Genomic DNA, 57,671 nt, shown 5'->3' on the forward strand with positions numbered 1-57,671 from the left:
ATACCTCACCGACACCCAAAACCCAATCTTGCTTACCGATCCATCCAGGGCCGATTCCTACTCCGATCCCGCTTTTTCTCCCGACGGCCGCAGAATTGCCTACGTAAGACATCCAGACCCAGACATATATGTCATGTCCGCCGATGGCACCGGTGAAACTCCCTATGTCTCTTCTCCCGCAGCCGATGTAGACCCAGACTTTTCATCGGACGGATCCAAACTGGTATTTGCCTCTGATCGCTCTCGGAGCACAGAGCTTTACGTAAAGGATGCAGGGGATCCCCAATCGCCCGAGGTGTTGTTGATCCAAGACCCTGCTTCGCCACACCAAGACCGCCTGCCGTCTTTTTCACCCCAGAGATTCCCATTTCCCCCGGCTCCGACAGAGAATCTCGCTCCCAAGATCGACCCGGCCCCCTTCCAAGAGGGTTCCTACCTCTTGGATCCGCCCGAGCAGTTCCCCCAAGGACCCCGTTCCCAAGGCACCCTCGGCCAGATAGACACGAGGCTTCTAAGACCCGGGGTCACACCCTTGGTTTTGGTGGTACTGCAGTGCCCTTCGCCACCCCCGCCTTTTGTCTTGAGGATCCCTAGGTCGTATGACCAAGAGACATCCACGACCATCTCCACGCTCGCTTCGTGCAGGGCCTACCAGGCGCGCCAGTCGATACGGGTGCAGGCTGCTACTGCCTCTGTTCAGGTGCGCTTGGAGCTGAAAGAGACGGGCCCTGGCTTTGCAGGACCACTCTCGGCGGGAGTCGTCTACCGAGGAAGGGGCGCATGGCAGGCCGAGGACAGGTGGTACATCCAGGACGACCCTCAAGATCTCACTCCGGGCCCCGTCCCTGAACTGGTACGAACCAAGGGGAGGATGTGGGCCAAGGGATCACTTGCTCTCTATCCCAGAGTACCCCTGGACTATTACGTTCCCGTAGGGGACTACCTAGCCTTGGAGTCTGTCTCCACTCTCATGTCCCAACCGCGGAAGGGGCTTTTCAATCTCTCGGGATCTCCACCTCAAGAAATCGGGGAAGAGGAGTTCGCTCCTGGGAGGCGGGGGATCCGCCTCCAAGCACCCATGCCCCAGGGATCCTCTCACTTCGGCGGTACCCCGCTGTTGGTGGCATGGGAGGAGCCAGGGTCTGGACTCCTCGGGTGTCTCTCGTACGACTACCAGCTATCTAGAGCAGGCCCCTACGCTCCGCTCCCAGATCTGTCCTCCGGGTGGGAAGGTCCACAGGGTACGACTGTCTATGCGAGGGTCACCCTGGTTTTCTCGAACTACAACGGGGATGCCTTCGTCCCAAGGGTGCAAGAGGCAGGTGAGTGATGGGTCCGCACCTCTTGTCTCGTCGTCACATCGCATCTTTATTAGCAGCGGTGCTTGCCTGGGCCTTGCTCAGCGCCTTGAACCACGCGGTTTTATACCCCACAGCCTATGCAGCCCACGACTCGAGGGGGCCGTGCGAGCTAAAGGGTCCTCTGATCGTAGGAAGGATCGACAATCCGGGACCAACACACCTCGCTGTCTCAAACAGCGACGGAAGCTGCCTACACAGCTATCAGAACTTCTCCGTTGCGGCAGCTTGGTTCGACTTAACTGGAAACCGATTGATTTTTCTTCAGCCCGTGGGCGGCGGCTGGTGCCAGATAGGCCATGCTAGGCTTGATCTCACCGATATCTATGTCAACACAAACCCAAAGGCACAGGTTGACTGCCGGGTCGGATTGATAACTTCTCCTTATTCGGGAGTTCCCGCTTGCTTCGTCACCTATCTACCTGCCGTGGACCCAAGAACCAAGGGAAAGGCCGGGTTGTATTTGCTTTGTGCATGGTCTTCGGAGCCTTTACTCCTGCGCGAGCGCAAGCCGGGTGAAGCCGTCGTAGGAGGGGCTGCGGGAGGCGGAACAATCGTGTTTCTCCAGAGCACGCGCTCCGGCTTGAAGCTCAAGACAACAACCCAGTTGGGCGATGGAACTTGGAGCGAACCCACGGACATAACCGGCTACACAGACGCAGTAGGGGGGGCAAACTCAATCGTGCCGGGGAGTCTCTATGTCAGCCCCGACGGTTCTACTGTGAGCTTTTTTACCATCGAAGACGGTGTTCCGGTGTTTTACACCATGCCGGCGACGGGCGGCGACCCTAGAAGGGAGGGCGCGCTACTCACGCCAGGTGGAGGCCTGACAGTGACCAGGGTCAACTCGGTCGCTTATTCTTCGAATGGCTGCATAGTGGCAGTGCAAGCCCAGGGCGCTACGGACCCTCCTACAGTCGTTTTGGCCATACGAAATCTATGTAGCGGTTCTTCGTTTGTGAGGGTGTACACGAGTTGCTGCCCCTTCACGCCGACCGGAGTCGGGCCACTCTTTATGCCTGCGGACGCGTTGTACAGGGTTAATAACCCCTACTCCCCCGCAGCTGGCGATCCTGTCAACTTAGCAGAGGGTAACGCTCATATCACCGCTTCCGATCTGTACGTGCATGCCGCCGGCCCGTCCCTAGGGGTAGCGAGAGCGTACAACCTCGCTGACAGCACTAGGGGGCCTCTGGGCGTTGGCTGGTCGCTTTCTCTAGAGGAGAGGATAGAAATGGGACGCCCCGGAGAGATCCCCTCCTCTCGCCAGGGTGTGACCTGGCAGGAGCCTAGCGGGGGAAGGCTCTTCTTTCAACGGATCTCGGGTACCTACAAGCCGCCCCCTGCCAGACACGAGCAGCTAGGAATGGACAGCGCGGGGCGGTTCTACCTCACGGACACCGCAGGTACCCTCAAGACTTTCGGCAGCTCTGGAAGGCTGGAAAAAGTAGAGGATCGGTTCAACGTAGGCTACGCCCTGGGGTACTCCTCCGACGGGCGGTTGGAGGCCGTTACGCATACGATGGGTCCGACGCTGCGCCTTTCGTACAATCAAGACCAGCTTTTGGTGGGCGTCGAGTCATCGGATGGGAGATCGGTTTCCTACCAGTACACGGACGGCTTGCTGTCTCTCGTCACCAAGCCTGGGGGAGTGACCGAGAGCTACCAGTACAACGCCTCTGGTCAACTCGAATCTATCAGGGACTCTTCGGGCCAGGTCATCTATGTACAGGACATGGTGGAAGGTGCTGTGAGTCGACAGAGAGATGCGAGGGGTTTCGGTTATTCGTTTACCTACACACCAGGTGCGATCCCAGGCTCCGGTCGAGCACAGGTAGAAGACCCGCTCGGCGGTAGGGAGAATGTGTCGTGGGATTCCAATGGATCCGAGACGGAGCGCATCGACCAAGTCGGTGCGACGACCACTCACCGCTACAACTCTGCAGGCGACAGAATCCAGACAAGAGATGCAAGAGGAGAGGTGTGGCACACCGAGTACAACGACCAGGGCGACCCAATCTTGATGACTGACCCGATAGGGGTTGTAAGCCGCACCGAATACCGGAAAGACCACCAGCCCCTCTCTACCAGGGATCCCACTGGGGTGAGAACCGATTACGTCTATGACGAGAGAGGATCGGTCATAAGAGTGGACACCCCGGTGGGCTCAACGGTCCTCGTGCCCAACCAAGACGGGACCGTCTCCGCTGTGATATCCCCGGACGGGATGGTGTCTAGAACCGAGTACGACTCTCTAGGTAGACCAATTCGCCAGATAGATCCAGGGGGGCGTTCGTCTTACACAATCTACAACCCAGACGGCACGGTCTACAAGACTGTTTCTCCGGGAGGCCGTACAACTACCACCCTTTACGATCAAGCCCGCCGGCCCCAATCCGTCGAGGACTCTATGGGCAATACAACGTTCTTCGGCTACGACGCTGCGGGAAACCAAATCTTTGTCACGGAGCCAGCGGGGCAGTCCACTCACTTCGGATACGATCCCGCCTACAATCTCGTCGAGACCTCCACCACCATCGAAGGTGGTCAGGTCATAAGGGCGAGCTACTCCTACGACCAAGCCAACCGCCTCACCCAGATCACCTACCCAGGCTCTACTGGCACAGCCACTTACACCTACACTCCCAATGGAAACCTCGCCACCGCCACCGACCCAGACGGGGCCAGGTGGTCGTATTCCTACTCCCTGCGGGGTGAGTTGACCGAGGTGATATCCCCAGATGGCACCAAGACCACTTATTTATACGACCCGGTAGGGCGGTTGATCTCCCAGGACAACACCAACTCGGGCACCCACACCTACCTCTACGACAGGGCAGGACGTCTCGTAGTGGCAGAGAGGCTGGGTGCAGGAAGAGTCGAGTACGGCTACGACCGAGCAGGCCGCCGGGTCCTCGAGAAGTACAAGATGCAGCGGGGAAGAGAGGGCGAGCCACAGGAGTTCTTGGTTATCCAGACCCTCTCTCCTGGAGGAAGGAGAGAGGTCCTAGCATTCGGGGGACTAGAAGCTGACCGCCAAGAGATCTTCTACCAGTGGAGAGAAGATGGCCTTCTAGGAGGTATCTCCTCTGCCGATTTCTTCTCAGGTCAAGGGATCTTCTATGGCTACGACCAAGACTCAGGAAGACTCAAAGCCATAGCCTACCCCTCTTCTACTACCGCTTTCTTGTCCTACGACCCAGAAGGAAGGGCCACCGAGCTCACCTGGACCCTCCCCCAGGGAACCCTTGCCTATCCCACCAGATACGACAAGAGGGGGTATCTAACCCAGATGGGAAATGCCACGTACACCTATGACGCCTTAGGGAGGCTCACTGGAGCAAGAGACGAACTAGGAGATACCTACGAGTACTCCTACGACTCCTCCTCTAACAGGACCCAGGTGAAACAAAACGGTGTGACCACCCAGTCCCTCTCGTTCGAAGAAGCAGACAAGATTGACACTGAAGCACACCCCCAATTCGCCTACGACCCTACAGGCAGGCTGATCTCGGATACCACCTACTCATCTAGGAAGCGAAGCCTCTTCTGGGATGGCTCAGGACGCCTTATAGCTGCAGCCATCTACGACCCTTCCACAGGACACCGCCAAGAAGTTAGATTGACCTACGATCCTACAGGCAGGCTCTCCGAAAAGGAGGTCTTCGAGGACGCCACCTACCTAAAAGAGCACCACCTCTACTACTACGAAGCAGACCGCCTCCTAGCAGAAGAAGAAAGAGTGAGCTCTACCTTCAGGTACTACCTCTATGGAGGTAGAGACACACCGGCTGCCATGAAGGAAAAGAAAAAAGACGGCACATCCACTACCTACTTTTACTTGACCAACACCCACGGAGATGTAGTGGCACTCCAAGACAAGGACGGAAAAATAATAAACGGTTACGCCTACGGACCCTGGGGTGAGCCGAAACGGGTATCAGAACAAGTCCACCAGCACTTCAGGTATGCAGGCTATCTCTACGACCCCACTACAGAGCTCTACTACCTGAGAGCTAGGTGGTACGACCCAGGCACTGGGAGGTTTTTGTCGAGGGATCCTCTCCCAGGATCATCGATACACCTAGTATCGCTGAATCGGTATGCCTATGGGTATTGCGCGCCCCCTTCGAAGAGAGATCCAAGCGGATTGAGCCCTGGATGTAAGCGAGGAATTACCGCGTTGGCCAACGTTTTGGATGCTATGGCACGAATATATGTCAAGGACCTCAGCCAGGGCGGTCAGTGGAATGAGTTCGTGGATGCAATCGCTCGCGTCATTGTGGGCTATTCGAAGGAGCAACTTGGCTTCATTGGCAAGCTAGGGCTGTTGCGGCGTCCAACATATGGTGGCCTGCAATTGGGGCCTCAAGGTTGGAAGGACTTCGTTTCTGATGATCCGAATCCATCACGCCATCTGATGGTTTTTGTCGTGTTTGGCTACTATGATCTTGACCGTGTCGTGTGGCCGGAATTGTATGAGCTTGGTCAGGGCGGAACGCTCGAGGATGTGGCTCTCGGCGACACCGGTGTCGACCTTGGAAATCGACTCCAGCTCGGAAGGGACACCGCTGGGATAGCTGGCATCACACCCTATCAGTTGGGGGGCGAGATCCAGTCGCTTTACGGTTCGGGGGACTGCAGCCGCTTGCCGTGGCTGCGGCAGACGCCCATTCTCGGGGGCCCCTCGAAGTATCTTCCTCCCGGGTCATACGACATTCCGCCTTTTATGAGCAGGGGCTGAGACTTCTCCGTGGAGAGGCAAAATAAGAGGCGCCTTATTGTTATCGTGTGGATATCGGGGTATATTCTCGCCCTTGCTTTGGCGGTGTTATTAGCGGCGTTAGTGTGGATATGGGCACTGGTCCTTTCCTCGGTGACTGAAATATCACGCATCGAGGATGGAAGGAACCGGGCTGCTCGGATGTTCGCTAGCGATCTTCAATCCTGCATCTTTGGAGTCGAGTCAGAGCCACAGCTCATGGATACCTGGGAGGAGTGGCACGATTACAGATTGAGTGCGGATGGAACTTACGATGAGGTCTCGGCAACCATCGCGAGGTGTCTGGAACCCCAGGGCTTCAGGGTGACTCTGACAGAAACCTGCGTTACTTGGTGGTCGTCTAGAAATCTTGTCGCTCGTGAGGGTAAGCCACCGCCACACCTGGTACGATCGGTAACCATTTTCTTTGGCACCGACTGCACGGCCCGCAAGCTGTCGAGCGTCCGGGTGGACATATACGTTGACCGACAGTGGGTGGCGGACGAAAGGCAAGGATACGCTGTCAAGTTAATCCGGGGCGAGGTAAACGTACTGCTTGGGATAGGTCCCGCATGTCGGGCGGCGGCCCAATACGGCCCAATACATGGGGAACACGTCGCGCGAGGTGCTTCTCGCAGAACATGCCACCACGGCCACTATCATGCAAAATCCTTACGCAGGCTGGGAGGCAAGGATAGCCACATGGTCGAACAACCCATACGGCACATCCACTACCTACTTTTACTTGACCAACACCCACGGAGATGTAGTCGCACTAGAGCTCTACTACCTGAGAGCTAGGTGGTACGACCCAGGCACTGGGAGGTTTTTGTCGAGGGATCCTATGGCAGGTATGGTCAAACACCTAGCGAGTGTTAACCGTCAGTTGTATGGGGCACGCGCCTCATCATCTACGATAGATCCATCTGGAATGGCGTCGAGGAATACGTCACGACTCCGGCAAGCCGAAAACGCGTGCTGATCACGGTTTGGCGAGGCCGACTGGTGGATCGGGCTGATTGCCATGGTAACCTTTCCGGAGTGGAGCAATCCGTTTCGCGTGGATGTCCAGTGGCGGAATTACCGACCGCCCCGTTGGGGTCGTCACTCGACGGATGGGGACGGCATCATCTATCTGTCAAACCTACTGCGGGTGTCGCCTATCTGGGAATTAGGGGTGTACTGTAGGCAAGCGGTGCGCATTGGAATGCGAATGCCGACTCGCTCTTAGGCTCTGTTTCACGAGGCCACCCACATGTATTTCCGGGACCCCGGAAATGTCTTGTGGGATCCCTTTGGCGAAAACGAGCCCGCGATCGAAGGTCGAGCGAAGGCCGGCGCGGCCACACTTCTGTTCGTCTCTTTAGCCCAGCCAGGAGTTGGTCACACCGTCGTTGGTGTGGCATGGCTGCTCGCAGGAGGGTGGGGGCTGGTGTTGTTGTTCTTAAGCTTGCCTGCGCCCTTAGATTCTTTTACTTCGTCATGCCGCGGTTTCTTGCTGTACAGGCATTCTTCGAATCGGGAGGCGATCCCTTGGCCATGCCGCCCAAGCTACCCCTGCTTGTCTACGGAGCAGCTCTCTCGGTACTAGGTGGGGTGATGGCCATGCTCCACGCCAGGCACTCAGCCCTCGCCCGGTCGGGATAGAAGACCCGAGCTACTGTCTGACGCCTGGATGCTAGGACCGATACGACCGAAAGAGTAATCACTTCATTCGAAGCGAAGTTCCGCGGATAGCCTAGACAGGAGGCCCGAAGGGGCTGGTTTTGGCGGATCGAGCATGAAAGGCGCCGGGGAAGACGACACCGAGGCGAAAGTGCGTCGGAACCCAGAATCTCGCTTCGACGTGGGCGGCGTTGCGCGGGGGCTCGACATCATGGTGGGGAAGAGCTCGAGGAAAAGCTTGACGGGAGAGCTCGGGGTAAACGGGGCCAGGAGAAGGGGAGCCAAAGAGCCAAGGACCCGACGAGCCGAGTTGCTGAGGACCCGAAGAGCCAATGAGCCGAGGACCCCGGGAGCAGAGCAGCCAAAGAGCCGAGTAGCAGTCTAGGGCTTCGCTGGGAAGAGGTGCGCCGTGCTAGATCGAGTCGATTTGGATCTCGTTCCTGACTCGCCGGGCATCTACGTGTTCAAGGACGCCTCGGGTACTTCTATATACGTGGGCAAAGCCAAGTCTTTGAGGAATCGCTTGGCAACTTACTTTCAATGTCCAACAGGAGGGAACCACAAAACCGCCTCGATGTTGGAAGAGGCTGAAACAGTCGAGTGGACCGTTGCATCTAGCGAGGCAGAAGCCATCCTTCTCGAGTACAACCTGATTCAAGAGCATCGTCCTCGCTACAACATTAGGCTCAAGGACGACAAGAGCTTCCCCTATCTAGTCGTTTCGGCATCGGAGGAATGGCCGAGGGTTTTCGTGGGACGGGGCCGACCCAAGAAGGGCTTTAGATATCTAGGTCCTTTCGCCAGGGCACACGCCGTCCGTGAAACCCTCGATCTTCTGCGCAAGGCCTTTCCAATAAGAACGTGTACCAACGTACAGTTCAAAGAACACCAGATGCTGGGAAGGCCCTGCCTCTACTACGACATCAAGCTGTGTGCAGGCCCTTGTATTGGAGCAATAGACGCGGACGAGTACCGCGCTCTAGTGGCGGGGTTTTGCAAAGCGGTGATTGGAGGACACCGCAAGATTGCTGCCGAGCTCAAGCGGCTGATGTGGGAGGCTGCTGACGCTGAGCAGTATGAGAAGGCAGCTTTGTACCGCAACCGTCTTGAAGCCTTAGAAAAGGTGGCGGAGCGCCAGCAAGTCCTCACAGCTAAGTCGCCCTCTTTCGACGTAGTCGGCATAGCGCGGGACGAGTTACGTGGCCGGGTAGAGGTATTCAGGGTGAGAAATGGCGCTCTCAGAGCTCGTCACGGATACCTAGTAGACATCGAACGGGAGGTTTCTGACGAAGAGCTCATGGGAGAGGTCCTAACCGAACTGTATGGGAGCGCCGTAATCAAAAGCATTCCGCTTTCGGACGGAGTAGCTAGTGGTAGTCCTGCCCGCAATCGAAGCGCCGATGTTCAAGAGATGTCAGAAGGATTGGATGGACGCGACTCCTATGCAGATGGTACGAGGCTTCCCGGGGAGGTTCCCTCCGAAATCGTCGTGTCGGTGCTGCCGGAGGGCAAGGACTCTCTTGAGGAGTTTCTTGGGCAGATGACGGGCTCGGGGGTGTCGATAAAAACACCGAGGGGCAAGGGCAGGCGAGATCTGATGGAGCTGGTCTTGGCCAACGCTAAGGAGGCGTTCCAGCGCTTTAAGCTTGAGCGGGCTGCTGATCACAACGCTCGATCGAGAGCCCTCCTCGAGTTGCAGCAGGCCCTGGAGCTAAACGAACCTCCTCTAAGGATCGAGTGCTTCGACATCTCGAACACTGGTGCCACCGAGGTGGTGGGCTCTATGGTCGTCTTCGAGGACGCGCTGCCGCGCCCCGCTGCATATCGCAAGTTCAAGATAAAACAAGTACCAGGACAAGACGACTTTGCCTCTATGAAAGAGGTTTTGTCTAGGCGACTGGCACGCCTCGACAAGCCAGGAGAATCGAGCCAAAAGGCTTCGAGGTACAGGCCTGGTCTGCTTTTGATCGACGGCGGACCGGGGCAGCTCCGAGCTGCCCTAGAGGCAATGCAAGAGAGTGGTGTGAGCGACATTCCGGTTGCGGCACTCGCGAAGCGCTTCGAAGAGGTGTACTTGCCCGGGCGTGCTGAACCCGTAGTCATAGATCGACGATCGGAGGCGCTGTTCCTTCTCCAACGCATAAGGGACGAAGCACACAGAGTAGCTATTTCCTATCACCGAAGGCGCAGAGGCGAGCGAGTCAAAAAATCTATCCTTGAGGAGGTTCCTGGACTCGGACCCAAACGAGCTCGAAAAATCCTAGCGGTCTTCGGATCCCTGGAGAGTTTGGTCGGAGCAGATCCGGAAGAAGTAGCTAAGCGGGCCTCAATTCCATTAGGTGTGGCACGGGAGGTCGTTCTGCGAATACAAGGAAGACCAGTCGACACGTTGGAAGCCGATGACGACAGCGAGTCTTTAGAGTTTTTAGAAAAGCACGAGCGCACGGATAGAAACGAGCACCGAGATCGAAACCGAAATCCCGAATGACACTGCCCGATCGCCCATGAGTAACGACAGTAGCTCTAAAGAAGCCGATTTCAGGGCTGTTCCCAACCTCACCATCATTACCGGAATGTCGGGGGCAGGCCGCTCCACTATGGCCAAATGTCTCGAAGACATGGGCTACTTCGTGATTGACAACTTGCCGCCGAGCCTCATCCCCAAAGTAGTCGAGCTGGGCATGCAAGGCGCCATGCCAGCCCAGAAGCTCGCTCTCGTAGTGGATGCCCGCGGAGGGCAGGTCTTCGATGAGCTACTCGAAAGCCTAAAATCGCTAAGCAAATCCGGAGTCGAGCACCACGTTGTGTTTTTGGATGCCTCGACTGATGCATTGGTTAGGCGCTTCGAGGAGGTACGCCGTCCTCATCCGCTCGAGCCGGAGGCAAGGGTCTACGAGGCAATAGAGGCCGAGAGAAAGATTTTGGAACCCCTTCGAGAAGCCGCCGATTTGGTGATCGACACATCGGATCTCACTCCTCATGAGCTGCGCAGAAAGATTTATGCTTTGTTCGAAGGTGCCGAGGCGTCCCGCCTCCCCGTTCTTTCGGTAGTTTCGTTCGGGTACAAATACGGAATTCCGATCGATTCTGACATGGTCTTCGACTGCAGGTTCATGCCCAACCCACACTGGGTGAGGGAACTGAGACCCCTTCCCGGGACGGACGAGGATGTGCGTGAGTACGTGTTATCGCACGAAGCGGCCAAGCGCTTTCTCCATCACCTAGAAGAGCTGATCGCATTTTTGATGCCCCATTTTATAGAGGAAGGGAAGTCGCATCTGACTATAGCTCTCGGGTGCACAGGTGGACGCCACAGGTCTGTGGTGATGGCAGAAGCTTTGGCCAAAAGCATAGAGAAGCAGGGAATTGATGTGAAGGTGTATCACCGGGATCTCTGGAAGACGGCTATGGCACCTGCCTTCGGCGAAGAGGGGGACTCCTCCGCATGAGCGAGAAAAAACAGGGTCCGCACGTGGTGGCAATAGGCGGGGGGCGGGGGCTGGCCACTGCCTTAAGGGCAGCAAGGAGATACGCAGCAGACATTACCGCAGTAGTGTCGGTAGCCGACGACGGTGGTTCTTCCGGTCTGCTCTCCGCAGCGTATGGGCTTGTGGCGCCTGGGGACCTCCGTAAGTGTCTTGTTGCCCTCGCTGCCGAGAATCACATTGCAGCGGACGTATTTGAGTATCGATTCGATGCAGGACCGCTGGGTGGGCACTCGGTGGGCAACGTTGTCATTGCTGGTCTCGAAGCGGTATGCGGAGGAATTCTTCCGGCGCTCGAGGCCTGTACCTCACTTCTTGGATGCGCGGGTAGAGTTCTCCCCGTTTCCACCCAACGAATGCAGCTCGAAGCAGAATTAGAGGGCGGTGACATCGTTAGAGGTCAGGCACATATCACGGCGCAAGCAACGAGGATTCGCAGAATACGGATACATCCCTTTGATTCGAAGCCGGCCCCGGGTGTTCTCGAGGCAATTACCGCTGCAAATCAGGTAATAATCGGTCCGGGATCGCTCTATACGTCGGTGATCCCGCCGCTACTGGTTGAAGGTGTTCGCGAGGCAGTTTCAGAGAGTCGGGCTCTCAAGGTTTACGTTTGTAATCTCATGGGTCAGAGAGCTGAGAGCGTAGGATTGACAGCTGTAGACCATTACCGGGCCCTAATAGAGCACGGGATCTGCTGTGATGTTTTGCTTTACCACCCATGGGGAAGAGATGCGCCTGAGGGGGCGGTTCTTGAAGGAAACCTGACTACCCTGGGGCATGAGACAAAGGCTGTGGCGTGCTATCTGGCGGACTCGTCCGATCCGTCTTCGCACGACCCGCTGGCCCTAGCGACGGCCCTCTCTAATCTTGGATAGAGAGCTAGGTATGCCTTGTTTTCCTGATGAAAAGCGGAGTCTCCTCGGAGGCGTTGCAGCCGCGGCCTTCGATGGTGTAGTAATGCAGCAACACCAAACGAGTTAGTACCCTTCAAGCCAGTTATTTTGACAGATGAGATAAGAGTCGAGCCGAGCGACTTTGCTTCTTTTGCTCCTTAAGAAGCAAAGACAGTACCACAGGACTAGCAAAAGCAGGAGTAGGAGATGAGCGTTAGGGTTGGAATCAATGGGTTTGGGCGAATCGGTCGGAATTTCTACAGGGCTGCCGTATCGAAGGAGGTCGACTTTGAGGTCGTGGCGGTGAACGACATTACCGACTCGGCTACCCTTGCCTACCTTCTCAAGTACGACTCAGTGTTGGGTCCTCTCGACGCGGAGATCAAAGCCTCTGACGATGAGATCACAGTAGGAGGCCGCTCGCTAAAAGTGTTGTCACAGAGAGATCCAGCTTCCTTGCCGTGGCGGGAGTTGGGCGTCGATGTAGTGGTTGAGTCTACGGGGCTCTTCGTCGACAGGGACAATGCTTCAAAGCACCTAGATGCCGGGGCGCGATGGGTCATAATCTCAGCTCCGGCCAAAAGTCCTGACTACACCGTGGTTTTGGGGGTGAACGACTCGGGTCTTGATCTCGACAAACATAAGGTGATCTCGAATGCTTCCTGTACTACAAATTGCATTGCTCCTATGGTCAAGGTGCTACAGGACGCATTTGGGATCGAGTGGGGGTTCATGACTACAACCCACGCTTACACGAACGACCAGAGACTTCTGGACCTTCCCCATAAAGACCTCCGGCGGGCCAGAGCCGCGGCGCTCAACATAATCCCCACTACCACGGGAGCCGCTAGGGCTCTGGGCGAGGTTATCCCAGAGGTCAAGGGAAAGCTGGATGGTATTGCTATGCGAGTGCCCGTGCCGGACGGCTCGGTAACAGATTTTGTCGCCCAGCTTAGGGCCGAGGTATCAGTGGAAGATGTCAATGCAGCATTTAGAGAGGCTGCATCGGGTAGCTTACGTGGGCTCGTCCAGTATTCCGAGGATCCGGTGGTCTCTTCCGACATTGTTGGAAATCCTCACTCCTGTGTCTTCGACTCCGGCCTCACGATGGCAATGGGCCGAAGCGTGAAGGTGTTCGGATGGTATGACAACGAGTGGGGGTACTCTATGCGCCTTGTCGATCTCGTAGAGAAGATTGCAACGTCGCGGTGACGCTTTCATCCACGCTTCCCAGGATCGAAAGCCTCGATCTCACGACCAAAGGGGAGCGGCCTACAAGGGCTCTCGTACGGGTCGATTTCAACGTTCCAATAGTGCAAGGCCAGGTCAGCGACGACCTCAGAATAATAGAGGCAGCCCGCACGATCGAGTGGCTGCTGCGGCGCGACGTGACGGTCGTTCTCTGCTCGCACTTGGGAAGACCGAAAGGAAAGCCCGATCCGAAGCTTTCCTTGTCGGCGCTGGTGCCAAAGCTGGCCGAGGTGTTTGGAAAGCGGGTGAATCTCGCACCCCTTCCCCCCTCAACAGAGGCGTCCAAGGTCGTTGAAGAGGCAGGAGTCGGAAGCATCGTCTTGTTAGAAAACGTGAGGTTCGATCCGCGCGAGGAAGCCGGTGACGAAGAGTTTGCTTTAGAGCTTGCTTCGTTGGCAGATGTCTACGTGAACGAGGCTTTTTCGGTATCGCATAGGCCACACGCCTCCATAACTGGGGTGCCAAAGTTTCTGCCGTCAGCAGCGGGATTTGGCCTGTTGCACGAGGTATGCATGCTTTCGAGGCTTTTCGCGCCACAGGAACGTCCCTACGTAGCTGTACTTGGAGGGGCCAAGGTAAAGGACAAGATTGGCGTGGTCTCTGCCTTGTTGGACAAGGTTGACGAGATATGCATAGGCGGAGGCATGGCAAACACCTTTCTAGCGGCGAGGGGTCTACGTGTCGGAGGAGCCGATGTAGAGGAGGCACAGCTGGCTGCTGTGCGAGCGACCATGGAAGCTGCAAACACCAAAAGAAAGGTCGTCCACCTTCCAAGCGATGTGGTTGCAGCACAGCGTTTTGACAAAGACGCTTCTTACGAAATCTTTGAGGTAGACTCTGTGCCTTCAGACTGGATTCCATTAGATATTGGTCCGGAAACGGCGAGACAGTACGCGGATGCGATAAAGGCAGCTGGCACTGTCTTTTGGAATGGACCAATGGGGGTGTTCGAATGGAATGCATTCGCTGCGGGTACCTTTGCAATAGCGGAGGCAGTAGCAGCGTGCAATGGTTTTACTGTCGTCGGAGGCGGTGACACGGCATCCGCGCTGAAGGCATGTGGACACGTCGCCGACGTGAGTCATGTATCCACGGGCGGAGGTGCCTCATTGGAGTTTGTGAGGGACGAGGATCTTGTCGGACTTCGTGCGCTGAGAGAAGTTCGCCAGGCTAGGAAAATCGATCGAGGCTGAAAGAAGAGATGGGTGTGAAGCGCGGAAAGCGGCCACTGATTGCGGGGAACTGGAAAATGAACTTGAACCACCTAGAGGCGATAGAGGTGGTACAGAAACTCTCGTACAACCTTGACCCCTCTGACTACGAAGAAGTCGAGGTCGTAATCTGCCCACCATTCACCGCACTGAGAAGCGTTCAGACTGTCATCGACGCCGACAAGCTGAAATTCGGCCTCGGGGCACAGAACTGTCACTGGCAGCAAAAGGGGGCCTTCACCGGTGAAATATCGCCTTCCATGCTGAAAAAGCTGGATGTTTCTTACGTGATCGTTGGGCACTCGGAGAGAAGACAGCTATTTGGCGAGGGTGACGAGGAGGTAGCCAAGAAAGCGAGGGCTGTTCGAGACCAGGAGATGACGCCGATCATCTGTGTGGGGGAAACGCTCGAGCAAAGGGGAAAAGGCCGTACCGAAGAGGTTGTGAGCGCCCAAACGAAAGCGGGCATCTCGAGATTGTCCGCGGACGAGGCATCGTCCGTTGTTATTGCATACGAGCCTGTCTGGGCCATTGGTACAGGGCGTAATGCCACACCCGACGAGGCCGGTGAGGTAGTTGCGAAGATCAAAGAAGAGGCTGAAAAAAAATTTGGGTCGGCAGTAAGTGATATAAGGGTTCTTTATGGGGGAAGTGTCAAGGCCTCTAACATAGCGGGCTTTGTATCTCACCCTCTCATAGATGGAGCTTTGGTCGGGGGGGCGAGTCTTGATCCGGACGAGTTTGGAAGGATCGTGCGGTATTCGAGACCACCTAGATAATGAGAGTGCATATAGGATCTAGGTTGCAATCATGAACATATTGAAGATCCTTGTTATATCGGTACATGTTGTTGCCGCCGTATTGTTGATACTGCTCATCTTGTTGCACTCGGGTCGAGGTGGCGGTCTCTCTGACATGATCGGGGGCTCCTCTTCGAGTTCGCTGGCAGGTTCCACTGTGGTGGAGAGGAATCTTGACCGCATTACGGTGGTCACCGCGGTGGCGATGTTTTTTACCACCGTCGCTCTAGTTATGTTGATGCGAGCCTAGCCCCGCACCTGAAAGACCATTCCGCATAGCGGCCAACATCGACGAAGTCGGACGATGGGGTCATGGGGTGGATTGCCCACTAAAAGAAAGACCTCGGTGTCCTGAACAAGTCACAGTTTTCTCGCTTCAATGCTCCGGTGAGCGAAAAGATACCAACAGATAAGAGCTGAAGTGGCGAGATTGGAGAGCATCGGCTGTTGGTATTTTTCTAAGCAACTTTCCCGTTCTCGTTAGCAAATAGCCGACGATAGAGCGGCGTTTCCAGTTGTAAAGGTTTGGATCGAACCCGCCCGTATATGTGAAATCGACTGGCACTAGCCCGCCCTTTTTTCCTAGCACGAAAAGTGCTCTCGGGCTCATAACGGAGGTGTTGTGGTAATTGAGCCACTTGGTGTCGAGGAGCTTCTGGAAGAAACCCGACAGTCCCCTGTAATTCGGGACTCCTATTAGGATTAGGCCGCCCGGTTTTGCGAGCCAACGGTGGACTTCGATTATGGCGCTTGGATCTTCGAAGTGCTCTACAAGGCCAAGTGAAAGTACGCAATCAAAACTTTGACCGAGATCGCTTTGTTTTTCAGGAAGCTGGAGAGCGTCAGCCTCGTATATGACCGCATCAATCCCCAAAACTTCAAGGTTCCGTCGAGTTATTTCTCCCGCTCGGGGGGCCGATTCGATGCCAGCGACGGAAAAGCCGAGGCGGTGGAAGAATTCGAGCCATCTCCCGGGCGCACAGCCGATTTCGACAAGGGATTTTCCTTGTGGCGACCCGAGATTAGTGAGAAGCCGGCGCTGTATCTCTCCGGCAAGACTGCGCGTAGCTGGGTCTGCGAGGTCGAGGGTGACGGGAAGCGACACCGACGACCAGTACTCGTCCCAAAATGTCTCGTCAGTGAGCCGACCTTCGTGAATTGTCATGCAGTACATCATGATCTATTGAAACTGTTCGGGCTATTGAAACGAAAGGAGCCCAAACGGCGGCCGAAACGATCTAAAAGGACCGGTAGAACGAGACCTCTGTCACCAGCGATTTCGCCCGAGAGCAACGGTTGCCTTGAAAAGCGTTGAGGCATACTGCTGGAATCGGAAATTATTGTTTCCCGGTTTGTATGTATTTGGGATGGTGTTGGTCAGTAATCGCTGTGGCGATGTCGGAGTGGCGGAATAGGCAGACGCGCTAGGTTGAGGGCCTAGTCCGGGATAACCGGGTGGGGGTTCAAGTCCCCCCTCCGACACTACTCCCTCTAGCCGTGTAGATCCCGCGCTGCTCGAGGGATCCACCTGTGGGGTCGTGGAGGCTCCAGGGGATAAACACGGTGAGTGCCTCAGAGAAAAGTTGAATTTGTTTCGTGAAGTCGAAACACCAATATTGCTCATTCCATCTGCGTTGACACTTCATGGCTTAGTGTTGGCATGGTGGGCATGAGTGTTGTGACTTCCTAACATCAATAAACCGAGGTAAATAAGAAATCCGTGTTTTCGATAAATTAGTTCGCCAATTCAAGCACAGTGTGCTTGCCAGCGACAATTCTGCATAGAAGTCATACCAGTACACAATTAGGGAATGTTTTGAATGAGATCATCGATTGCGATTGGAATTTTGGGAGGCTGGGTTGCAGTTGGATGTCGTTCTAAGATCCAGGCCGTATGCGAGGATTGCGTACGCAACTGTGGTCACGTGGGTGGCACTGGGTGGTAAGTCGCTAGCTGCCGAGGCTAAGCACTTAGCCGATGCAGTAGGCAATCATGATCTTGCGACAGCGCGTGTGGTGGCCTCGGCTTTAGTAGGACGGGACTCTTCTGATCTGGACGCCTCGGAGTTGTGTCGCGCTGCTGTGGAGTCCGTAGCCGAGAATACCGCCGATGCGGTGGTGGGACCTCTACTCTGGGGAGCGATCGCTGGACCCACTGGAGTGGTCATCTACCGAGCAGTCAACACTCTAGATGCCATGGTGGGTCATCGAAGTTCTCGCTACGAGCGCTTCGGCTGGGCAGCAGCAAACTTTGATGACTTGCTTACCTGGCCAGCTGCCCGGCTGGGAGCGACTCTCTCAGTGGCTCTTGCAGCTTTTGTGGGCGGAGATGTCTGGCGGGCGTGGCGAACGCTCGCGCGCGATGGGCATCGACACCCTAGTCCTAATGCCGGCTATTTGGAGGCGGCCTTTGCTGGGGCATTTGGTATCCGGCTAGGAGGACAGAACTGTTACGGAGACAGGGTGGAAAATCGACCGACTCTCGGAGATGGACCTTTACCTACTGCAGCAACAGTGCGCCAGGCAGCAGCGCTTTCTCGACTCGTAAGTGTGATTGCAACGGTACTTTGCGCTAGTCTCGCTTGGTGGCTCCGCCGCTAGGGAAATACATCCCCGCTGGGATTTCATTGTTCAGGAGCTCAAAATAGCCAGCACTCGGTCGAGTACTACGGAGTTGTTGAGCATCTCAAGATGGTGGATGCATGGCATCTCGACGTTGGTAGCACCTTCGAGCAAGCTAGACTCAGGGGGGTACACGAGGCCATCACACTTGGACCAAAGAGAGAAATACTTTGTGTCGCCTGGAGTCTCGTCTCCCGCATTTAGCTGCGACAACACACCAGACCCCGGCACCATTTCTTCGCATGCAATATCGTAGATTGCGCAAGTTTGTGCAAGCTGAGAACCATGATGAGGGCCTGCGATAGAGATGTATTTTCGAACCAAACCGGTACAGCTTAGAAACTTAAGGCAGTAACGACTCGAAAGCGTTCCCATTGAGAAAGCGACTACATCAACCTGTGGCGCGCCAGTATCTGAGAGCACTTGATTTATAAACTCCCCCAATTGTGTTGCTATGTCGCGGTTACTAGTCCTCGAATAATAATTGAATGCCTGAACTTTCTCTTGGGGATATCCGAAAGAAACAAGACGTTTTACAAGCTCAGAAAAATCTGAGGATTGACCATTCCATCCGTGAACCAAAACCACGGGAAGCACGGTGGAAAGAGGTTCCTTATTTACCTCGCCTGCTACCTCTCGCGTCTGTGGGTGCTTGCAGGCTGCAGTCACAGCCAGTAGGCCACAAGCGAGGACCGTTGCCAATTTCGGACCGCGAAATGATGGAAATTCCAAGTTATAAAGGGTTTTTCGAGAGTTTTGGTTACCCAACAACAGAGTCATACACACGTTTTACGCGCTGGGGCGCCGTATAACGAGCATTCGTGGCTCGGTCATCTCGTCGATGGCATATCGCACCCCCTCTCTTCCGATCCCAGATGCCTTTGTTCCTCCATAAGGCATGTGGTCGGCTCGGAACGAGGGGACATCTCCCACCACGACTCCACCGACTCGGAGTACTTCATGAGCCAAGAGCGCTCTTTCGATAACAGACGTAAAGATACCTGCTTGGAGGCCGTACTCAGAGCGATTGACAGCGTCTAGTGCTTCTTTGAAGGAGTCAAAGCGATTGAGGACGACTACCGGTCCGAACACTTCTTTACAGTAAAGCTCCTGATCCTCTGCGACGTCCGCGACTACAGCCGGAGTAACGAACGCGCCATGTCGTTCCCCTCCACACAGCACCTTGGCGCCGGCGGACACGGCTTTTTCAATCCACGAGCTAACCCTTATGGCATCGGCTTCAGATATGACGGGCCCGACGTCGGTCTTTTCGCTAGCCGGATCTCCAACTTGCAATCTGCGAACGCGGTCTACTAATGCATCGGAAAATTCTTCGTGTATCTGGGAGGCAACGAACACTCGCTGTACAGATATGCAGCTCTGTCCTGCCTGATAGTATCCTCCGAAAGCGATCCGTTCGACAGCCCTGTCGAGATCGGCCGTTTCGTCAACGATGCACCCCGCATTGCCACCCAACTCGAGGAGGACGCGCTTGCGCCCGGCTTTCGATTTGAGGTGCCAGCCCACCTCGGCTGACCCAGTAAACGACAAAAGGGCGAAGCTGTCGTCCGCTACGAGCTGTTCTGCATCGCGGGATTGGGCGGGAAGGATCGAAAAGCCGCCGCGGGGAAGTTCTGTCTCCGCGAGGATCTTTCCAAGCATTAACGCTGAAACGGGCGCATAAGAGGCAGGTTTGAGTACAAACGCACAGCCGGCTGCTATGGCAGGCGCCACTTTGTGGGCGACGAGATTTAGAGGAAAGTTGAATGGAGTAATGAAAACGCAAGGACCTACTGGAAACTGCCGCCAAAGGCCGAAGTAGCCTTCGTAGCGGGGTGTACGTGCCATTTCGACGACCTCTCCCTTGACACGAACCGACTCCTCCGCGGCGACGGTGAAAGTTTCAATAGCGCGAGCTACCTCCGTTCGCGCGTCCTTCACGGGCTTTCCTACTTCCTTGACAAGGGCATGTACGAACTCGTGCGCACGATCCTGGATGCGATCAGCGATGTGAAGTAGGATCTGGCGGCGCTGCCATGGAGAAATGGATGCCATAGCTGTGGCTGCTTGAAAAGCCGCTCGAGCGGCTTGACGAAGGGCTTCTGGCTCGGCTTTAGGAACCCTGGAGTAGATACCCCCGCTGAACTTGTCCTTTACCTCCAGGTCGTAGTTAGATTCGTAGGCCTCGCCTGCGAGCCATGCGGGATGCTCTTTTAACGGCTGTTCCGATTCCGTAGGGCCATTCTGCGCTGTCGCAATCCGTTCTCTAAAGACATCCTGTCCTCGCGAATTGCAAGAACTCGTCACCTTTGCCCTCCTCTTTAGTGAAGCCCATTTCTTGAAACTCTCACATTTTCATAGATTTTTGTGAAACCTCGGCCATTGTGTGGCAAATGCCTTTCATGTTTGGGTGCGTCTCGTCGGCAGCTACACCAGTGTTTTGCTCTAGCGGAACGCTGCAGGCTCTGTTGTGCGTTTCGTCACGAATGCCATTTACGAAGCCAAGTAAACTCGCGGGTAACAAAGCAATTTGCGATGTGAGCAATAGGGGCTGGCGAGGAGCGGCTGGCCCGCTACTACTCAATCTAGCTAGCGATTCGATTTGTAGTAGGGATGTACTGAAGCGCCATTGCAAAACTTATCTCGACAGGGGGCGACCACATGAAAATAGGAATCTTTTATGAACACCAGCTTCCGAGACCGTGGGAAGAACGTAGCGAGTATGAGATACTCCAGGATGCCCTCGAAGAGGCAGAGCTTGCAGACAGTTTGGGTATTGACTATTTCTGGGAAGTAGAGCACCACTTTCTGGAGGAGTACTCGCACTCTTCGGCGCCTGAAGTTTTCTTGGCGGCAGTTTCACAGCGTACCAAAGAGATCCGGCTGGGCCACGGAATCGTACTAATGCCCCCACCATTCAACCATCCGGCTCGCGTAGCCGAGCGCATTTCAATGTTGGATTTACTCTCTGGGGGCCGTGTTGAGTTCGGAACTGGCGAGTCCTCTTCAGAAGCCGAGCTAGGCGGGTTTCTCATCGATCCCGCAGAAAAGCGGGAAATGTGGCAAGAGGGTGTGACAGTCGCGCTACGGTGCATGACCGAGGAGCCTTTTACCGGTTTTTCAGGAAGATACGTGACCATGCCGCCGAGGAATGTCATTCCCAAGCCCCTGCAGAAGCCGCACCCTCCCGTATGGGTAGCATGCTCTAGGCGAGACACGATAGCGCTGGCGGCCCGAATGGGAATCGGTGCTCTTTCTTTTGCCTTTGTCGACTCGGACGAATCAAAACGATGGGTGGATGACTACTACTCGATTTTGGGAACAGAGGGTAAGCCTATAGGCGATGCGGTCAATGCAAACATTGCATGTGTCACGACGTTTATGTGCTGTGAAAGAGAAGAGGAAGCCTTGGAAAAGGGCCTAGAAGGCGCTAACTTCTTTGGATACTCGCTAGCTCACTACTACATATTCGGCGAGCATCGGCCCGGTCGCACGAACGTGTGGGAGGAGTTTTTGAAGAAGCGTGCGCAGGCGGGTTATTCGCCCGAGGCTGTTCGCGCAGCCAAAGATAACACCGACCGGCTGGGAGCCAAGATCGTTGAACAAGGAGGAACGTCGGGTCTCAGAGGAGCTGTCGGCACTCCGGAGCAAGTACGGGAATACTTACGCACATATGAAGCGGTCGGGGTCGATCAGCTGATTTTGGTGAGTCAGGCTGGGAAGAACAAGCACGAAGACATTATGGAGAGTCTCGAATTGTTTGGCCGAAAGGTCTTGCCTGAGTTCAAGGAGCGGGATGAGAAGCTTCAGGTGGAAAAGGCTAAGCGTTTGGGGCCGATGATCGAGAAAGTCATGTCACGAAAGCGTCCCGATGACCATCCTCCGCTCCCATCGGAGGACTACTCGTTCCCGGCTATTCCTCGGGCAATGCTGGAGCGTTCTGGGTCCGATGCCTTTTTCGAGTTTTTAGAAAGGATGGCCGAGAAGACAGCTACCGGAAGGATTCTAGACGCTTCCGATCTCGGCATTCCCTAATCGAGCCAACATCCGGGCGATGGCGTGAGCGTGCAGCACCCATAAAGCGGCTAGAGGAGATTTTTACGCAAGAACTCCAGAGTCCGCTGCCATGACAGTTGAGCAGCCTCAGGGTCGTAAGAGTCTTCATTGCTATCGTTGAAGAAAGCATGGCGGGTTCGGGGGTAGAAGTAAAACTCCACTCGCTTTCCTAGAGCGTCCAATTTCGACTTTAGTGCTAGCGCTGCATCCTCGGAGGCCCACTGGTCGAATTCGGCGAAGTGACCTAAAACAGGGCAGACGATCTGCGAGTAATCGGGTTCTCCCCGGTAGGGGATGCCGTAGTAGACGACGCACGCGTCTAGTGGCCGCAGGGTCGCTAAATACAAGGAAAGAGCTCCTCCCATGCAAAAGCCGATCGATCCAATCTTCGGGGGATCGACGGATTCATGACTCCGTAGATAGTCGTAAGCGGTTTCCATGTCCCGGGAAGCCGATTGAATCTGCAAAGCCATCATTAGCTTAGAAGCCTCGCTCGGCTCTGTGGTTGTCTTGCCACCGTATAGATCCGGGGCAAGAGTTACGAATCCTTCTCGAGCCAACCTTTGCGCGACATCTTTGATATGCGGAACGAGACCCCACCACTCCTGGATTAATACCACTCCTGGGCCCCTTCCATCCGGAAGCGCCAAATACCCGCTTCCGGTCCTACCGTCTATCTCATACGAGACGGTTTCGCTGAAGACTATTTCAGCCATGGTCGGCTCCTTCGGCCTCACAGTGACCCGACTTAGCCACATCTACGCTGCCTTCTTGAGTATTTGCCGCCTGTCTCGTTGGAACGAGAGAATCCGAGTGTCGACTCTTGCCGCTTGAAAGCAGGTGGAACAACGTCGGAAGAAGCGAGAGTTTCGCGATTACGACGACGATAGGAAGAAGATACCGATCGATCGAGGGAACAGATTTCCCTAAGAAGTATCCTGCCGTGGGAACACCGATTGCCCAGAGAAAGCCCCCCACCACGTTGAATACCAAAAAGGTTCTGTAGGGCATCTCGGTGGCACCTGCCACCATAGGGGCCAATGTGCGGACGACCGGAAGAAAGCGAGCGAGGATTATCGTCTTACGACCGTGGCGCTCGTAAAAGCGAGTAGCTCTCTCGAGGTGGCGCCGCTTGAAAATTTTCGAGTCGTCTCGTTTGAACAGGGCAGGTCCGGTTCGCCGCCCGATACCGTATCCAACGTTGTCGCCGACTACGGCAGCCAAGAATCCCAGCACCAGAAGGGTCTCGATTGAAAATGCTTTTTGGGTTGCGGCGAACAGTCCTGCGGTAAAAAGGAGACTGTCACCGGGTAGAAGTATGCCAATTAGTAACCCGGACTCGGCAAAGATCGCTACGACGACCCCTATGAGTCCGAAAGTGTGAAGTATATAGTGAGGATCCAAAAACTGTTTCACCACTGGAAGGTATGAGAGTCTTCTGAGACGTTAGCAAGACATACTACACTGCCGGGTTCACATAGCCGGAAAGAGGAGCGAGCGTTTCTTGTTAGGGGCGGTATTTTGTCTGCTGGCTGAGCTGATTTCACCGGGCCAGCTTCTAGGGAAAGACAGCTCTTTCAGTGTTTGATGGTGGCGCATATACTTCGCGAGGGTTAGAGATCACAGCCTCTCGAGGCACGGCGCTTCAGTAGTAGACATTTGAGTAGTTCGCGGGGGTCGTAGATGGTAGATGGCGTAAAGACGCGCAGCGTATCGGACATCATGAGCTCGCCGGTTGTATCCGCAGCCAGGGACGAGACGATTGCAGAGATCTCTGCTCGCATGGCAAAGACGGGAGTAGGCTCGGTCATCGTTACCGAGGATGATAAGCCAGTAGGTATCTTAACCGAACGTGATCTGGTAAAGGTCGCAGCTGCTGGGGTCGATCCGGGCTCAGAACCTGTATCCAAGTGGATGACCCCGAGCCCCGATACAGTCAGGCCTGACCTAGAAGTTACGGAGGCATTTCGAAGCCTGGCGGAAAGAGGGTATAGACATATTCCTGTCGTGGACGATAGCGGGAAGCTGATCGGAATCGTATCTATGCGCGACCTGATGAAGATCGCTCAAATAAGGCCCGTGGAGGGACCCTCAGGGGAAGTTCCTAAGGGATTAGAGGGAGTCGTCGTGGCCGAGACCTCCATAGGCGACGTGCGGGGGATGGAAGGGTTCTTTCATTACCGGCAATACGATGCCGTGGAACTAGCGGACAAATGCAGCCTTGAGGAGGTTTGGTATCTGATACACGAGAAGCAGCTTCCTAACCGCAAGGAGCTGGCCGAGTTCTCGGGCAAAGTTGCACGCCTCAGAGACGTGACACCTAAGACCAGGGAGGCGCTTCCCCAAATCGCATCTGTTTCAGGAACGTCGCGCCTTCTTGACGGATTGCGCACCGCTTATTCGCTGATGGCTGCCGAGCTTGGTTATGCGCCTTGGCTCGACACTGATATAACGGAGCTTCGAGAGCAAGCTCTCAAGACTTGCGCTGCTTTTCCGACGATTCTGGTGAATCTATATCGTCTGGCTAGAGGAGAGGGGTACATAGAGCCTCGTCAAGATCTGCCGACTGCTGTCAACTACCTTTACATGCTTACGGGAAAGGAGCCAGATCCAGAAGAAGCCCGAGCCATTGAGCAGTACATGATCTTGACGGTTGACCACGGCTTCAACGCCTCGACTTTCACTGCCCGGGTCGTCACGTCCACTGGCGCGGATTTGGGTAGTGCAGTAGTTGCCGCTTTGTGCGCCCTCTCGGGACCACTTCATGGTGGTGCCCCTTCCAGGGTGGTCGACATGTTAGATGCCATCGGAAAGCCCGAGAACGCAGAGAAATGGCTTAGAGAGACTGTTTCAGCGGGGAAGCGTTTGATGGGGTTTGGGCATCGCGTATACAAAACCGACGATCCTCGTTCCGTGATGCTCAGAGCGATAGCGGAGCGATTGGGTGGCCCAAATGTCGAGTTTGCCAAGTATGTTGAGAAAAAAGCGGTAGAGGTGCTGAATGAGCTAAAGCCTGGGAGAAGGTTGTACACCAATGTCGAGTTCTACGCGGGCGTAGTCATGGACAGAGTCGGAGTCCCAAGGGAGATGTTCACGCCTACCTTTGCTGCCAGTAGAGTATTGGGTTGGACCGAACACGTAATCGAGCAAGCGATGGACAATCGTCTCATCCGCCCGGCGGCCTACTATATGGGACCACCTCCGCCCGAGCCTGTGCCCCCAATAGACGAGCGATAGGCCTCCAATTCAGATCCGATCAGATCCGATTCAGCCGCAAAATGTTTTCGATGTGAAATACAAAAGATGCCGTCCGGGTGGGAGTTGGCGGCCTCACTCCTCATCTTCTTCGCCGGTTCGGGCAGCGAGAGTCGCTTCAAGACGCTTCTTCAGTCCTTCGAGAATCGCTTTACAGTGGGCGTGAAGCCGCTGCCCCTCTTCCCATAAGTCAAAAGCCTTTTCCAAGGGGACATCCTCTTTTTGGAGTTCGGCCACTATTTGCTCGAGGCGAATCATGGCCTCCTCGAATGTAAGAGCAGTGTCAGGCGGTGCTTCTCGCGACGCAGAGTCCCTTAGAGCAGACGTTTCTCTGGCTTTTGCTTTACCCGATTCAGTCACCCTCGACCCTCTTGATCAGTCCCCGGGGTCGGCAGATTCCCGAGGTTCCCCTCTAGAGACCACGCCGAGGATACCGCCAGCCAGTGTCACCGACAGAACAGTACCCTCCGGAGCCTCGAGAGGAGCACGAACAATCTCCCCTGTGACTTTGCGCACCACAGCGAAGCCTCTTTTAAGAGTCGCCCGAGGACTAAGGGCTTCCAAACTAGCAGTCAAACTGTTCAGTGATGATTGGGCACGGTCGATTCTGGCGAGAAACAGCTCCTGGACTCTGAGTGATTGGAGTCTGGCCCACTGTCGTTCGATGGTTGCCTCGGGTATTCTCGAGGACATGGTCGACTCTAAAGCAGCGAGAACGAGCTCTTTTCTCGCCAAATACGCTTCTTTGAATGTGCGGGTCGGATTGAGGGATGCCAGTTTCGCTTCTGCCGTCTCGAGACGTCGTCGGACCGTCGTGTAGGCGATATCGACCGCTCGATCGAGCCTATCGCGGAGTTCAGCTTCGTCAGGAATCACTTCGATTGCGGCTCTGGAGGGCGTGGATGCCCTGGCATCTGCTACAAGATCACTGAGAGGGTTGTCTTTTTCATGTCCGATCGCAGAAACGACAGGGACAGGGCACCGAGCTATCGCTCTGCAAAGGGACTCGTCATAGAAGGGGGCTAGCTCCGCGAGACTTCCCCCACCTCTGGCCAAGATGATGACCTCGACTCGCGGATCCGCGGTCAAACGTTCCATAGCTTGGATGATCTCGGTTACAGCGCGATCTCCTTGAACGGGGACTTCCTCGAAGACGAGCGGATATCCGGGAAAACGTCTGTCCACCGCGGCGAGTATGTCGCGTTTTACCGCTGCGTCGAATCCACACACGACGCCTACAGTGGCAGGAAGAAGAGGAAGCGGTCTTTTGCGTTCTTCGTCAAAAAGTCCGTCAGCGGCGAGCTTTTCGCGTGTCTTTTCGATCTTGGCCCACAGCTCACCCTCGCCAGAGATGTGGACTTCTTCGGCTACAAGGCTGAGACGGCCGCCGGGGCCGTAGAACTCCGGACGTCCCCTAACCAACAGATGCGTTCCATTCTTGATACCGTCTGGAAGCTCGATTCTCGAAAACATGGCCACATTTACGGTCGCCGCTTCATCGGCCAACGAGCAGTAGGTATGGCCACTTGGGTAGGTTTTCAGGTCTCTCACCTCACCCTCGACCCAGACGTAGCCGACTCCCTCCCGCACGACCTCGTTTATCCAGGAAGCAAGTTCCGAAACCGAAAGTGGACAGTTTGCACTCGACCCCGGTGAAAGCTGTTCGATGGTCGTTCGTAGAGAGTGCGAAGTCATGCTGCCTCTATAGTCACGTTCCACTTTCTCACCCCCAAGTTGAATCTCTGCCGTTCTCGATCGAGAACGGCTCGGGCTTGGGCGAACCGAGGGGCGTCGGATGCAAGGCCGGCATCAAGGGCGTCCTGGGCGGCCCCGATCCAAATTTTGCCGGCGTCTGTGATTTCAGAAGCGATTTCGACCAGATTTTGGTGCATTAGAGGTAGAAGCTTTTCCATCTCACTCAACGTGTCACTTAGGGTTATGATACGGCTTGTTGCCGAGCCAGCAATGGAAGCGAATTCGCCGGTTATAAGAGCTTTGTTCAAATCATCGGTTAGGGCTGTAGAACTTTGGATGAAGCTGTCCGCGAGAGAGGAGAATTTGCGGCCTGCCTCCCTGGATGGGTCGTCTACTCGAGTCGGGTTCGAACAAGCGGAAAAAAAAGAACAAACCAACAACAAAATAGCGATACATCCTCGATAGAGTGGATTCGCAGCGGTTTCCCGCCCGATAATCACTTCTTGGCAGGTTCGTAGTAAGGGTTAGTACCGGCTGCGTGATCGGTGACGTCGACGATCGACTCGATTTCGGGGACAGCTTCTTTTATTGCAACTTCTATTCCCTGACTTAGGGTTACCTTTGCCAGTCCGCATCCTTGGCATCCGCCGCTCAGGCGTAGGTACGCAGTCGACCCCTCGACGGCGACCAGATCAGCTCGTCCTCCATGCATTGCAATGGCAGGGTTGACGTTTTCGTCAAGTACTGCCTGTACGCGTTTGGCTAGATCACCGCCGACGAACTCCCACACATCGTTGGGGTTGTCGATGGTCAATCCTTCGTTGGGATCGTCAGACAGGTCGAGCACGGAGCCCTTTATCTTCGGAATGTCCTTTGTGCGGATGAGCACTGTTAGCCCGTCACAATCGATAGCGGTATCTTGTTCCGAGGCCGAAGAAGGATCGGCAAAAGACAAGTCATACGCGAAATCTCCGTCGCGGAGTCCATTGATTTCTATGCGAAGTGCAGCTTCAGGCGACTCTCCTGTGTTCTCTCTCACGCGGAGTATGCGCTCCATCGCCTTGGACGTTATCGTGAGAATTTTCTCCTCTAGCTCTTTACCCGCTTGTGCTGAGTCCACATTTTTCTCCGCTGTGGCCATCTCGCCTCCTTACCACGAGAGCCGCTGCCTGAAACGGTAAAGCTATGGCCACTAGCGCGGCCATCTCGCTTACGCTTGTGTCGGTCGGGATGACAGGCAACCCTGCAACCTAGTCTAATCTAAGCTCTCTCTAGCGCTAGGGTGAAAGGCATGAGCGCTGTGCTGCCAAGGTTCGATCGCCCACTCGTCATGGTCTTCTCATCTGAGACTTACCGTGCCTCGGCTTTTCTTGAGGCGGCCTCAAAACTGGGAGTGGAAGTCGTACTAGCTTGCGACGTGGACGAGGCTACTACAAAGCTTCTAGGATCCCGACTTGTCCAAGTAGACCTGTCCGATCCCGAGGGGGGGGCCCAACGTATCGTAGAAGCAGTTGAAGAAAGAGATCCGAGATCCGTTATCCCTCTCGACGAGGCTGCTGTTCCCTTGGCTGCCATCGCATCAGGGCGACTGGGTACTACCTCCAATTCCGTTTCTGGTGTCTTGGCGACTAGGGACAAGGCGGCGCTTCGGAGGCGGATGTTTGAGGCGAACGTCGCTCAGCCCCGCTTTTTGATCGCTTTCGACCCTCAAGACGCTGTTCTAGACGAGGCCGGCGACAGGGTCGACTTTCCTTGCGTAGTGAAGCCGGCGGTCCTGTCGGCATCCACCGGAGTGATCCTGGCAGATTCTCCCGAAGCGCTGAGGCGAGCTGCTATAGAGGCGTATGAAATCCAGTTTCAACTGGCCCACCGGAGAGCGCCGTTGGTCGTAGAAGAGTTTCTACCCGGTAGGGAGATCGCAATAGAGGCAATTGTGGTCGGTGGTGACTTGGAAGTTCTGGCTGTCATAGACAAGCCCGATCCTCCTCGAGGGCCGTACTTTCCCGAGCGTATCTTGGTGACACCAGCCGATCTCGATGAAAAGACGTTGGAAGGAGTGTGCGAGCTTGTGAGCGCTGCGACGACAGCGCTGGGGATCGTCGATGGGCCTGTCCACGCAGAGATTAGGTGGGGAGACGATGAGCCGAAGCTTTTGGAGATCGCAGCACGGACGATAGGGGGATTGTGCTCTAAGGCTTTGCTATTCGAGGCGGATGACAAAGAGTCCCTTGAAGAGGTGGTGCTTAGGCGGGCTTTAGGTGATTTGCGAGCTACCCGACCTGTACTGACATACTCGGGCGTGGCGATGCTATACCCGGACATACCCGGGCGTATCGAGAAGGTGGAGGGAATCTCGGATGCCAAAGCCGTTCCCAACGTTTGGGCTGTCGACATAACTGTCCGCCGAGGGACTCGTGTCGAGCCTTTACCCAGAGGTAACCGGTATTTGGGGTTTATATTTGCCCGCGCTGAAAATCGCCAGGCATGCATCTCGGCATTGCGCGAAGCCGAGTCGTCTCTGCGATTTGTGATCGAGTCGCAACCGGTTCTCGCCCCTGAAGGAGCTGAGGGATGAATATTCTCTTGGTTTCCGGCTACGAACTGGGCCATCAACCATACCACCTCGGTATCGCGGCTTCTCACCTCGTTGAAGACGGACACCGAGTCCGGTGCTTGGATCTGCAGGTGGAAGCGGCTGAGAACGAACTTTTCGAATGGGCGGATGCTGTGGGGATTTCGGTTCCCATGCATACTGCAGCACGGCTGGGAGTAGAGTTCGCTCGTACTCTGCATAGTAGCTATCCCGATATGCCCATCGTTTTCTATGGACTCTATGCACACGTGGCAGTAGACGCGTTCGTATCGGGCACGGCGGAGCTAGATAAGCGTTGTAGTGATCCTCCATTGCAGGTTGAAAAAGCCCGAGGTCTGGTAGTAGGGATTGCGGGCGAGTATCCCGCTGCTCTCAGGAGATGGGCAGTATCTGTGGAGGAAAACGGCATAACGGGTGATTCTCCCGGACCATTAACTTCGCAAGTAACAGTCACCCTCGACCGCCAAAAGTCCATAGTGCCAGCGCGCCATCTCCTACCTTCCCTTGACAGGTACGCCCGTCTAGCTTGGGATGGGGAGGAACGGTTGGTCGGGTATGTTGAGGCCGCAACAGGGTGCTCGCACCGTTGTCGGCATTGCCCGGTGCCCATCGTGTATGCGGGGCGCATTAGGAAAGCGGCTATCGAAGCTGTCCTGGAAGATGTGGGGTGGCTAGTGGAGCATGGAGCTTCCCACATAACCTTCGGAGATCCGGACTTCTTGAACGCTCCTTCGTTTGCGTCGGAGCTCGTCTCCGAGCTCCACTCTGCCTTTCCCGGTATCACCTTCGACTGCACAGCGAAGGTGGAGCATGTTTTGCGCTACGAGGACTTGTGGCAACAGCTGGCTGAGCGTGGTCTGCTCTTTGTTGTCTCGGCTTTCGAGACTACGAACTCCGAGGTGCTCAAAGTACTCGACAAAGGCCACTTGCCAGAGGATTTTCCTCGAGCTGTAACAATACTGCGCACCGCGGGCGTCGAGGTGCGCCCTTCCTTTTTGCCTTTTACTCCGTGGGCGCACAGTAGGGATCTCTTGAACATATTGGAGCTCTGCGTTGAGCTGGATTTAGTAGCGAACGTAGATCCAGTGCAGTACTCTCTCAAGCTGCTGGTGCCTAAGGGCTCGCTTCTTCTCGAGACCCCGGAGCTCCGAGCTTATCTGGGAGACTACGACAGCGAAGCGATGTCATTCCGATGGAAGGCGCGGGATCCGGCGACAATCGTGCTCCAGCAGAAGGTAGCGGAGGTCGCTTCTAGGGCGGCCATGTCCAACCTGAGCTTGAGAGACACCTTGGAACAGATAGGTAAAGAGATCCTTCTCGCCTCTAAAGAAACTATGCCAGAAGACCCAGCTATAAAGATTTCCAGTACCGACTCCGATTTCTTGGCCGCTCTCCTTTCAGCCGCCGACCCGGAAAAAGTGAAGTCGCGACCAAAGCTTACGGAGGCGTGGTTTTGTTGCGCAGAGCCTACCTCGGCGCAGCTTCAATCAGCTTGCGGAACGGCACAGGTGTGCGCCTAGTCGCTTTCGTGTTAGCAACGAGCCAAGTGAGCTAATTCGAGGGGCACTCCATAGGCTGCAATAGAAGCCTCGCTAATCCATCGCACTTCAGAGTAATCCGGACGCATCCGCTATCTCTTTTCCTCTCTCAGCGACTCTCACGACCATGTCGGCCACTTTGTCGAATCCGTCTCCCACGGTACCGCCTTCCAAGAATCGCTTGTTTATTCCCTCTAGAATTACCGCAAGTTTGAAGTGAGCAAAAGCCTCATAGAAAGCGATATTAGAGAGATCTCTGCCTGTTAATTTCTCGTAGTACTCGAGCGCCTCGCTCTTTCTCATAAATCCTGGGAGCGTCGTAATCAATGAGCTTTCCACACCGGGGGCGTCGACGAAGAGATCGTCGCCAGGATCGCACCAGTACATGGAAAGCATTCCTACGTCTGCGAGGGGATCGCCTAGCGTGGACAGCTCCCAGTCGAGTACCGCAGCAATATCTCCGGAGGGATCGACGATAGTGTTGTCCAGCCTGTAGTCTCCATGAACTATTGTTCCGTCGGAGTTGGATGGGACTGCACTTCCCAGTCTGTCGGCTAGCGAATCGAGGACGGGGAGGTCCCTGCACTTCGAACGTTTCAATTGGTCTACGAATCGGGCGACCTGGCGCTGCATGTACCCCTGGGGCTTGCCGAAGCCTTCGAGACCCACTTCAACGTAGTCAACTGCGTGCAGGGAAGCGAGTACTTCGATCAGGCGCCTAGAGAGGCCAGCCCGGGTTGTCTCGTCGAAGTTCGAAGCGAAGGTTGCCGAGTCTGAAGGGACCTCCCCCTCCACGAACTCCATCACATAGAAGGGACAACCGATCACCGACTCGTCCTCGCAAAAAGCGATCATCTTCGGAACCGGGACCGGTGTGCTGGCCAGGGCCCGCTGAACGGTGAACTCTCTTGCCATGTCGTGGGCAGTGGGAAGCACGTGAGACAGTGGTGGTCTTCGAAGCACCCAGCGGCGTCTGTCGGTGTATATGACGTATGTCAAGTTTGACAGACCCTTGCCAAGCAGTTCGGCGCGGAGCTCGTCTACCTTCTCAAGATTCGTTGAGATCCACTTTGTCAACGAATCCAAATCCAGGCCGGGAACGCTGTCTTGTTTTTTCATACGACTGCCGTTTTTCAGTCTTCGAAAGGCGGCTAGTAAACCGGACCAGATAAACAGTGGCACGCCAATTCAATCTTGAGAAAAAACAATCGGGTCGTCATCTAAAAGCCTGGAGAAGAATTCGGTGTCGGCCAGTAGCGGCGTGTCGCTCAGGAACAGCTTTCCGTATCGCTCGAAATAGACCAGCTGCTTTCCGAGAAGAAATGTTCCGTGATCGAAGGAGGCGGTATCGGCACCGGTGCTCTCTGCAAGGTTTCTCAACCTTCGGCGCTGTCTCCACATTCGCACGATCTCAAGAAGAGATCGTCTCTTGGCCTCCTCTTCTAACTTTCCGGCGTGGCGTTGCTGAGGCTCGGTAAAGAACACTGAAAGGTTGACCTCACCGAACGGTTTCGTGAGGATTGGCTCTAGCGTGGATCGAACCCACTTTACGACGGGTTCGTCGTCCGGTCCGAAAACTTCATTTGCGGCTTGTCCGTATACTTCCCGGACAAGTCTCACCAAAGTCGTCCATGCCTCCTCGTCGCCTAGGCAGGCTGCTATTAGGCTGCGAAGGAAGTTTCTCGTTCGCTCGTCAAGGCGTCCAACAATTCCCCAATCAAGAACGGCAATGCGACCATCGGGAATGACTATTAGGTTGCCAGCATGCACATCGCCGTGGAACGCACCGTAGCGAGCTGCAGTAACAAACCAAGCCTTGACAAGGTCCTCGATCAAGGGTCGGGGGTCGAAACCGAATTGGGTGATGCTCTCAAGGTCGTCTATGGCTACCCCGGGCACGAACTCCATGGTTAGAACGGATGTTGAGGAGAGCTCGGGGTAGGTTTTGGGAACGAGAATTTTTTTCAGGCCCAGCGCCCGGGCGAGCTGCCGGTTGTAATCCATTACACGAAGCTCGTTCTCCAAGTTGAGCTCTTCTGCTACTTGTCGGCTGAATCCAGAGAGCAGCTGTAGAAGAGGACCCGCCAACCCCACACCGATTTGTTTTGCTAAAAGCGAAAAGAGAGGTTCCATGATCTCGATGTCGGTGGCGATGGTCGAGGCTACCCCCGGGCGTACAACCTTGACGGCAACCTCATCCCCTGTGGTGAGTCTCCCTCGGTGAACGGCGGCTATGGAAGCTGCAGCAATAGGTTCTGAGTCGAACTCGTCGTATATTTCTTCGAGGGGTGCTCCTAGCTCTCTCTCAACTATCTTGCGAACCTTCCAAAAAGGAATTGCCGGCCCGGTGTCTAGGCAAGTTCTGAACTCCTGGGAAATGGCTTCTCCGAAGATCCCTGGGGACGAGGCTATCAGTTGTCCAAACTTTAGGTAGGTCGCCCCCAGATCCTCGAAGGAAAGTCGCAAAGCTCGCGCTACCTCTTCTGTGGTGGTCCTCTGGCGTAGGACCCTCTTTTTCAAGATCGATCCGAAGCGTCGTCGAATTACCGAAAAGGTCTCTAGGATTCGACGGCGTACAAGAACGGTGTCTGGCTGGGGGAGGGGTCTGGTGATCGGTAGGGGAAAGGGAATTTCTTTGCGTGCTGACTCAGCTGCAGTGCGTGAAAAATTTGTGGAATTTGTGATAGAGCCGGATTTCGGCTCGATCGGAGCTGTCTCGAACAAGGTATTCCTCCCTCACTGCCTGGCCCCGTTCAATGGCCGTGATGGTCACTTGACTATTCTGAAGTCCGCCCTTCCATCAGAACAACCTTTCAAAGACTCACGCCGTTGTAATCGCCCAGTGTACGGGGGGCCAGAAAACCTCTGACAGCCAGGTATCCTCGGGAGACAATGGAGTACGAACAGCTTCATAGCTCGCCTGTTCTGAGAAGGCGAATACCAACGTTCCAATAAACGTTGGTTATTGTGTAGGCTTGGCGCACCCGGCTCGGGCAATGACTGAGTACGAAGCGGATTACCGAGAGAAAGGTAGAAAAAGCTATCATTCCGGTAGTAATTGGTTTCGCTTCCGCTGTAGGCCCGAAGCGGTGGCGCATGTGTCACGTGTGCGCCTAGGTCAGTGCGCTATCACCGGCAATTGTATCTGTGTGTAGGGCCCACGGCGGCGGCCTGAACTTCAAAGAGATGTCCGCAGGACCAACGACAGAAAAGAAGAACCCGGTAAGGCTCGACGAAGTAGTCATAAGGCTCTCAGGAGACTCCGGTGACGGCATGCAGCTCACCGGAGATCGCTTGACATCAGTCACTGCTCTTGCTGGAAACGATCTGGCTACACTACCGAACTTTCCTGCCGAAATCAGGGCCCCCGCTGGAACTGTGGCGGGTGTTTCCACATTCCAGCTCCATTTTGCGGATTTCGATATCTACAGTCCTGGTGATCAGCCGGATGTGCTGGTAGCTATGAACGCCGCCGCACTCAAGGCCAACCTTGCCGACTTGAAACCTGGCGGAATTCTAATTTTGAACTCAGATGGATTCGACGAGCGAAGCTTGCACAAAGCGGGTTACCAAGTCGATCCGAGACAAGATGGATCCCTTGCGTCTTACAAGGTTTACGAAGTTCCGATGACAAAGCTGACATTGGAAGCTACCAAGGATTTAGACGTAAAACCGAGGGACGCAGAGCGATCGAAGAACTTCTTTGCTTTGGGGTTGCTGTGCTGGCTTTTCTCGCGTCCTCCTGAGCCCATTCTTGAATGGATTGCGAAGAGGTTTGCATCTCGTCCCCTCGTGCAGAAGGCGAATGAAGCTGCGTTCAAAGCCGGCTACAACTTCGGCGAGACTGCCGAGATCTTCGAGCTACGGTACGAAGTCCCTCCTGCCAAGCTTGAACCAGGCACTTACAGAAGCATCACTGGAAATATGGCCCTAGCGCTGGGTCTGGTAACCGCCTCGAAGCTGGCTAACATGACACTTTTCTTTGGGTCGTATCCAATCACGCCGGCCTCGGACATCCTCGAACAGCTTGCGGCACTGAGGAACTTCGATGTGATTACGTTTCAAGCTGAAGACGAGATTGCGGGAGCCGGAGCCGCACTAGGAGCATCTTACGCTGGTTTTCTGGGAGTTACAGGTACAAGCGGTCCGGGAATAGATCTAAAGTCTGAAACTATCGGATTGGCCGTGGCCTTAGAGATTCCGCTAATCGTGATAGATGTGCAACGAGCAGGGCCTTCTACTGGTCTTCCCACCAAGACCGAGCAGGCAGATTTACTGGCGGCATTGTTTGGGCGACACGGGGAGTCTCCTGTCCCCATACTGGCCCCTGCGACTCCAAGCGATTGCTTCTATATAGCCTTGGAGGCAGCCCGTATTGCCGTGAAATACCGAACCCCCGTCTACGTTCTGTCTGAGACCTATTTGGCAAATAGCTCCGAGCCATGGAAGATTCCTGATCCTGATAGTCTAGATCCAATCGAGCCTCACTTCGCGACCGAGCCCAACTACGATGGGGAGTTCCGACCTTACAAGCGCGATCCCGAGACGCTCGCTAGAGCTTGGGCCATCCCTGGCACTCCTGGCCTGCAGCACCGTATTGGTGGCCTCGAAAAAGAAGACGTAACAGGGAACGTCTCTTATGATCCGGACAATCACCACAGGATGACATATCTACGTGCCGAAAAGGTTGCCCGCATTGCCAACGATATTCCGCTGCTAGAGGTGGAAGGTGACGTTGATGCTTCTGTTCTAGTACTCGGCTGGGGCGCGACGTTCGGTCCGATTAGTACAGCGGTGGAGCGTGTGAGACAGGAAGGTGTGAGAATTGCCCAGGCACATTTGAGGTACCTAAATCCCATGCCGCGGAATACGGGAGAGGTTCTAAAGCAATACGAAAAAATTATTGTTCCCGAAGTCAATACAGGTCAGTTGGCTTTCCTTTTGAAGGGGCGATATTTAGTGGATGTAGTGGGGCTCAACTTGGTGCGCGCATTGCCGCTTAGATCGGTCGATATCGAAAACAAGATCTGGGAGGAGCTCAAGAGTGGCTGACGTATTGACTGTCGCGGCTGAAAAACAACAAGCAGGTAACGGGCATTACACCCGGAAGGATTTTCAATCCGATCAAGAAGTCAGATGGTGCCCTGGGTGCGGCGACTACACGATCCTAGCATCGGTGCAGAATTTTTACGCGGAACAAGGGATAGATCCCTGCAAGATAGTGATCGTCTCCGGTATCGGGTGCGCTGCGCGCTTTCCGTACTATGTGAACGTTTATGGCATGCACGCCATTCATGGAAGAGCTCCAGCTATAGCTACCGGAATCGCCTTGACTCGGCCCGATTTGCAGGTCTGGGTTGTCAGTGGAGATGGAGACGCACTTTCGATAGGAGGAAACCACCTTATTCATGCGTTGCGTCGTAATGTGGACATCAAGATTTTGCTGTTCAACAATCAGATTTATGGCCTGACAAAAGGGCAGTTTTCTCCTACATCTGAAGTTGGAAAAATCACGAAGGCGAGTCCATTCGGAAACATCGATTATCCGTTTAACCCGGTTTCTTTGGCTCTGGGTGCTGAAGCAACATTTGTGGCTCGCACCTTGGATATGGATAGACCTCACACTGCAGAAGTACTGAGAGCAGCTGTGGCTCACAAGGGCGCCGCCTTCGTCGAGATTTACCAAAACTGCAACGTTTTCAATGACAAGGCGTTCGAGTTGGTAACTGGACGAGAAACTCGGGAACGTAATCAGATCAGGTTGGAGCATGGAAAGCCAATCAGGTTCGGCAAAGACAAGGAGTTGGGCGTAGTAATTAATGGACGCGGAGAGGCCGAGATAGTTGAGGTAGCTTCCGTTGGTGAGGAAAAGATATTGGTGCACGATATTTCTTTGGAGAACCCTAGCCAGGCGTTTGCCTTGAGTAGACTTTCGCACGGACCTTACGGCCCGACTCCTATAGGAGTTTTTCGTTCAGTAGCGCGCCCGACCTACCGCGAGCTCTTGGAAAAGCAAATTCACGAAGCCAAGGAGCGGTTGGGAACAGGAGATTTGAACAAGCTTTATGCCCAAGGCAATGTCTGGACTGTGAACTGACGGGTGCCTGGCGAAAAACTTCACTGGACGCATTTGTACGAAGAGGTCGTAACCTCTGGACTGTGCACGGGATGTGCAGCATGCGTCGTCGCTTGTCCACATGACGTGCTGGGGTACGACGACAAGTACAAGCCGTTTCATTTGGAAGAACAAGGGGGGCCTGCTGGCTGCGTTCACGGAGACAAGGGTTGCACGCTTTGCACAAGGGCTTGTCCTAGGTTTCGAGATTGGGAGAGTGACGCTGACACGTTTTTGTTTGGACGGAAACGTGCACCCACCGAGGTTACCGGCGTGTGGCGCAAAATTCTACTCACGAGAGCGACCGACGCAGAGGTTTTAGCAAAGGGCCAGGACGGCGGTACTTGCTCGGCGGTTCTTATTTGGTGTTTAGACAAAGGGATAATAGACGGTGCCCTGGTCAGCTTCTTCGATGGCGACACATTGTCTTGGAAAGCCGGCAGCGGTGTTGCCAGGTCGAGACAGGAGGTTTTGGAAAGTGCTGGCTCCCGGTACACCTACTCGGCCAACACCTTGGCGTATAAAGAGGCAGTAGAAGCCGGGCTAGAAAAGCTTGCCTTGGTTGGTATGTCGTGTCAGGCCAGTGTGCCTCCAATCATGGCTACTCGAGGAGTCCGGAAGGTGGCGCGCCGGATCGTCCTAAGCATCGGTCTTTTGTGCTCTAAAACTTTCGACGACCGCATTTTCGAAGACCTTCTACAGTGTAAATATGGTTTGGCCCGCACTCAGATTTCCAAGATGAACATCAAGGGCCGACTTCAACTCTGGACCACCGACGGTGGGTACCTAGAGGTGCCACTCAAGGAGTGCCACGAGTTCACGCGAGAGGGATGCAAGATGTGCCCCGATTTCTCGGCAGAGCACGGCGATCTGTCGCTTGGGGGACTCGGTCAGACTGCTGGATGGACTCTCACGATTGTACGAACCCAACGGGGCGAGCAGATTGTGGATTCAATGATTGCCGAGGGACATCTCGAGGCGAGATCGGGTGAGTCGGACCCCGCAACTCTTTCTTTGCTACACAGGCTCGCCGCTAAGCAGCGCAAGAGATGGCCGGTTACCGAGGCTCAGCCGGCACTTGTATCAGAGAACTGAGGCAGGCACGAGTCGTAAAAGGATTCTATCTCCGGCCACAGTCTGCACGGATTGAGTCGCAGCTCCAACATAGACTTCGCTACCAGGAGGCGCCCATTCGGTAGCGCCTCAACGAGTCTCTTTGCGTCTTCGAAGGAGTGAAGAGGATCACGGGGATGACCGATTACCAGAGTCGGAACGTCGATCCCTCTGAAACAGGACAAGTCAGGCCTAGGCGTTGATTCAAGAAGCCCTCTTAGGACCGAGGCGGCTTGCCGAGGGTCTTTAGGTACGATATCCAAGAAGACACCGAGATTAGGGTTAGAACGAGGAATCCTCGATAATGCCGATGCCACCGCTGAGACCAGGGGGGCTGTGGCATTTAGCGCCATTGCCAATGGAGCAAAAATGACTCTTGCGAAGGGGTAGCCGCCAGCGAGCACCGGCATCTCCACTACTGCCCCTGCAAGCCTTGTTGGATAAGAAACGAGCATCTCGAGTACCACATTGGCCCCTAGGGATGTTCCATGAACTACTGCGGACTCCACCTCAACATGGCGTAACAACGCATCCACCTCGCTGGCAAACTCCAGCAGTGAGTAGTGGGATGGATCTTTGGGAGCGTCTGACTCTCCATGCCCACTGAATTCCATAGCTACCGCCCTAAAACGTTTAGAAGCCAAATCGAAAAGGCGGTTTTGCATCCAGTTTCTGTGTAACAGGCCGTGTAGATATACGACCGTAGGGCCCGATCCGCTCTCGTGATAGTGGATCTTGACTCCTCGGTGGTGAAAAAACGGCATTGATAGCTTCCCTAAAAAGATCTAGGAGGCCGCTTTTGAGGGGGTCGTGCGGCCTGTGTTGAAAAACTCATTTACCGGGTGGCCACTCGCGTTTCGTGCGCGGCGGCAAAAACCGCCTTGGCGACGACCGGCACAACTTGTTTGTTGAAAACCGAGGGAACTATGTAATCAGGCGTTCTTTCGTGACTATGAACGCATGCTGCTATCGCATCTGCTGCTGCGAGCTTCATCTCTTCGTTGATCTCAGTGGCACCTGCATCCAAAGCTCCTCTGAACACACCTGGAAAGCACAGTACGTTGTTGATCTGATTAGGGTAATCGCTTCGTCCTGTGGCTATAACTGCGGCGACATCGTAGATCGCTTCCGGTCTGATCTCAGGATCGGGGTTTGCCAAAGCAAAGACGATCGGGTCTTTTGCCATCGACTCGACGTCTTCCCGGCTCACCAAATTGGGGCCCGATACACCGATGAAAACATCGGCTCCCTTCATAGCATCCGAAAGGGATCCGGATATCCTCCTTGGATTTGTTCTATCGGCCAAATCTCGCTTGACCTCGTTGAGGTCGTCTCTGTCTGGATGCAAAATGCCTCCCCGATCGCATACGACGATGTCGGGGACTCCCGCTGAGGTGAGGATCTGGGTTATGGCTACTCCTGCAGCGCCTGCACCTGCGATGGTGACTGAAATCTCGCTCATGGACTTCTCGACAATCGAGAGGGCATTTCGGAGTGCAGCAAGCACGACCACAGCTGTTCCGTGCTGGTCGTCGTGGAACACCGGTATGTCGAGGGCTTGCTTTAACATGTCCTCAATCTCGAAGCAGCGCGGTGCTGAGATGTCTTCTAAATTGATCCCTCCGAACACTGGGGCTATTCGGATCGTAGTCTCGACGATCTCGTCGACATCGGTTGTGTCCAAACAAATGGGAAAGGCGTCGACGCCGGCGAACTCCTTGAACAGCGCTGCTTTTCCTTCCATAACTGGTAGAGCTGCAAGAGGACCTATGTTACCTAGACCCAGAACGGCAGTTCCGTCTGTCACCACAGCCACGGTGTTCTTTTTTATGGTGTAGTCACGAGCGAGCAGGTGGTCGTCGGCGATAGCTTTCGAAACACGTGCGACACCCGGGGTGTAGGCCATCGACAGGTCGTCCCGGCTTTTTATAGGCGATTTGCAGCGAACCTCGATTTTTCCGCCTTGGTGCAGCCGGAAAGTCCGGTCGGAGACAGAGTGGACGTGGAAACCATCGCCCAATTCCTCCAACGCCTTTCTGATGCGTTGAGCGTGAGAGTCATCGACCGTGTTGACAGTGATTTCGTCTGTCGCGTAATCGGAGTGGGAGTCTACGACATCGATCGCGACGATGTCGCCGCCTTGTTCTCCGATAACGCTCGCTACCTTTCCCAAGGAACCGGGCGCGTTAGGGACCGAAATTTTTATCGTTACGCTAAAACTTGCATTCGGCTTTTCAACGGTCACATCAGTCTCCGAAGCATGGGGCTGCGAATGGTACTTCTGTACCGTGGCCGGCTTTTGATTCACAAGACCTTCTCGAAAGAGTAAAGCCCTTCTGCGGCTAAATCTCGGGAATAATCGACTCAACGCTTTCTCAAGCGTGAGCTTGTAAACGATCGGGGGTTGGTTTAGTGAGTTCTCGGGTTGCGTGGTCGATCTTGGCTATAGGAGGCAGTGGCGTTGCTGCCATTGTGTGGACGGCAATTCGAGCTCGTCCGCGAAGTGTTGTCTGGCGTCTGGGGCTGCGTAGGTTTATCTCTGCTCCAGTAGAGACTTTTGCAGCCGCCACAGCAATCGCCCTAGCTGTATCGCTGCTTTTTTCAGCCATTGGCATTGGACAGTCTCTCGAGGCATCGCTGGAAGGCATAGAGGGATCAAGATTGGGGCCAATTGACGTCTCAATTGTTTTGAGGGGACCAGCAGCTAGGGAGGGGGCGGTTCAGATAAGAAGCGCGTTGGCGGAGCGGGCCGGTGTCACGACTACAACCCTGAGAGCGCTTCAGGTGTCGGCTGTGACTCCTGCGGATGTCGTTGTAGGACAGAGGGAGTACCAAGATGGAAAAGGCGTAGAGGCGACCGCAGCGTCGGTGATGGCAGAGCCCCTCGCAATCGCTTACGACTATCGCTACGAGGAATTGGCCTCTTTCTCCCAAGGCAAGGCTTATGGCCTTCCGGAAAGTGGGCCGGATCCGGGATTTGTGTACCTTAGCAGAGATTTAGCAGTTCGTCTGGGAGCTGCCCAAGGAGAAGAGATCGCTCTAGTAATTGGAGACCGAATTGACCGATTCCGCATCGCGCGGATTCTCGAGCCGAAGGGCATGGCGGGCTACAGCGAGGATTTCGAGAGCTCTGTTTTGTCAGTGTTTGTTCCCGAGGGGTACCTAGATGCTATTCCTGCCGTAACCGAAGTGCTTGTGAACGTAGGAACGCCAGTCGGTTCGTCGCCGGACTCCGCGATGTCCAAGGCAGAGCCTGAGATTTCCAGCCTCAAGGATGTCTTTGACTCTTTGGCCCAGCGAGGTACCCGGCCGGTCGTTAGGTACCACAAAGCCAATCTCGCAAGGACAGCTCGCAGGATCGGCGGTTCCCAGGTCGCTCAGCTATTGGAGTTGGGCTCATTCTCGGTTCTGTCGGCGCTGGGCCTGCTTGGAACACTGTTGTACTTAGTTTTGTCGGAGCGCAAGCGCCTGTTTGGGGTAGTGAGCGCCGTAGGCATGCGGCGTCGAGACATAGCGGCATCCAACGACGTGACCGCATTGGCGCTGGCTGTGCCTGGGATTGTCTTGGGTCTTGGTATTGGCTCTGCGGTGGTGTGGTTATCCGTGCGTGTTGGGGGTCAGGCAATTTCAGTGAAACTCTCGAGTTTCGAGCCTGTCGTGTCCATCCCGCTTTACTTGGTCGCCATCACAGCAAGTAGCGGGATTTTAGTGACCGCAGCGCTGAGCCGAATGTCCTCGGCGCTTTTGCTCTCGTATAGCCCTGCAGAATTGGTGACAGGCCGAGAGCGGCCGTTGCGATTCCCTGCCTTGGCCGTGCTAGGTGGAGGCCTTGCCCTCATTGCATTGGGAGCGGGTGGAGCTGCCATCGACTTTCGGGCGAAGAATCCGACATTCATCTACCTAGGACCTGCCTTAGTCGCCGCTGGAATGGCTCTTTTAGTCGCGAGATCTTATTTCCGACGGGCAGCTGTGGGGGTTTTAGGTGCTGCGGTGGTCTCATGGATTGTGTACGTAGAAGCGCGCTTGGGAAGGGACCTTCAGCCCCCCGAGTTCGGTGCACTCCCAGTGATCGTGGTTGCGGTTTTCCTGATCGCCGCTGTGGGGGTGATAGTGGCGCTTATAGGGCCTGCGGAGTCCATTTTGGCGGCGTTTCTAAATAGAGTAGGCGCGCGAATGGTTGCAGTGAGAACTAGCGCACGCAACTTGAGGGAACGGCGTGGCGCTACTTGGTTCGTAGTTCAGACTTCCGCTTCGGCTGTCGCGGTGCTGGCAATGGTCCTAGGCGTGTTCGGCTTAGAAAAAAGCGATTTCAAAAGATTTCAAGAAGAACAGCTCGGTAAATGGACAGGGGTAGTGGAGGTGCGAACCTCAGAGTCTGCGGATCCAACGCGCCTTGTCGAAGCAGGTCTTTCGGCCGAGGGAGTGGGAGCTACTGAGGGCATCAAAACCTTGAGGACGACTCAGAAATTTATGAGAGTTGTATCGGGTGGGCGTCAGGTCGTTCGCGTCTACGAAATTCCGAAAGAAGTCGCCGTCGATGGAGAGGAGGGATTTATTCCTCTACGAGGTCGCAATTCCAAGTTCGGGAGTGACAGAGAGGCCTGGGAAGCTCTTTTCGATGAAAATCCCCCCGATGGTAGACGGTGGGTAATTATGAGCGAGGGGGCAGTCGATTTAGGTTTCGTGAGTCCGGCGTCGGCGGTTCTTCACGACCCTGAAACCAATACGTACTACAATCTCGCTGGCATTACTGCCCTCAACGGTGCGATTCCTGGAGTTTATGCAGCTCCGGGCGAATTCGCCGGAGGAGGTAGCGAGTTCCGTCCGACGACTGTTTTGTTCAAACTGAGCTCCGATATCAAAGACGTCTCGATCCTCAAGGCCCGCCTGCAAGGAAGGCTTTATCGCTATGGAGCCAAAGTTATCTTTGCCTCGGAAGTTGTGAGCGAGAAGTTTAAAGTGCGGACTTTGGTATCGGCAATGCTTCGAGTATTTTTGTCTCTAGGCGTAGTGGTTGCAATAGCATCCCAAGTCGCTGTGGTGACGAGGGCTGTGCGAGCCAGAACAAGATCGCTTGCGATCTTGCGGGCTTTGGGGGCTTCGAGGGCCGCGGTTTTTGCATCGGTTGCTGCCGAAGGCATGACAATGGCGGTTATGGGGTCCTTTGTTGGCTCTTTTGTGGGTTCGGTTGTCGCAGCCCGCCTTTATGCCAGAGGCGGAGGATCGGTGAATTTGCTGTCCGTCCTCACGACGGCAGTTTGGTTAGTACTAGCGAGCGCTACGATCGTTGGGATGGCCTCTCTCTTGCCCGCTGCCGCTGCAGCGAGAACATACCCATCCGAAGTATTGCGGAATCCTCAAGAGTGAGAAGCTTGCGGGCAAAAACATTCTGAGACCTCAGCATCGTACTCAAGAGAGTGTGTTTTTGCCGGGAACAATCTCAGTCGATAAATGGCTCGGTGTCGCCTCGTGGAGCTGACGGTTGCGAGCCCGGATCACTCGATTTGCCTCCTCCACAGAGGCCGGACCCCAACACCCCACTATGATTCCTTCGGGTGATAGCTCGATCAAGACGGGCGTCGCGTCGATCCCTAGATTCCGAAACGCCTCCGGGTATTGTTCCACAGGAACCTCTTTCCACCCCACAGTACCCTGCTCCAAAGCTCGTTTGAGCTCACCGCAGGAAATGCAGTATCTAGATGTAAAAACCAGAAATCGAACATTGCGAGCAAATGCTGTGTGAACAGGAGAGCCAACGAGGGGTGGAACCTGGTCGTGCAGCGTGGGGTATACGGACCTCCGCCATAGATATCCAACCCCTAAAGCGGCGCCCAATATACCTGTTGAAACTAGCAGCCTCACTACCACGGACTATTTTCCCAACAATTAGCAGAGTCCGTAAAACAACGTCGCCTTGCTCATATGAGCTCGCCGCTTTTGGGCTGTAAAAATCTACCCTTCGACTTCATGATCCATACGTAAAGCTCACATCCAATGCACAAGCCGAAGAGTGCAGCGACAGCTGCGAGACCCCCAACGAGAAGTGCTAAAGCCCATGCAACAGTGTGCAGTCCCGCTAGGTACGAAGCGGTGGATAGCGAGAGAAACAAAAATCCCAGTGATGCAGCAAAGCGTGGAGGACGAGCATCCTCGACCGACGATGGCGGTCCGAGCCGGGGGAGAACGAGATAGCGAACCAGCGCCTGCACTGGATTGCCTCTGGGGCCCGCAATAACTCCCCCCAGCAAAAAAATCGCCCACAATGGGACTGTCCAGAAAAACCCAATCAGAAACGAGACAAAAACGACCGCTGCTAGAACGGCTTGATTGAATCGGGGGATTCTAGAGTCGATCATTGAGGACATGCCAGTCTCTCCTCGAGGAATTCTGCGGCATTCGTGAATACGCATGGAATTTGCAATCTGCAACAATTCCGATAAAGTTTATCGGATTTATCGAGCGCCAGCAATTGACAACGTCCTCTTGGATTCAATCATTGCCTATCGGGCTGATGTCATGGACCTTCAAAGGGATCTCAGCGGCATAAAGCTTGTGATCGAACGAGCGAAAAGCGACTCTAGATCGGGCCACATATCCGAAGAAGCGGATGTTTTGATTTGGTACAGCCGTTGTTGGGAGGGTACATCCACAAAGGTTATGCGGGTGTGCGCCACAAGCGAGTCCAATGCGATGGAAAAACACCTTAGGCCATTAGGACACGGGACCTCTACGACGCTGACTAGACTGTTCGGATCCAGAGAGCTGAGGACTACTGAGGCAGTCTCCTCGACTCCGTTCTCTGGCCGGGAGCGGGCGATAACCGCTAGCTCTTCCACATTACCTGCAGGACATAAAGCCTTGCATTTATCAAGGGCGTCTGGCGGGCGGAACACATAAATCACTTCCGTAGATAAGGGATCTCTCAGTGGTGAGGTTGCCGACCCCGACGTACTTGGGGGTTTTTGAGCCAGCTGAGTGACTGAGCCGTCTAGCTCGATCCTCGCAGGCGTCCATCTTCGAGGCACCTGAATTCGCCACCAACTGTCAGGTTCTATGAACTCGTAATAGCCTTCCGAGCCAAGACCTTTTTCTCGGGTAGTGTTTACGACTCCACAAGCTGTTGCGGATACTGTTGCTGCGAGAAGCACAGCCAGGCCTATGCACCAGCTTTCTCCGAAAAGCTTCTTTCCTACAGCGGGTGGCAAAGCTCCAACGAGCACAAGTAGGCTAGGGGGCCATGGTCTGAAACGAAGTTGGCGGAGCCGCTACCGTGACTCTGTTGCGCCCCGTTGCTTTGGCATTTCGTAAAGCTCTCAAAACTCTCGCTACCAGAGAGTGTTCATCTTCCGATCGGGATTTTTGCCCACATGCCAGGCTGGCGGTAACAGGAATCTTCAACCCCGATTTTTCTAAAGCTGCATCGGATTCGAATGATGACCTAATTCTCTCTGCTAGAGTTCTGGCTCCCTCGAGCGCTGTCTCGGGAAGTATTAGCAAGAAGTCCCCTCCGGCTAGGCGACCGATAAGGTCTGCCGCCCTTACCGTTTTTTTGGCTACTGAGGCGAAAGCTCTCAATACGTCGTCGCCCTTTTCATATCCGTGCTGCTCGTTGATCAAGCCCAGATAGTCTACGTCAGCATAAATGACGGAAAGATCCCGGCCGTATCGATCGGCGATCTTGCACTGAGAGCGAAGTAGCCTCATGGTCTCGGGGTGGTTGTACAAGCCGGTTGTAAGATCTGTTGTAACCAAATCTTGAATTTCGGCTCGTAAGCTTTGTACTTCCGCCGCGCATCTGCAAGTTTTAGCGAGCCATCTAATTCTCAGCTCCAGAAACAGCTTGTCCTCGTTGGGACAAACATCTACACCTTGGAAAGCAACTGCAGCTTTGGCGAGAGTCGATAGGTTGTCTTCCGCTATCTTTCCAATCAGCAAAACTGGGACTTGGCTCGTCGCGGGATCATCGAGCAAAGCGAAAAGTGTTTCGGAGGCACTGAGTCCTCCTCCTAACTCGATATCCAGCAACACAGCATCCGGGGGAGATTCTTGAGCCACTCTGAGAAGATGAGGGGCAGTCTCGATTAGTCTTAACCCGACTCCCGCAGATGCAGCTGCCTCGCTGACACGGGTTGCCAGCTCCGAAGAGGAGGTTCCTAGCAGGAACACAAGGGCCTTGGGGTTGACCGCTGATTCGGCAGTGGAACTCATTGCGCGCTCTATCTTAAAGGCCTAGCCACGGTGCTTACGTACTTGTGATAGCGAGCGAGTTCACTTGCGAGCTGGTACCTGGCGCATTGGATATGCGCCTGCTTGTAAGACTGCGTCTCGGAAAGGTGTCAATGCCTGGGTGATCTGACCGAACTTTCCAGATAGCGCGCGAACAATGTCTATTTGCATTCTGTCTGTGAGGTCCTCGATCTCGTCCCTCAACTCAATTCCCGACTGCGTGACCCTCGATTCATTTAGATATCCAAGTGACTCTAAAACGCTCTCAGCCTCAGAAATATCGGTTTCGCTCCACCCGTGAACGGCTAGGTAGGCGTTCGATTGAAGGCCCCACCAGTGCTTGGAAAGCACCACTGCCTCGCGAGGCGCAATGCCTGAGACGAGCCAGGCGGCGGTGTGGGCAGCGCCCCTATGTTCTCTGAACAAATCACATGCTCTCCAAAGTCGAAGACGCCAGTCCTTGTTAGGAATCTCTATCTTGCGCCAAGCGCCAAAGAGAGGTCTGCCGGCGTCTGGCACTGAATCCACCACCGAGCTGAGCAAGTCAATGGTTGCTTTGACATCACTTGTCGGCTCGGACGGGATGACCCGGCCCATGTAGGACGCAACAGCGTCTAGACGAGCGTCTACTACAGAAGGCGGATCAGTTTTGTTCCACCCGCTTTCTACGGAGCTTTCGGCGATCTTTGGATTGAAAAAAGCGAAGATCGAAGAAACGGAAGGGCCGGTGAGACGTCCCATCGCTGCGGATCGCCCACAGAAATAAGCTTCTAGCGGTGATAGATGCAAGGCTTGCAGTCTTTGAATCGTCTCTGGGGCGAAATACACCGATGCAGCGATAGGCTCAATCGTTTCCCGCATCATCCTTAATTGTTCGGAGTACTCGAGCATACAGATTCTCCTCTCACGCTCAGTTCAGAACGAACACCCACAGCTGCCCTGGACCATGTACACCGGTTACGAGAGTCATCTCTATGTCTGCAGTCTTCGATGGCCCAGAGACCAATGCAGCGCCAGAGAGTAACCCAACATTTTCTAGCCTCGAAAACGCCTCGTTCAACGAGCAGACAACGGAGGACGCCGGAACAATGGCCACTAACACAGGAGGTAACAGGGAGGTGAGGCGAGGACGCCCTTTAGCGAAGTCAAAGAGTAAGCTTCCCGTCGAGGCCACTCCCAAAAGTGGGGTCGCCAATCCAATCTCGGCACTGGCAACCTTGCGCGCCTCGCCTTCTACGCATGCGATGCCGTGGAACTCTAGCAAGCTGGCGATGCTGTGCCCATATGGAGCATTTAACGTAGCAGGATCAATTGTCGCTACTCGAATGTCCTCTAGAAGCGGACCAAGCCGTTCTGGTAGAGCTGCGCTTGGAATATGTTGTACCTCGGCTCCGTTGCGAGCGACGTTCGAGATAAACGTTTCTATGAGTACTTCTTCACGATTATTGTTCGTAGAATTTGGAGATTTGGAAAGAGGGTAGCTGGCAATTTCTGGCGTGTCGATGCTCATACGTTCACGTGATTCGTTAGCATGATTGCCTCGGGAAGCTGAAAGTTGATGTGCAGCTGGCGCACGAAGGTTTTCAAGTTGTCGGGGAGGAGGAATCCGAGGGGTCGGAGGGGGAGCTGGCATAGGGATTTCGCTGCGCCTTAGAGCTTTTTTCAAAGCTCTACCCAAGGCATTGTTGGACAGCACTAGTTGCGAGCTGCCCCCGGGCCCTTCCGTCTCGATTTTTCCGAGTCCAGCTTTAGCAGCTATGGCGATCAGGCGGGCCGCAAGGCTCTGAGAAATCCGAAACTCAAGAGACGAGTCCCAAATCATCGACCATCCCGAGAAGATAGCTCTCAATGCCATCCCCTGGTGCCCGTGGCGGGGATCCGCTCGTAGCTCGTACAACATTTCGTGAAGCGGGATTGATACTGGGCATATTTCTGTGCAAGCTCCGCACAGAGAGGAGGCATAGGGAAGCTGAGACGGACCCTCATGCTCTATCAAGGTGGCAAGAACTGCTCCGATTGGTCCCATGTAGGTCGTCCCATAGGCATGTCCACCAATACTCGTGTACACAGGACAGGCGTTAAGGCAGGCACCGCAGCGCACGCAGCGCAGTACTGCTTCGTATCGGGTTCCTGCTAGGCGAGAGCGACCATTGTCGAGTAGTACCACGTGGCTCTCTACGGGGCCGTCGATCTCTCCCTCGTTGCGAGGTCCTGCTATTAGTGATACATAGGACGTAAGAAGTTGGCCGGTTGCTGTAGCTGTCACTAGGGGAAGAAGCGTGGCTACGTCTGCAAGGGAAGGCACGATTTTCTCGATCGGTACTATTGCAACATGGATCGGGGGGATACTCACGCACATTCGAAGGTTTCCCTCGTTGGAGATCCCCACGAGAACGCCTTCCTTGGCGGCGGCGAAGTTGACCCCAGTGATGCCCATCTCCGCATCTAAGAACACAGACCTTAGGTGACGTCTCGCTATTGCAGTTAGCCGCTGTTTATCTGGCTGTAGGGGGTCTATCTCCTCTGGGTTAGCGATTTTGGTCTCGACAAAGAGCTGGGCTACATCGGAGGCTTTCTTATTGATTGCGGGTGCAAGGATGTGTGCTGGCTTCTCTCTGGCTAATTGAACGATGAACTCTCCCAGATCGGTCTCTATGACTTGTACTCCCTCGGACTCTAGGGCCGAGTTGAGACTGATCTCCTCGCTAGCCATCGACTTAGACTTGGCTGCTTTGCGTACTTTGTGTTCTCGGGCAATTCTGGTCACTATTTGGCGGGCTTCTTTGGGGTCGGCCGCGAAGTGGACGAAAAATCCTCTTTTTTCGAGAGACCTCTTTAGGTCGAACACCGAGTTCGGAAGAGCTTCCGATGATCGGATGCGAATATCGGTGCCTCGGGCCTTGAGTAACTGGACTCTCGAGTCTTGGAGTGCGATGGTCTTGATTGCCATAGACGCTCTCCGAACGGATTGCAGCGAAAGCGCTAAGGAAGGATCGGAGGCGCCGACGCGTGCTCGCACCCGCAGAGATTCAGGGACCTTTCGACTTTCGGCGGGACTTTTCGACAGAGACGCCTTCAACTGTGGCACTTTTTATTTCACCTGCCTGACCGCTGGCACACTATCTACGTCTAGGCGTTCAGCTAGTAGCTCCGCTATGTGCCTAAATGACATTTCAGATCCTTGTGTTCGGAGCGAGGTGATATCGAGCGCTTGTCTCTCGTCTCGGGCGGTTTCGCTTTCTGAACCCGAAAAAGATCTAAGAGATGCAGAGAGATGCAAAAGGCAGGGCGCGTCTCCCCCAGAAGCTAGAGGAGCTGCTCTCATCAAGGACTCTGCTTTGTCTAAGCCGATTCGAATGGCGACTTCGGGGAGCATCTGACTGAAGACCCCACCGAATCCACAGCACATCTCTTTGCTGTCGCACTCTACGACTTGGTATCCGGCTCTACTAAGAAGAGCGCGCGCCTGCCGTCCTAAGCCTAACTCTCGCAGGCCGTGGCAAGAATCGTGGTAAGTAACCGTCATCGGCGTAGGTGCAACCTTCAAAAAGGGGATCTTTAGAGGCTCCAAAAACTCGGTTAGTTCAAAGACTCTCCCTGCAACGGCGATAGCCCGTTGTTTATAGGGTTCTTTCCGGAACAGCTTAGGCCATACCTTGCGAATCATCGCGGCGCACGATCCTGACGGCGTCACGATAGGACCGCTCCAAGCCCAAAGCGCCGCTAGGGCCCCTTTGGCAACTCGGCGTGCTTCTCTGACTCGACCGGCCGAGTAAGCGGGTTGGCCACAGCAAGAGTACAAAGCTACGCTATCGGCTTCTAAGCCAGCTGCACTAAGCAAAGACAGAGTTGATCTCACTAGGGCAGGACATGCAACAGTAGAAACGCAAGTTGGGAATACGCCAACTGTCAAAGCTTTTTCTTTGTTCTCCACACTGTCCCCTTTGGGGTGTCTGTTAGCTGAATACCGTGGGATTCGAGTTCGTTACGTATTCTGTCGGCTGTCTGGAAATCTCTTCTTTCACGCGCAGCCTGTCTTTGTGAAATAAGCGATCGTATCTCCGAATCGGTGATGTCTTGTCTATGACCTTCACCTGCGGCTTGAAACTTTTCACGAGCAAAAGGAACGAGTCCTATTCCCAACGCCCGGTCCCATCGGAGTGCTAGAGAAACTTTCTCTGAACGGTCGAGGTTGGCGTCCTCTAGCATTCGGTGAACGATCTCAAGCGCTCGAGGGGTGTCCAGGTCATCCCAGACGGCTTCGGTAAATCGCGCCTCGTACTCGACTGCCATGGGAGAAAGCTCACAAGTGTCAATACTTTCTTGATTCAGGGAAGTCTCCGATGCCGCTTCTTCAAATCGATCGCGCAGCCGAGTCAACGCTCTGGCAGCCGCACCGAGAGCATCCCAAGAGAAGTTGAGCTGCTTGCGATACCTGGCTGTTAGGCAGAGGTACCTAAAGGCAAGCGGATCAATTCCGCGTTCGCAAATTTGTACGGCTCTCAAATCGTTGAATTTAGATTTTGCCATTTTATGTCCACCCATCGACAGATGGGCTCCGTGCACCCAGGTTTTCACAACATGCTTTCCTGTGACGCCTACGGTCTGCGCGATCTCGTCCTCGTGGTGTGGAAAGATAAGATCCTGCCCTCCTGCGTGAATGTCTATTCTCTCTCCCAGATGATGAAGAGACATTGCCGAGCATTCTATGTGCCAGCCCGGAAACCCTTCTCCCCAGGGGCTGTCGAATTTGACGAGACGCCGGGGAGTTGCTTTCCGCCACAGCAAGAAGTCTTCGGGGTGCCGCTTGTTTGGGTCATAGCTATAGCCTCTATGGCCCGCTCGGAGGGCATCGAGTGTATTGCCGCTCAGCTTTCCGTACTCAGGGAGGGTGGTGACGTCAAAGTAGACATTGCCTCCAGATAGATAAGCGTGGCCTCTATCCAACAACTTCTGTATTACCTGGATCATCTGAGGAATGTGCTCGGAGGCTTTCGGATACAAGTCGGCTTTTGTAATTCCTATCGCGGCGATGTCTTCGAAAAAGGCGGCTTCATAGAAGTGTGCAATTTCTGCGGGTGATTTTCCTTCGGAGTCGGCTGCTAGTAGGATCTTGTCTTCGCCTCGCTCGAATACTTCGTCGGCCAGATGCCCAACATCAGTGATGTTCATAACGTGGTAAACGTCGAACCCTGCATAGCGGGCTGCCCGCACAACGAGATCGGAAAGGAGGAAGGTTCTCAAGTTTCCGATGTGAACGTACCGGTACACTGTAGGGCCACACGAATAGATGTGCAGAGTTCGCGAGTCGTCAGCGGGCCGTAATGACTCGACCGATCTTGTGAGCGTGTTGAATAGGGACATCCCCTTCGCCATCGCAAAGGCTTTTACGTAAGAACGTGCACACTGGAAAAGAATCTGTTGGAGACAGGATTATGGTCAAACTAAAAGTACCGCCGAACTGTGATGTAACTTTCGGGTTTGAGCTGTTAGAAAAAGGACCGGGATCCACGGTGTGGCGCTGGGTGCCCGACGAGAGATGGGAAAACCCCGCTGGGGTGATCCAAGGGGGAAGCATCTGTGCTTTCGCTGACACTGTAATGGCTTCGACCGTCGTTACAGCTCTACAAGGTGAGAAAGCGCTGGTGTACACAGCCGAAGCTAAGGTTTCGTTTTTTCGCGCGGTCAAGCCGGGCGAAGAGCTAACCGGTCATGGCGAAGTGGTCCATAAAGGACGGCGGATCGCTTTTGCAGAGGCCAAAATATCCGACTCCGCGGGGCGCGTGGTTGCGAAGGCCTCTAGCACTTGGGCGATTACCCCACGGGATTCATCTTCCTAAATCGATCTTTCTAAAACGAAGAACATGACTCGAAGAATCTATGCGCTCGGTGGGGTCCTGGCTGCGATCGTGTCGTGTCTGAGCGCCGCAGCTGGCTTTATCGAGGCATCGCCGTGGTTAGTGCCGAAGGTGACGCAAAGTACCTATTCATACGAAGTTCCAAAATATTCCCTTCCTTCGATATCCATTGAACGTGAAGTCGCGGGCGATTTGCGCGCTATAGTCGCGTCTGCGGCCAGAGTCGAACAGGCGGTCAATGCAGAGACTCGCCTGTCCTTACCCCCTGATGGACTGAAGGATTTTTACTGCACATTGGTGGCAACCGAAGGCGGCCTTCCCCTATTTGCGGCTGGAACGAACCGTCCTCTGCACATCGCGTCGGTTTCGAAGTTATTCACTACTACTGCGGCACTACTCGCCCTCGGTCCCGAGTGGCGTTTTGAGACAAAGCTCTTCCTTTCCCAAGACGTTCGAGATGGCGGGCACGCTGAATCCGCCTATCTAGTAGGCAGCGGGGACCCCTACCTGGTATCAGCAGAGTTCGAGGAGTTTTGGCGCAATCAGGTGCCAGGGGGTCCTGTGACTCGGTTAGAAGAGCTGGCCGATGATATCGCTCGTTCCGGAGTCCGAAGCATTTCTACCTTGTATGCCGACTCCTCTTTATATGACGAGCTTCCATATCCTTTTGGAATTTCCCAGGAGCTAATCGAACAGCGTGTCCTACCTCCGGTCTCGGCGCTGGCGGTCGACCGTAACTTGGTTCGGTGGGAAAAGGAGAGGCAAGCGGCGGTATTTGCATCCGATCCCGCATATAACGCTGTAGCGAGGTTAGCGGCTGCGCTAAGCCGCCGAGGAATTGCCATCCGGAAGTTGGAAAAGGCACCTCTACGAAACAACGCTTCGTACGCTCGGGTGTTTGCAGTGAAGTCTGCTCCCCTACGAGAATTGGTGAAATTCGTCAATGCTCACTCGGACAACTTTGCTGCTGAGATGTTGGCTAAGCGAGTAGCGGCGACAGAAAAGGTGCCTGGCAGTTGGAGTGGTTTTTGGCCTCGAGCAAAGCAGCTACTCTCGGACATCGGTGCAGCGCTCGAGAATACGCGACTTGACGAAGGATCCGGCCTGACAGGGAATTTCTCTACTTGTGGCGACGTAACATCGCTGCTGGTGGCAGCTCGCTCGGGGCCGCTTGGAGAGTTCGTCGTAAAAAGCTTGGCCACTCCTAAGGGACCTGGAACCCTAACAGGCCGCTTCGATGGAGTTTCCGGAGCTGAAAGGGTAGAAGCAAAAACCGGAAGCCTGCGGATGGTATCAGCGCTAGCTGGTTTCGTAGAAGCAACAAACGGGTCTGCTGTAGTCTTTAGCGTAATATCCAATGGTTCCGATGCGCCAAGAGCTCATAAAGAGCTAGAAGACCCGCTTGTAGAGAAGCTTATTGCATCTACAAACTGATGATCGCCGTACATATTTTCCAAGGGGTTTCATGCTGGATCGGAAGCCGAGCAGGAAATTGCTAGGAGATGGCGGCGGGGAACGAGCACACAACAGTGCACACCCTGTCCGGAGGAGAAGGCGTGACTAAAGAAAAAACTTCCATGGGTACTCAAACCGCAGTAGAAGAGCTGTATGAGCTCACGAAGAAATATGTGCGCCAAGAGACGATAGATCCGCTTCGCTCACTCGCTCGCCGGCTCGGTTACGGAGCTTTGGGAGCGGTGTGTGTAGGGGTCGGCTGTATCTTGGTGGCGACAGCCATTCTCCGTCTGGTCCCTCGGCATCTGAACTTTGCTTCGAGGGGGTTGGCAAGCTCGCTCGTGTACTTCGCAGTAGCTTTGGTGTTACTGGGATTTGTGAGAACTTCTTGGAAAATCATGATGAAGAAGGGATAAAAGATGTCAGAACCGCGGGTGACCAGAGAGGATCTCGAAGCCAAAGTTAGGGAAATTCAAGAGAGCCTGGGCGCTGCTGCCGAGACTGCAAAGAGGTCGACGGTTCCCCTACTCGTGGCAGTAATCCTTGTAGTTCTCGGCTTTACTTACTTTTTGGGCAGGCGGTCAGCGAAGCGAAAGCCAGTCGTCGTCGAGGTACTACGAGGTTGATTCTGCGGGCTGCGTGCGAGGATCGCATCGTGATTTTGCTTTCAGCTACCCAGGATGCTGCCTGAATTCGCCGCTATTTTTATAGTTTCACCTTCTTTGAGCTTGCGTCTGTAAATCACCTGTCTTTTTCGATTTCTTACGAGACGGAGCGCTATCCAGAAGCCTGCAGAGATTATGAGAAAGGGGATTTTCTCGCTCGCACCTCTGAATAAGGCTGCATCAACTTGGCGAAAGAACAATCGTTTCATCGGGAGAGCGCTCCAAAATCACGATTCAACGGGGATCGATGCTGCGACATCTCAGAAAGAGTAACGTTACTCTCAGTGTTGTATCGATTCATCTCGAACCACCCAGAACTTTCGCGATTGAAGGCCCGCGAGAAGATACGTTAGTCGGTGCATCATAGGCTAGGGAATTGGTGGTTGCAGGGGGATTGTGGGGAAGGGGCCCTTAGAGGTGAAGGTGAGGTTGAGAAACCCCGATAGGACTGAAGTTATAGAAGGCTCCGCAAAAGTCAGGGATATTCTCGAAAAACTCGGAATTCACCCGGATTCGGTAATTGTCATAAGGGGTGAAGAGCTTCTGACAAAGGACGACCGTGTCGGACCGGACGACGAGATTGAGGTTCGTCCGGTTGTATCTGGCGGTTAGGAGTGGCTGTAGGAGATCTAAATTAGCGGTGCGTTGCAAGTCGTGTAGGGAAAAAGCTGTCATAGAGATCGCGCGACACAACGCTGCATATTGCAGGGAGTGCTTCTTTCGTTATTGCCGCCGTCAAGTCGAGCGCGCAATCGAGGGTCTCGACATGATGAGCCATGCGGACCGTGTTTTAGTGGCTGTTTCGGGCGGCAAAGATAGTCTCGCTCTCTGGGACATTCTCACCGATTTGGAGTATTCAGCAGACGCAGTGTACTTGGACCTGGGAATCGGGACATATTCCGAGCGATCGAGGGATATTGCCCAAAAATACGCCGACACGAAAGGGTTGAAACTTCACACCGTTTCTATTCGTGAAGAGCACGGATTCGGAATTCCGGAAGGCTCCAAGGCCGCCAATAGGCCGACATGTAGCCTATGCGGCATGTCCAAGCGGCATTTGCTAAACAAATTTGCCTATGAACACGGTTATGACGTGCTGGCGACCGGGCACAATTTGGACGACGAAGCAGCTACGCTTCTCGCCAACCTTGTTCGTTGGGATGCTGAATACCTCAGAAGGCAGTGGCCGGTCCTGCCAGCCAGGCCGGGCTTTGTCAGGAAGGTTAAGCCCCTCATCCGTCTCCAGGAGCGAGAGACAGCCGCGTACTGCGTACTGTCTGGGATCGAATACGTTGTCGAAGAGTGCCCATTGGTAGTCGGCAACACTCAGCTCGAGTACAAAGAAGCATTGAATGTTTTGGAAAGACGCTCTCCCGGGACCAAGGCTCGCTTAGTATTAGGATTTCTCAACTCGGGACATAATCTGTTGGTCGTGGCTAATAAGGATGATAGAAACGCAGGCGATGCCGAATTGGGAGCATGCGTGCGGTGTGGCTCGCCTACCCCTATCCGCAGAAAAGCCACTACAGAGACGGCATCGGAGGACGGCGTCAAAGAGGATAGCTTAAGACAAAATCCCGGGCCTTCGTCTCACCTTGTTTGTGCGTTCTGTCGCGAGTCGCAAAAAATCGCCTTGACTATATCGCGCCGTTGAGCCAAGGGGGTCTGACTCTGAGATCGGCGGACACTTTCTCGGAGGGAGATCTATGCCTTCTCGTAGACAGGCGGGGACGAAAGTATCTTCTGGAGCTAGTTCAAGGCGCTGTATTCGGCACACATACGGGCATTGTCCGGCACGAGGATCTAATTGGTTCTGCTGTGGGCACGTGGTTGACTACAGCGGGTGGATCTAGCTTTCTAGCAATCAGACCGCGCCCGCTCGATTACGTTTTGAAAATGCGTCGCTTGGCTCAGGTTGTGTACCCAAAGGATTTTGGAGCTATTTTGTGGCGACTCGGCATCAGACCGGGGTTTCGAGTGCTCGAAGTGGGACTCGGCTCTGGATCTCTGAGCATAGCGTTACTGTTAGCAGTGGGAGATAAAGGTCGCGTGGTAAGCCTTGATATTAGGAAGGATCATGCACAACGAGCCATACACAACGTGAGCCGATTCTTCGACGGGGCATGCGAACCGCACTCGGTTGTAGTCGGCGATGCTGGGTCTTGTCTGAGGGGCTCCGCAAAGTTCGATGCGGCGGTTGTCGATGTCCCAGAACCATGGGCGGTTCTCGAGCCGGTTACCTCACTTCTTCGCCCGGGTTGCTTCGTGGCATGCTTTAGCCCGTCGGCTCTCCAAGTCCGGGAAACAGCGGACGCCTTGGAATCACTGGGATACGCAATGATAGACGTAGTAGAGGTACTAGAGAGGTCTTGGTACGTAAGAGGTAAGGCGGTACGGCCCGATCATAGAATGGTGGCGCACACAGGCTTTCTGACCGTAGGCTGTAAGGCCCGTCCAGCCTTTATGGCTCGATGAAAATGCACTCCCCTGGGCACTCTTCGGCGGCTTCTATTACCGACTCTTCTAGACCTTCGGGGACCTGTGCTAGAGATTCTGCACCACCTGGATCGGACAGAACCTTGCCATTCTCTTTCACGTAGGCTAAGCCGTCATCTAAAAGCGTGAATACATCAGGACAAATCTCTTCGCAAAGACCGTCGCCGGTGCATAGGTCTTGGTCTATCCAGACTTTCATGCTCGGTCTACCTCTCTCCTCTGCTCTCCTGGAAGCATCCTAAGTAGGAAGCCCTCTTTCTTACACAACCTTACACAACTTAAAACCTAATGAGTGCTGTAGTTCATGTCAATTTTCATGACGAATCCCGCGAAATTTCTGATCTGCCACATAGCAAAGGTATCGAAAGCCGTGCTCGCTTGCCACATAGCAAAGGTATCGAAAGCCGTGCTCGATCAGTAGGGGTTGTGATTAGTAGCATCGATCTCGCCCATCAAGCCATGCAATGCTGTAGGTAAGCGGCGCCACCGCCGAAGTTAGTAGAGAGCCTAAATGCTTACTCGGTTATCGAGTGCTGTGTACACTGAGCAGGTGAAC

At 54.6% G+C, this 57,671-nt stretch carries 51 protein-coding genes and 1 tRNA gene (1 of these 52 only partly in view); 29 read left to right on the forward strand and 23 right to left on the reverse strand.

The annotated features are described in order from the left end of the window. The 12 genes from C4318_01795 to secG form a co-directional block, all read left to right on the forward strand. Window positions 1–1,330: the 3' end of a hypothetical protein gene (locus tag C4318_01795; GenBank protein MER3453877.1), read on the forward strand. The gene continues 2,642 nt to the left of window position 1, outside the view; the window shows 1,330 of its 3,972 coding nt (coding positions 2,643–3,972); its start codon lies beyond the left edge, outside the window; it ends in the stop codon at window positions 1,328–1,330. After that, entirely contained in the window at window positions 1,330–6,102 is a 4,773-nt protein-coding gene (locus C4318_01800; protein MER3453878.1) for a hypothetical protein, read from the forward strand. The genes C4318_01795 and C4318_01800 overlap by 1 nt, the downstream gene beginning before the upstream one ends. Window positions 6,103–6,724: 622 nt before the next feature. Then, the gene (locus C4318_01805; GenBank protein ID MER3453879.1) at window positions 6,725–7,102 is read left to right on the forward strand and encodes a hypothetical protein; all 378 of its coding nucleotides are present in this window, start codon (window positions 6,725–6,727) and stop codon (window positions 7,100–7,102) included. A 422-nt stretch (window positions 7,103–7,524) separates the two neighbouring features. Further along, complete coding sequence (locus tag C4318_01810) at window positions 7,525–7,767, forward strand: hypothetical protein (GenBank protein MER3453880.1); 243 nt, start codon at window positions 7,525–7,527, stop codon at window positions 7,765–7,767. A 133-nt stretch (window positions 7,768–7,900) separates the two neighbouring features. Continuing rightward, window positions 7,901–8,170, forward strand: coding sequence for a hypothetical protein (locus C4318_01815; GenBank protein ID MER3453881.1), 270 nt, complete (start codon window positions 7,901–7,903; stop codon window positions 8,168–8,170). Between the two features lie 24 nt (window positions 8,171–8,194). Beyond that, complete coding sequence (locus tag C4318_01820; GenBank protein MER3453882.1) at window positions 8,195–10,273, forward strand: excinuclease ABC subunit UvrC; 2,079 nt, start codon at window positions 8,195–8,197, stop codon at window positions 10,271–10,273. 16 nt (window positions 10,274–10,289) lie between these two features. After that, window positions 10,290–11,234, forward strand: coding sequence for an RNase adapter RapZ (locus C4318_01825; GenBank protein MER3453883.1), 945 nt, complete (start codon window positions 10,290–10,292; stop codon window positions 11,232–11,234). Next, a complete protein-coding gene (locus tag C4318_01830) occupies window positions 11,231–12,148 on the forward strand; it encodes a hypothetical protein (GenBank protein MER3453884.1) in 918 nt (305 codons plus the stop codon). Before C4318_01825 ends, C4318_01830 begins: the two co-directional genes overlap by 4 nt. A 225-nt stretch (window positions 12,149–12,373) precedes the next feature. Continuing rightward, window positions 12,374–13,378 carry a type I glyceraldehyde-3-phosphate dehydrogenase gene (gap, locus tag C4318_01835; protein ID MER3453885.1) on the forward strand — a complete coding sequence of 335 codons (1,005 nt, stop codon included), beginning with the start codon at window positions 12,374–12,376 and terminating at the stop codon, window positions 13,376–13,378. 23 nt (window positions 13,379–13,401) lie between these two features. After that, window positions 13,402–14,610, forward strand: coding sequence for a phosphoglycerate kinase (gene pgk / locus C4318_01840; protein ID MER3453886.1), 1,209 nt, complete (start codon window positions 13,402–13,404; stop codon window positions 14,608–14,610). Between the two features lie 8 nt (window positions 14,611–14,618). Beyond that, a complete protein-coding gene (locus C4318_01845) occupies window positions 14,619–15,407 on the forward strand; it encodes a triose-phosphate isomerase (protein ID MER3453887.1) in 789 nt (262 codons plus the stop codon). Between the two features lie 31 nt (window positions 15,408–15,438). Then, on the forward strand, window positions 15,439–15,678 hold the full coding sequence (gene secG / locus C4318_01850) for a preprotein translocase subunit SecG (GenBank protein ID MER3453888.1): 240 nt from the start codon (window positions 15,439–15,441) through the stop codon (window positions 15,676–15,678). Window positions 15,679–15,804: 126 nt separating this feature from the next. Here secG and C4318_01855 read toward each other — a convergent pair whose 3' ends face one another. After that, entirely contained in the window at window positions 15,805–16,605 is an 801-nt protein-coding gene (locus C4318_01855; protein MER3453889.1) for a hypothetical protein, read from the reverse strand. A 220-nt stretch (window positions 16,606–16,825) separates the two neighbouring features. Between C4318_01855 and C4318_01860 the strand changes: the two genes are divergently transcribed. Beyond that, window positions 16,826–16,913: transfer RNA gene (locus tag C4318_01860), tRNA-Leu, on the forward strand. Window positions 16,914–17,261: 348 nt separating this feature from the next. Further along, window positions 17,262–18,029, forward strand: coding sequence for a cobalamin biosynthesis protein CobD (gene cobD, locus C4318_01865; GenBank protein ID MER3453890.1), 768 nt, complete (start codon window positions 17,262–17,264; stop codon window positions 18,027–18,029). A gap of 30 nt (window positions 18,030–18,059) precedes the next feature. On the opposite strand, the gene C4318_01870 is transcribed toward cobD, so the two are convergent. Then, window positions 18,060–18,830: a lipase gene (locus tag C4318_01870; GenBank protein MER3453891.1), complete on the reverse strand. Its 771-nt coding sequence runs from the start codon at window positions 18,828–18,830 to the stop codon at window positions 18,060–18,062. 9 nt (window positions 18,831–18,839) lie between these two features. Continuing rightward, window positions 18,840–20,309 carry an aldehyde dehydrogenase gene (locus C4318_01875; protein ID MER3453892.1) on the reverse strand — a complete coding sequence of 490 codons (1,470 nt, stop codon included), beginning with the start codon at window positions 20,307–20,309 and terminating at the stop codon, window positions 18,840–18,842. 402 nt (window positions 20,310–20,711) lie between these two features. Between C4318_01875 and C4318_01880 the strand changes: the two genes are divergently transcribed. Continuing rightward, window positions 20,712–22,085, forward strand: a complete 1,374-nt coding sequence (locus tag C4318_01880; protein MER3453893.1) for an LLM class flavin-dependent oxidoreductase — start codon at window positions 20,712–20,714, stop codon at window positions 22,083–22,085. 50 nt (window positions 22,086–22,135) lie between these two features. Here the strand turns inward: C4318_01880 and C4318_01885 are convergent, their stop codons facing one another. Both C4318_01885 and C4318_01890 read right to left on the reverse strand, forming a co-directional pair. After that, window positions 22,136–22,822 carry a carboxymethylenebutenolidase gene (locus tag C4318_01885; protein MER3453894.1) on the reverse strand — a complete coding sequence of 229 codons (687 nt, stop codon included), beginning with the start codon at window positions 22,820–22,822 and terminating at the stop codon, window positions 22,136–22,138. Further along, window positions 22,815–23,510, reverse strand: a complete 696-nt coding sequence (locus C4318_01890; protein MER3453895.1) for a hypothetical protein — start codon at window positions 23,508–23,510, stop codon at window positions 22,815–22,817. The genes C4318_01885 and C4318_01890 overlap by 8 nt, the downstream gene beginning before the upstream one ends. A gap of 279 nt (window positions 23,511–23,789) precedes the next feature. Between C4318_01890 and C4318_01895 the strand changes: the two genes are divergently transcribed. After that, window positions 23,790–25,343 carry a citrate synthase/methylcitrate synthase gene (locus C4318_01895; protein MER3453896.1) on the forward strand — a complete coding sequence of 518 codons (1,554 nt, stop codon included), beginning with the start codon at window positions 23,790–23,792 and terminating at the stop codon, window positions 25,341–25,343. A 93-nt stretch (window positions 25,344–25,436) separates the two neighbouring features. Here the strand turns inward: C4318_01895 and xseB are convergent, their stop codons facing one another. From xseB to C4318_01915, 4 genes are all read right to left on the reverse strand, one after another. Continuing rightward, complete coding sequence (gene xseB / locus C4318_01900) at window positions 25,437–25,619, reverse strand: exodeoxyribonuclease VII small subunit (protein MER3453897.1); 183 nt, start codon at window positions 25,617–25,619, stop codon at window positions 25,437–25,439. Window positions 25,620–25,736: 117 nt separating this feature from the next. Beyond that, on the reverse strand, window positions 25,737–27,056 hold the full coding sequence (gene xseA / locus C4318_01905; GenBank protein ID MER3453898.1) for an exodeoxyribonuclease VII large subunit: 1,320 nt from the start codon (window positions 27,054–27,056) through the stop codon (window positions 25,737–25,739). Then, a complete protein-coding gene (locus C4318_01910; GenBank protein ID MER3453899.1) occupies window positions 27,053–27,556 on the reverse strand; it encodes a hypothetical protein in 504 nt (167 codons plus the stop codon). The genes xseA and C4318_01910 overlap by 4 nt, the downstream gene beginning before the upstream one ends. After that, window positions 27,553–28,197, reverse strand: a complete 645-nt coding sequence (locus C4318_01915; GenBank protein ID MER3453900.1) for an iron-sulfur cluster assembly accessory protein — start codon at window positions 28,195–28,197, stop codon at window positions 27,553–27,555. The genes C4318_01910 and C4318_01915 overlap by 4 nt, the downstream gene beginning before the upstream one ends. Before the next feature lie 150 nt (window positions 28,198–28,347). On the opposite strand from C4318_01915, the gene C4318_01920 reads away from it, so the two are divergent. Further along, complete coding sequence (locus tag C4318_01920; protein MER3453901.1) at window positions 28,348–29,631, forward strand: hypothetical protein; 1,284 nt, start codon at window positions 28,348–28,350, stop codon at window positions 29,629–29,631. Next, window positions 29,628–31,169 (forward strand): hypothetical protein, encoded by a 1,542-nt coding sequence (locus tag C4318_01925; protein ID MER3453902.1) that lies wholly within the window; start codon window positions 29,628–29,630, stop codon window positions 31,167–31,169. The genes C4318_01920 and C4318_01925 overlap by 4 nt, the downstream gene beginning before the upstream one ends. 87 nt (window positions 31,170–31,256) lie before the next feature. Here the strand turns inward: C4318_01925 and C4318_01930 are convergent, their stop codons facing one another. Together C4318_01930 and C4318_01935 are read right to left on the reverse strand one after the other, a co-directional pair. Next, window positions 31,257–32,306, reverse strand: a complete 1,050-nt coding sequence (locus C4318_01930; protein ID MER3453903.1) for an acyl-CoA dehydrogenase — start codon at window positions 32,304–32,306, stop codon at window positions 31,257–31,259. A 69-nt stretch (window positions 32,307–32,375) separates the two neighbouring features. Beyond that, window positions 32,376–33,911, reverse strand: a complete 1,536-nt coding sequence (locus C4318_01935) for a hypothetical protein (GenBank protein MER3453904.1) — start codon at window positions 33,909–33,911, stop codon at window positions 32,376–32,378. 462 nt (window positions 33,912–34,373) lie between these two features. On the opposite strand from C4318_01935, the gene C4318_01940 reads away from it, so the two are divergent. The 3 genes from C4318_01940 to C4318_01950 are packed head-to-tail and all read left to right on the forward strand — an operon-like array spanning window position 34,374 to window position 38,397. Continuing rightward, window positions 34,374–36,239: a 2-oxoglutarate ferredoxin oxidoreductase subunit alpha gene (locus tag C4318_01940; GenBank protein ID MER3453905.1), complete on the forward strand. Its 1,866-nt coding sequence runs from the start codon at window positions 34,374–34,376 to the stop codon at window positions 36,237–36,239. 4 nt (window positions 36,240–36,243) lie between these two features. Next, window positions 36,244–37,284, forward strand: a complete 1,041-nt coding sequence (locus C4318_01945; protein MER3453906.1) for a 2-oxoacid:ferredoxin oxidoreductase subunit beta — start codon at window positions 36,244–36,246, stop codon at window positions 37,282–37,284. A 3-nt stretch (window positions 37,285–37,287) separates the two neighbouring features. After that, the gene (locus tag C4318_01950; GenBank protein MER3453907.1) at window positions 37,288–38,397 is read left to right on the forward strand and encodes an oxidoreductase; all 1,110 of its coding nucleotides are present in this window, start codon (window positions 37,288–37,290) and stop codon (window positions 38,395–38,397) included. On the opposite strand, the gene C4318_01955 is transcribed toward C4318_01950, so the two are convergent. Beyond that, window positions 38,370–39,179 carry an alpha/beta hydrolase gene (locus C4318_01955; protein ID MER3453908.1) on the reverse strand — a complete coding sequence of 270 codons (810 nt, stop codon included), beginning with the start codon at window positions 39,177–39,179 and terminating at the stop codon, window positions 38,370–38,372. The two genes, C4318_01950 and C4318_01955, sit on opposite strands and share 28 nt — an antisense overlap. A 71-nt stretch (window positions 39,180–39,250) precedes the next feature. Then, window positions 39,251–40,660, reverse strand: a complete 1,410-nt coding sequence (locus C4318_01960) for an NAD-dependent malic enzyme (protein MER3453909.1) — start codon at window positions 40,658–40,660, stop codon at window positions 39,251–39,253. Between the two features lie 227 nt (window positions 40,661–40,887). Between C4318_01960 and C4318_01965 the strand changes: the two genes are divergently transcribed. Further along, window positions 40,888–43,782 (forward strand): hypothetical protein, encoded by a 2,895-nt coding sequence (locus C4318_01965; GenBank protein ID MER3453910.1) that lies wholly within the window; start codon window positions 40,888–40,890, stop codon window positions 43,780–43,782. A 42-nt stretch (window positions 43,783–43,824) separates the two neighbouring features. On the opposite strand, the gene C4318_01970 is transcribed toward C4318_01965, so the two are convergent. The 8 genes from C4318_01970 to C4318_02005 form a co-directional block, all read right to left on the reverse strand. After that, entirely contained in the window at window positions 43,825–44,283 is a 459-nt protein-coding gene (locus C4318_01970; protein MER3453911.1) for a hypothetical protein, read from the reverse strand. A 50-nt stretch (window positions 44,284–44,333) separates the two neighbouring features. After that, window positions 44,334–44,825: a DUF4395 domain-containing protein gene (locus tag C4318_01975; protein ID MER3453912.1), complete on the reverse strand. Its 492-nt coding sequence runs from the start codon at window positions 44,823–44,825 to the stop codon at window positions 44,334–44,336. 114 nt (window positions 44,826–44,939) lie between these two features. Beyond that, window positions 44,940–45,635 carry a hypothetical protein gene (locus C4318_01980; protein ID MER3453913.1) on the reverse strand — a complete coding sequence of 232 codons (696 nt, stop codon included), beginning with the start codon at window positions 45,633–45,635 and terminating at the stop codon, window positions 44,940–44,942. 7 nt (window positions 45,636–45,642) lie between these two features. After that, window positions 45,643–46,623 carry a hypothetical protein gene (locus C4318_01985; GenBank protein MER3453914.1) on the reverse strand — a complete coding sequence of 327 codons (981 nt, stop codon included), beginning with the start codon at window positions 46,621–46,623 and terminating at the stop codon, window positions 45,643–45,645. 60 nt (window positions 46,624–46,683) lie between these two features. Beyond that, window positions 46,684–47,532 (reverse strand): hypothetical protein, encoded by an 849-nt coding sequence (locus tag C4318_01990; protein ID MER3453915.1) that lies wholly within the window; start codon window positions 47,530–47,532, stop codon window positions 46,684–46,686. 19 nt (window positions 47,533–47,551) lie between these two features. Then, the gene (locus tag C4318_01995; GenBank protein ID MER3453916.1) at window positions 47,552–49,591 is read right to left on the reverse strand and encodes a hypothetical protein; all 2,040 of its coding nucleotides are present in this window, start codon (window positions 49,589–49,591) and stop codon (window positions 47,552–47,554) included. 141 nt (window positions 49,592–49,732) lie between these two features. Then, the gene (locus C4318_02000; GenBank protein MER3453917.1) at window positions 49,733–50,575 is read right to left on the reverse strand and encodes an oxidoreductase; all 843 of its coding nucleotides are present in this window, start codon (window positions 50,573–50,575) and stop codon (window positions 49,733–49,735) included. Next, window positions 50,551–52,017: a cysteine--tRNA ligase gene (locus C4318_02005; protein MER3453918.1), complete on the reverse strand. Its 1,467-nt coding sequence runs from the start codon at window positions 52,015–52,017 to the stop codon at window positions 50,551–50,553. The genes C4318_02000 and C4318_02005 overlap by 25 nt, the downstream gene beginning before the upstream one ends. Before the next feature lie 23 nt (window positions 52,018–52,040). On the opposite strand from C4318_02005, the gene C4318_02010 reads away from it, so the two are divergent. The 4 genes from C4318_02010 (at window position 52,041) to C4318_02025 (ending at window position 54,580) form a co-directional block, all read left to right on the forward strand. Then, window positions 52,041–52,481, forward strand: a complete 441-nt coding sequence (locus C4318_02010) for an aromatic compound degradation protein PaaI (GenBank protein ID MER3453919.1) — start codon at window positions 52,041–52,043, stop codon at window positions 52,479–52,481. A 24-nt stretch (window positions 52,482–52,505) separates the two neighbouring features. Next, window positions 52,506–53,933: a hypothetical protein gene (locus C4318_02015; protein MER3453920.1), complete on the forward strand. Its 1,428-nt coding sequence runs from the start codon at window positions 52,506–52,508 to the stop codon at window positions 53,931–53,933. Window positions 53,934–54,001: 68 nt separating this feature from the next. Then, on the forward strand, window positions 54,002–54,370 hold the full coding sequence (locus C4318_02020) for a hypothetical protein (GenBank protein ID MER3453921.1): 369 nt from the start codon (window positions 54,002–54,004) through the stop codon (window positions 54,368–54,370). Between the two features lie 3 nt (window positions 54,371–54,373). Further along, window positions 54,374–54,580 carry a hypothetical protein gene (locus C4318_02025; GenBank protein ID MER3453922.1) on the forward strand — a complete coding sequence of 69 codons (207 nt, stop codon included), beginning with the start codon at window positions 54,374–54,376 and terminating at the stop codon, window positions 54,578–54,580. Window positions 54,581–54,621: 41 nt separating this feature from the next. Here the strand turns inward: C4318_02025 and C4318_02030 are convergent, their stop codons facing one another. Further along, a complete protein-coding gene (locus tag C4318_02030) occupies window positions 54,622–54,828 on the reverse strand; it encodes a hypothetical protein (protein ID MER3453923.1) in 207 nt (68 codons plus the stop codon). Window positions 54,829–55,036: 208 nt separating this feature from the next. Here C4318_02030 and C4318_02035 point away from each other — a divergent pair, with 208 nt between their 5' ends. Genes C4318_02035 through C4318_02045 form a run of 3 tightly spaced genes read left to right on the forward strand, consistent with a single transcriptional unit; the run spans window position 55,037 to window position 57,094 of the window. Beyond that, on the forward strand, window positions 55,037–55,231 hold the full coding sequence (locus tag C4318_02035; GenBank protein ID MER3453924.1) for a thiamine biosynthesis protein ThiS: 195 nt from the start codon (window positions 55,037–55,039) through the stop codon (window positions 55,229–55,231). A gap of 28 nt (window positions 55,232–55,259) precedes the next feature. Further along, the gene (locus tag C4318_02040) at window positions 55,260–56,273 is read left to right on the forward strand and encodes a tRNA(Ile)-lysidine synthetase (GenBank protein ID MER3453925.1); all 1,014 of its coding nucleotides are present in this window, start codon (window positions 55,260–55,262) and stop codon (window positions 56,271–56,273) included. Then, complete coding sequence (locus tag C4318_02045) at window positions 56,219–57,094, forward strand: SAM-dependent methyltransferase (GenBank protein ID MER3453926.1); 876 nt, start codon at window positions 56,219–56,221, stop codon at window positions 57,092–57,094. The genes C4318_02040 and C4318_02045 overlap by 55 nt, the downstream gene beginning before the upstream one ends. On the opposite strand, the gene C4318_02050 is transcribed toward C4318_02045, so the two are convergent. Further along, complete coding sequence (locus C4318_02050; GenBank protein ID MER3453927.1) at window positions 57,081–57,314, reverse strand: ferredoxin; 234 nt, start codon at window positions 57,312–57,314, stop codon at window positions 57,081–57,083. The genes C4318_02045 and C4318_02050 overlap by 14 nt on opposite strands. Between the last annotated feature and the right edge of the window lie 357 nt (window positions 57,315–57,671).

The organism is Acidimicrobiia bacterium (assembly GCA_040289475.1).
Taxonomy (GTDB): domain Bacteria; phylum Actinomycetota; class Acidimicrobiia; order ATN3; family PSLF01; genus PSLF01.

Bases quoted from the DNA above. Each gene is read 5' to 3' on its own strand.
- C4318_01920 (MER3453901.1), top strand. From the start codon at position 28,348: ATGAGCGCTGTGCTGCCAAGGTTCGATCGCCCACTCGTCATGGTCTTC.
- C4318_01955 (MER3453908.1), bottom strand. From the start codon at position 39,179: ATGCCGTTTTTTCACCACCGAGGAGTCAAGATCCACTATCACGAGAGC.
- xseB (MER3453897.1), bottom strand. From the start codon at position 25,619: ATGATTCGCCTCGAGCAAATAGTGGCCGAACTCCAAAAAGAGGATGTC.
- C4318_02050 (MER3453927.1), bottom strand. From the start codon at position 57,314: ATGAAAGTCTGGATAGACCAAGACCTATGCACCGGCGACGGTCTTTGC.
- C4318_02025 (MER3453922.1), top strand. From the start codon at position 54,374: ATGTCAGAACCGCGGGTGACCAGAGAGGATCTCGAAGCCAAAGTTAGG.
- C4318_01940 (MER3453905.1), top strand. From the start codon at position 34,374: ATGTCCGCAGGACCAACGACAGAAAAGAAGAACCCGGTAAGGCTCGAC.
- gap (MER3453885.1), top strand. From the start codon at position 12,374: ATGAGCGTTAGGGTTGGAATCAATGGGTTTGGGCGAATCGGTCGGAAT.
- C4318_01885 (MER3453894.1), bottom strand. From the start codon at position 22,822: ATGGCTGAAATAGTCTTCAGCGAAACCGTCTCGTATGAGATAGACGGT.
- C4318_01870 (MER3453891.1), bottom strand. From the start codon at position 18,830: ATGACTCTGTTGTTGGGTAACCAAAACTCTCGAAAAACCCTTTATAAC.
- C4318_01915 (MER3453900.1), bottom strand. From the start codon at position 28,197: ATGGCCACAGCGGAGAAAAATGTGGACTCAGCACAAGCGGGTAAAGAG.
- C4318_01845 (MER3453887.1), top strand. From the start codon at position 14,619: ATGGGTGTGAAGCGCGGAAAGCGGCCACTGATTGCGGGGAACTGGAAA.
- C4318_01990 (MER3453915.1), bottom strand. From the start codon at position 47,532: ATGCTCGAGTACTCCGAACAATTAAGGATGATGCGGGAAACGATTGAG.
- C4318_01995 (MER3453916.1), bottom strand. From the start codon at position 49,591: ATGGCAATCAAGACCATCGCACTCCAAGACTCGAGAGTCCAGTTACTC.
- C4318_01930 (MER3453903.1), bottom strand. From the start codon at position 32,306: ATGAAAAAACAAGACAGCGTTCCCGGCCTGGATTTGGATTCGTTGACA.
- C4318_01805 (MER3453879.1), top strand. From the start codon at position 6,725: ATGGGGAACACGTCGCGCGAGGTGCTTCTCGCAGAACATGCCACCACG.
- C4318_01895 (MER3453896.1), top strand. From the start codon at position 23,790: ATGGTAGATGGCGTAAAGACGCGCAGCGTATCGGACATCATGAGCTCG.
- C4318_01800 (MER3453878.1), top strand. From the start codon at position 1,330: ATGGGTCCGCACCTCTTGTCTCGTCGTCACATCGCATCTTTATTAGCA.
- C4318_01815 (MER3453881.1), top strand. From the start codon at position 7,901: ATGAAAGGCGCCGGGGAAGACGACACCGAGGCGAAAGTGCGTCGGAAC.
- C4318_02030 (MER3453923.1), bottom strand. From the start codon at position 54,828: ATGAAACGATTGTTCTTTCGCCAAGTTGATGCAGCCTTATTCAGAGGT.
- C4318_01925 (MER3453902.1), top strand. From the start codon at position 29,628: ATGAATATTCTCTTGGTTTCCGGCTACGAACTGGGCCATCAACCATAC.
- C4318_01810 (MER3453880.1), top strand. From the start codon at position 7,525: ATGGCTGCTCGCAGGAGGGTGGGGGCTGGTGTTGTTGTTCTTAAGCTT.
- C4318_01825 (MER3453883.1), top strand. From the start codon at position 10,290: ATGAGTAACGACAGTAGCTCTAAAGAAGCCGATTTCAGGGCTGTTCCC.
- C4318_01985 (MER3453914.1), bottom strand. From the start codon at position 46,623: ATGAGTTCCACTGCCGAATCAGCGGTCAACCCCAAGGCCCTTGTGTTC.
- C4318_02020 (MER3453921.1), top strand. From the start codon at position 54,002: ATGGCGGCGGGGAACGAGCACACAACAGTGCACACCCTGTCCGGAGGA.
- C4318_01975 (MER3453912.1), bottom strand. From the start codon at position 44,825: ATGCGTATTCACGAATGCCGCAGAATTCCTCGAGGAGAGACTGGCATG.
- C4318_02005 (MER3453918.1), bottom strand. From the start codon at position 52,017: ATGGCGAAGGGGATGTCCCTATTCAACACGCTCACAAGATCGGTCGAG.
- C4318_02015 (MER3453920.1), top strand. From the start codon at position 52,506: ATGACTCGAAGAATCTATGCGCTCGGTGGGGTCCTGGCTGCGATCGTG.
- C4318_01855 (MER3453889.1), bottom strand. From the start codon at position 16,605: ATGATGTACTGCATGACAATTCACGAAGGTCGGCTCACTGACGAGACA.
- xseA (MER3453898.1), bottom strand. From the start codon at position 27,056: ATGACTTCGCACTCTCTACGAACGACCATCGAACAGCTTTCACCGGGG.
- C4318_01830 (MER3453884.1), top strand. From the start codon at position 11,231: ATGAGCGAGAAAAAACAGGGTCCGCACGTGGTGGCAATAGGCGGGGGG.
- secG (MER3453888.1), top strand. From the start codon at position 15,439: ATGAACATATTGAAGATCCTTGTTATATCGGTACATGTTGTTGCCGCC.
- C4318_01880 (MER3453893.1), top strand. From the start codon at position 20,712: ATGAAAATAGGAATCTTTTATGAACACCAGCTTCCGAGACCGTGGGAA.